At 70.2% G+C, this 55,607-nt stretch carries 55 protein-coding genes and 1 pseudogene (1 of these 56 running past the window's edge); 36 read left to right on the forward strand and 20 right to left on the reverse strand.

The genetic code is table 11. From position 1 onward, the window contains the following. The first annotated feature begins 952 nt into the window (after positions 1–952). From hemL to J4H86_RS17230, 4 genes are all read left to right on the forward strand, one after another. Positions 953–2,245: a glutamate-1-semialdehyde 2,1-aminomutase gene (gene hemL, locus J4H86_RS17215; protein WP_236538796.1), complete on the forward strand. Its 1,293-nt coding sequence runs from the start codon at positions 953–955 to the stop codon at positions 2,243–2,245. Positions 2,246–2,265: 20 nt separating this feature from the next. Next, on the forward strand, positions 2,266–2,883 hold the full coding sequence (locus J4H86_RS17220) for a histidine phosphatase family protein (RefSeq protein WP_236538797.1): 618 nt from the start codon (positions 2,266–2,268) through the stop codon (positions 2,881–2,883). Between the two features lie 163 nt (positions 2,884–3,046). Beyond that, complete coding sequence (locus J4H86_RS17225) at positions 3,047–3,145, forward strand: 30S ribosomal protein bS22 (RefSeq protein WP_236538798.1); 99 nt, start codon at positions 3,047–3,049, stop codon at positions 3,143–3,145. An 11-nt stretch (positions 3,146–3,156) separates the two neighbouring features. Continuing rightward, positions 3,157–4,119 (forward strand): NAD-dependent epimerase/dehydratase family protein, encoded by a 963-nt coding sequence (locus J4H86_RS17230; RefSeq protein ID WP_236538799.1) that lies wholly within the window; start codon positions 3,157–3,159, stop codon positions 4,117–4,119. 97 nt (positions 4,120–4,216) lie between these two features. Here J4H86_RS17230 and J4H86_RS17235 read toward each other — a convergent pair whose 3' ends face one another. Further along, positions 4,217–5,014, reverse strand: a complete 798-nt coding sequence (locus tag J4H86_RS17235) for an HAD family hydrolase (RefSeq protein WP_236538800.1) — start codon at positions 5,012–5,014, stop codon at positions 4,217–4,219. Positions 5,015–5,116: 102 nt separating this feature from the next. Here J4H86_RS17235 and J4H86_RS17240 point away from each other — a divergent pair, with 102 nt between their 5' ends. The 9 genes from J4H86_RS17240 (at position 5,117) to J4H86_RS17280 (ending at position 14,490) form a co-directional block, all read left to right on the forward strand. Further along, the gene (locus J4H86_RS17240) at positions 5,117–6,253 is read left to right on the forward strand and encodes a putative quinol monooxygenase (RefSeq protein ID WP_236538801.1); all 1,137 of its coding nucleotides are present in this window, start codon (positions 5,117–5,119) and stop codon (positions 6,251–6,253) included. Positions 6,254–6,393: 140 nt separating this feature from the next. Continuing rightward, entirely contained in the window at positions 6,394–7,068 is a 675-nt protein-coding gene (locus J4H86_RS17245) for an LmeA family phospholipid-binding protein (protein WP_236538802.1), read from the forward strand. A gap of 384 nt (positions 7,069–7,452) precedes the next feature. After that, positions 7,453–8,292 carry a sulfurtransferase gene (locus tag J4H86_RS17250; RefSeq protein ID WP_236538803.1) on the forward strand — a complete coding sequence of 280 codons (840 nt, stop codon included), beginning with the start codon at positions 7,453–7,455 and terminating at the stop codon, positions 8,290–8,292. Beyond that, the gene (locus J4H86_RS17255; RefSeq protein WP_236538804.1) at positions 8,289–8,600 is read left to right on the forward strand and encodes a DUF1416 domain-containing protein; all 312 of its coding nucleotides are present in this window, start codon (positions 8,289–8,291) and stop codon (positions 8,598–8,600) included. The genes J4H86_RS17250 and J4H86_RS17255 overlap by 4 nt, the downstream gene beginning before the upstream one ends. Positions 8,601–8,777: 177 nt before the next feature. After that, positions 8,778–10,688: a hypothetical protein gene (locus J4H86_RS17260; RefSeq protein WP_236538805.1), complete on the forward strand. Its 1,911-nt coding sequence runs from the start codon at positions 8,778–8,780 to the stop codon at positions 10,686–10,688. A gap of 431 nt (positions 10,689–11,119) precedes the next feature. Next, positions 11,120–12,376 (forward strand): MurT ligase domain-containing protein, encoded by a 1,257-nt coding sequence (locus J4H86_RS17265; RefSeq protein WP_236538807.1) that lies wholly within the window; start codon positions 11,120–11,122, stop codon positions 12,374–12,376. 12 nt (positions 12,377–12,388) lie between these two features. Next, positions 12,389–13,102, forward strand: a complete 714-nt coding sequence (locus J4H86_RS17270; protein ID WP_236538808.1) for a type 1 glutamine amidotransferase — start codon at positions 12,389–12,391, stop codon at positions 13,100–13,102. A 136-nt stretch (positions 13,103–13,238) separates the two neighbouring features. Next, positions 13,239–14,375 (forward strand): protein-L-isoaspartate O-methyltransferase family protein, encoded by a 1,137-nt coding sequence (locus tag J4H86_RS17275; protein WP_236538809.1) that lies wholly within the window; start codon positions 13,239–13,241, stop codon positions 14,373–14,375. Beyond that, positions 14,350–14,490 (forward strand): hypothetical protein, encoded by a 141-nt coding sequence (locus J4H86_RS17280; protein ID WP_236538810.1) that lies wholly within the window; start codon positions 14,350–14,352, stop codon positions 14,488–14,490. The genes J4H86_RS17275 and J4H86_RS17280 overlap by 26 nt, the downstream gene beginning before the upstream one ends. Positions 14,491–14,496: 6 nt before the next feature. On the opposite strand, the gene J4H86_RS17285 is transcribed toward J4H86_RS17280, so the two are convergent. Next, entirely contained in the window at positions 14,497–15,420 is a 924-nt protein-coding gene (locus J4H86_RS17285; RefSeq protein WP_236538811.1) for a LysR family transcriptional regulator, read from the reverse strand. Between the two features lie 48 nt (positions 15,421–15,468). On the opposite strand from J4H86_RS17285, the gene J4H86_RS17290 reads away from it, so the two are divergent. After that, complete coding sequence (locus J4H86_RS17290; RefSeq protein WP_236538812.1) at positions 15,469–16,683, forward strand: M24 family metallopeptidase; 1,215 nt, start codon at positions 15,469–15,471, stop codon at positions 16,681–16,683. 93 nt (positions 16,684–16,776) lie between these two features. Further along, positions 16,777–17,943, forward strand: a complete 1,167-nt coding sequence (locus J4H86_RS17295; protein ID WP_236538813.1) for a mandelate racemase/muconate lactonizing enzyme family protein — start codon at positions 16,777–16,779, stop codon at positions 17,941–17,943. A gap of 6 nt (positions 17,944–17,949) precedes the next feature. Here J4H86_RS17295 and J4H86_RS17300 read toward each other — a convergent pair whose 3' ends face one another. Continuing rightward, positions 17,950–18,393: a DoxX family protein gene (locus J4H86_RS17300; protein WP_236538814.1), complete on the reverse strand. Its 444-nt coding sequence runs from the start codon at positions 18,391–18,393 to the stop codon at positions 17,950–17,952. A gap of 99 nt (positions 18,394–18,492) precedes the next feature. On the opposite strand from J4H86_RS17300, the gene J4H86_RS17305 reads away from it, so the two are divergent. From J4H86_RS17305 to J4H86_RS17325, 5 genes are all read left to right on the forward strand, one after another. Continuing rightward, a complete protein-coding gene (locus J4H86_RS17305) occupies positions 18,493–19,005 on the forward strand; it encodes a MarR family winged helix-turn-helix transcriptional regulator (RefSeq protein WP_236538815.1) in 513 nt (170 codons plus the stop codon). Positions 19,006–19,132: 127 nt separating this feature from the next. Further along, complete coding sequence (locus J4H86_RS17310; RefSeq protein WP_236538816.1) at positions 19,133–19,993, forward strand: NAD(P)H-binding protein; 861 nt, start codon at positions 19,133–19,135, stop codon at positions 19,991–19,993. 155 nt (positions 19,994–20,148) lie between these two features. After that, positions 20,149–20,652: an anthrone oxygenase family protein gene (locus J4H86_RS17315; RefSeq protein ID WP_236538817.1), complete on the forward strand. Its 504-nt coding sequence runs from the start codon at positions 20,149–20,151 to the stop codon at positions 20,650–20,652. A gap of 53 nt (positions 20,653–20,705) precedes the next feature. Continuing rightward, on the forward strand, positions 20,706–21,974 hold the full coding sequence (locus J4H86_RS17320) for a sensor histidine kinase (RefSeq protein WP_236538819.1): 1,269 nt from the start codon (positions 20,706–20,708) through the stop codon (positions 21,972–21,974). Beyond that, positions 21,971–22,609, forward strand: coding sequence for a response regulator transcription factor (locus J4H86_RS17325; RefSeq protein ID WP_236538820.1), 639 nt, complete (start codon positions 21,971–21,973; stop codon positions 22,607–22,609). Before J4H86_RS17320 ends, J4H86_RS17325 begins: the two co-directional genes overlap by 4 nt. 816 nt (positions 22,610–23,425) lie before the next feature. Here J4H86_RS17325 and J4H86_RS17330 read toward each other — a convergent pair. Continuing rightward, positions 23,426–24,136, reverse strand: coding sequence for a YqeB family protein (locus J4H86_RS17330; protein ID WP_236538821.1), 711 nt, complete (start codon positions 24,134–24,136; stop codon positions 23,426–23,428). A 177-nt stretch (positions 24,137–24,313) separates the two neighbouring features. Between J4H86_RS17330 and J4H86_RS17335 the strand changes: the two genes are divergently transcribed. Both J4H86_RS17335 and J4H86_RS17340 read left to right on the forward strand, forming a co-directional pair. Then, positions 24,314–25,462: a sensor histidine kinase gene (locus tag J4H86_RS17335; protein WP_236538822.1), complete on the forward strand. Its 1,149-nt coding sequence runs from the start codon at positions 24,314–24,316 to the stop codon at positions 25,460–25,462. After that, the gene (locus tag J4H86_RS17340; protein ID WP_236538823.1) at positions 25,450–26,133 is read left to right on the forward strand and encodes a response regulator transcription factor; all 684 of its coding nucleotides are present in this window, start codon (positions 25,450–25,452) and stop codon (positions 26,131–26,133) included. Before J4H86_RS17335 ends, J4H86_RS17340 begins: the two co-directional genes overlap by 13 nt. A 123-nt stretch (positions 26,134–26,256) precedes the next feature. On the opposite strand, the gene J4H86_RS17345 is transcribed toward J4H86_RS17340, so the two are convergent. Further along, positions 26,257–26,661 carry a RidA family protein gene (locus J4H86_RS17345; RefSeq protein WP_236538825.1) on the reverse strand — a complete coding sequence of 135 codons (405 nt, stop codon included), beginning with the start codon at positions 26,659–26,661 and terminating at the stop codon, positions 26,257–26,259. Between the two features lie 152 nt (positions 26,662–26,813). Between J4H86_RS17345 and J4H86_RS17350 the strand changes: the two genes are divergently transcribed. Together J4H86_RS17350 and J4H86_RS17355 are read left to right on the forward strand one after the other, a co-directional pair. Then, positions 26,814–27,404, forward strand: coding sequence for a TIGR03086 family metal-binding protein (locus J4H86_RS17350; RefSeq protein WP_236538827.1), 591 nt, complete (start codon positions 26,814–26,816; stop codon positions 27,402–27,404). Positions 27,405–27,688: 284 nt separating this feature from the next. Further along, a complete protein-coding gene (locus J4H86_RS17355; protein WP_236538828.1) occupies positions 27,689–28,588 on the forward strand; it encodes a DUF3592 domain-containing protein in 900 nt (299 codons plus the stop codon). Positions 28,589–28,607: 19 nt separating this feature from the next. On the opposite strand, the gene J4H86_RS17360 is transcribed toward J4H86_RS17355, so the two are convergent. Next, a complete protein-coding gene (locus J4H86_RS17360; RefSeq protein WP_236538831.1) occupies positions 28,608–30,077 on the reverse strand; it encodes an aminotransferase-like domain-containing protein in 1,470 nt (489 codons plus the stop codon). Between the two features lie 10 nt (positions 30,078–30,087). Between J4H86_RS17360 and J4H86_RS17365 the strand changes: the two genes are divergently transcribed. Beyond that, entirely contained in the window at positions 30,088–31,356 is a 1,269-nt protein-coding gene (locus tag J4H86_RS17365) for a trans-sulfuration enzyme family protein (protein ID WP_236538833.1), read from the forward strand. Positions 31,357–31,395: 39 nt separating this feature from the next. On the opposite strand, the gene J4H86_RS17370 is transcribed toward J4H86_RS17365, so the two are convergent. Then, positions 31,396–32,433 carry an FAD-dependent monooxygenase gene (locus tag J4H86_RS17370; protein WP_236538834.1) on the reverse strand — a complete coding sequence of 346 codons (1,038 nt, stop codon included), beginning with the start codon at positions 32,431–32,433 and terminating at the stop codon, positions 31,396–31,398. Positions 32,434–32,511: 78 nt separating this feature from the next. On the opposite strand from J4H86_RS17370, the gene J4H86_RS17375 reads away from it, so the two are divergent. Then, positions 32,512–33,108, forward strand: a complete 597-nt coding sequence (locus J4H86_RS17375; RefSeq protein WP_236538835.1) for a TetR/AcrR family transcriptional regulator — start codon at positions 32,512–32,514, stop codon at positions 33,106–33,108. 1,184 nt (positions 33,109–34,292) lie between these two features. Here J4H86_RS17375 and J4H86_RS17380 read toward each other — a convergent pair. Further along, positions 34,293–34,715: a DUF3151 domain-containing protein gene (locus J4H86_RS17380; protein WP_236538836.1), complete on the reverse strand. Its 423-nt coding sequence runs from the start codon at positions 34,713–34,715 to the stop codon at positions 34,293–34,295. 68 nt (positions 34,716–34,783) lie between these two features. After that, positions 34,784–35,806, reverse strand: coding sequence for a class II fructose-bisphosphate aldolase (gene fbaA / locus J4H86_RS17385; protein ID WP_236538837.1), 1,023 nt, complete (start codon positions 35,804–35,806; stop codon positions 34,784–34,786). Positions 35,807–36,144: 338 nt separating this feature from the next. Between fbaA and J4H86_RS17390 the strand changes: the two genes are divergently transcribed. Further along, positions 36,145–36,483, forward strand: a complete 339-nt coding sequence (locus tag J4H86_RS17390; RefSeq protein ID WP_330932535.1) for a DUF4115 domain-containing protein — start codon at positions 36,145–36,147, stop codon at positions 36,481–36,483. Between the two features lie 136 nt (positions 36,484–36,619). Beyond that, positions 36,620–37,825, forward strand: a complete 1,206-nt coding sequence (locus J4H86_RS17395; RefSeq protein WP_236538839.1) for a winged helix-turn-helix domain-containing protein — start codon at positions 36,620–36,622, stop codon at positions 37,823–37,825. Positions 37,826–37,951: 126 nt separating this feature from the next. On the opposite strand, the gene J4H86_RS17400 is transcribed toward J4H86_RS17395, so the two are convergent. Together J4H86_RS17400 and J4H86_RS17405 are read right to left on the reverse strand one after the other, a co-directional pair. After that, positions 37,952–39,094 carry an acetyl-CoA C-acetyltransferase gene (locus J4H86_RS17400; RefSeq protein ID WP_236538840.1) on the reverse strand — a complete coding sequence of 381 codons (1,143 nt, stop codon included), beginning with the start codon at positions 39,092–39,094 and terminating at the stop codon, positions 37,952–37,954. Positions 39,095–39,192: 98 nt separating this feature from the next. Further along, positions 39,193–41,214, reverse strand: coding sequence for an MDR family MFS transporter (locus J4H86_RS17405; protein ID WP_236538841.1), 2,022 nt, complete (start codon positions 41,212–41,214; stop codon positions 39,193–39,195). 124 nt (positions 41,215–41,338) lie between these two features. On the opposite strand from J4H86_RS17405, the gene J4H86_RS17410 reads away from it, so the two are divergent. After that, the gene (locus J4H86_RS17410; RefSeq protein ID WP_236544072.1) at positions 41,339–42,481 is read left to right on the forward strand and encodes an acyl-CoA dehydrogenase family protein; all 1,143 of its coding nucleotides are present in this window, start codon (positions 41,339–41,341) and stop codon (positions 42,479–42,481) included. A gap of 66 nt (positions 42,482–42,547) precedes the next feature. Further along, positions 42,548–42,715, forward strand: coding sequence for a hypothetical protein (locus tag J4H86_RS17415; protein ID WP_236538842.1), 168 nt, complete (start codon positions 42,548–42,550; stop codon positions 42,713–42,715). Between the two features lie 99 nt (positions 42,716–42,814). Here the strand turns inward: J4H86_RS17415 and J4H86_RS17420 are convergent, their stop codons facing one another. Both J4H86_RS17420 and J4H86_RS17425 read right to left on the reverse strand, forming a co-directional pair. Continuing rightward, on the reverse strand, positions 42,815–45,049 hold the full coding sequence (locus J4H86_RS17420) for an ATP-binding SpoIIE family protein phosphatase (RefSeq protein WP_236538843.1): 2,235 nt from the start codon (positions 45,047–45,049) through the stop codon (positions 42,815–42,817). A 204-nt stretch (positions 45,050–45,253) separates the two neighbouring features. Continuing rightward, positions 45,254–45,961, reverse strand: a complete 708-nt coding sequence (locus tag J4H86_RS17425) for a metal-dependent transcriptional regulator (protein ID WP_269134478.1) — start codon at positions 45,959–45,961, stop codon at positions 45,254–45,256. Positions 45,962–46,118: 157 nt separating this feature from the next. Here J4H86_RS17425 and serC point away from each other — a divergent pair. Next, a pseudogene (gene serC / locus J4H86_RS17430) lies at positions 46,119–47,258 on the forward strand (phosphoserine transaminase); the annotation flags it as partial. After that, positions 47,255–47,383, forward strand: a complete 129-nt coding sequence (locus tag J4H86_RS27670; RefSeq protein WP_394356542.1) for a hypothetical protein — start codon at positions 47,255–47,257, stop codon at positions 47,381–47,383. The pseudogene serC and the gene J4H86_RS27670, both read left to right, overlap by 4 nt. 522 nt (positions 47,384–47,905) lie before the next feature. Here J4H86_RS27670 and J4H86_RS17435 read toward each other — a convergent pair. Then, positions 47,906–48,970 carry a hypothetical protein gene (locus J4H86_RS17435; RefSeq protein ID WP_236538844.1) on the reverse strand — a complete coding sequence of 355 codons (1,065 nt, stop codon included), beginning with the start codon at positions 48,968–48,970 and terminating at the stop codon, positions 47,906–47,908. 215 nt (positions 48,971–49,185) lie between these two features. On the opposite strand from J4H86_RS17435, the gene J4H86_RS17440 reads away from it, so the two are divergent. Then, positions 49,186–49,929 (forward strand): 3-keto-5-aminohexanoate cleavage protein, encoded by a 744-nt coding sequence (locus tag J4H86_RS17440; protein WP_236538845.1) that lies wholly within the window; start codon positions 49,186–49,188, stop codon positions 49,927–49,929. Positions 49,930–49,954: 25 nt separating this feature from the next. Here J4H86_RS17440 and J4H86_RS17445 read toward each other — a convergent pair whose 3' ends face one another. The 4 genes from J4H86_RS17445 to J4H86_RS17460 form a co-directional block, all read right to left on the reverse strand. Continuing rightward, on the reverse strand, positions 49,955–50,122 hold the full coding sequence (locus tag J4H86_RS17445) for a hypothetical protein (RefSeq protein WP_236544203.1): 168 nt from the start codon (positions 50,120–50,122) through the stop codon (positions 49,955–49,957). After that, complete coding sequence (gene thpR / locus J4H86_RS17450) at positions 50,097–50,645, reverse strand: RNA 2',3'-cyclic phosphodiesterase (protein WP_236538846.1); 549 nt, start codon at positions 50,643–50,645, stop codon at positions 50,097–50,099. Before thpR ends, J4H86_RS17445 begins: the two co-directional genes overlap by 26 nt. Before the next feature lie 4 nt (positions 50,646–50,649). Beyond that, entirely contained in the window at positions 50,650–51,912 is a 1,263-nt protein-coding gene (locus tag J4H86_RS17455; protein ID WP_236544074.1) for an MFS transporter, read from the reverse strand. A 242-nt stretch (positions 51,913–52,154) separates the two neighbouring features. Continuing rightward, on the reverse strand, positions 52,155–52,589 hold the full coding sequence (locus tag J4H86_RS17460; protein WP_236538847.1) for a MarR family winged helix-turn-helix transcriptional regulator: 435 nt from the start codon (positions 52,587–52,589) through the stop codon (positions 52,155–52,157). Positions 52,590–52,705: 116 nt separating this feature from the next. Between J4H86_RS17460 and J4H86_RS17465 the strand changes: the two genes are divergently transcribed. Both J4H86_RS17465 and J4H86_RS17470 read left to right on the forward strand, forming a co-directional pair. Further along, positions 52,706–52,987, forward strand: coding sequence for a DUF2530 domain-containing protein (locus J4H86_RS17465; protein ID WP_236538848.1), 282 nt, complete (start codon positions 52,706–52,708; stop codon positions 52,985–52,987). A gap of 47 nt (positions 52,988–53,034) precedes the next feature. Continuing rightward, positions 53,035–54,531: a DUF7059 domain-containing protein gene (locus tag J4H86_RS17470; protein WP_394356392.1), complete on the forward strand. Its 1,497-nt coding sequence runs from the start codon at positions 53,035–53,037 to the stop codon at positions 54,529–54,531. Between the two features lie 110 nt (positions 54,532–54,641). Here J4H86_RS17470 and J4H86_RS17475 read toward each other — a convergent pair whose 3' ends face one another. Next, on the reverse strand, positions 54,642–55,310 hold the full coding sequence (locus J4H86_RS17475; protein ID WP_236538849.1) for a DUF3027 domain-containing protein: 669 nt from the start codon (positions 55,308–55,310) through the stop codon (positions 54,642–54,644). Between J4H86_RS17475 and J4H86_RS17480 the strand changes: the two genes are divergently transcribed. Beyond that, positions 55,302–55,442, forward strand: a complete 141-nt coding sequence (locus J4H86_RS17480; RefSeq protein ID WP_236538851.1) for a hypothetical protein — start codon at positions 55,302–55,304, stop codon at positions 55,440–55,442. The genes J4H86_RS17475 and J4H86_RS17480 overlap by 9 nt on opposite strands. A gap of 58 nt (positions 55,443–55,500) precedes the next feature. Here J4H86_RS17480 and J4H86_RS17485 read toward each other — a convergent pair whose 3' ends face one another. Next, on the reverse strand, positions 55,501–55,607 hold the end of the coding sequence (locus J4H86_RS17485; RefSeq protein ID WP_236538853.1) for a cold-shock protein. Its footprint extends 277 nt past the window's final position; the window shows 107 of its 384 coding nt (coding positions 278–384); the start codon falls outside the window, past its right edge; it ends in the stop codon at positions 55,501–55,503.

A 55,607-nucleotide genomic window follows, 5' to 3' on the forward strand; every position in this document is an offset into this window, starting at 1 on the left:
GGGCCCGGCCGGAGGGCAACCGCGCACTGGACGGCTCGCTCGATCTCCTCTGTGGAGGGAGCTGGCGCGGTGCCGCGCGCGGTTTCACGCAGGTGCGGTCTCCGACCCGCGTGTGGCAGGGAGGCCCCACCGCGTGGCTCCGCGGCGGTGCGCCCCGCGCGCCCCGACAGCGGTTCCCGCCGTGACTCGGACGCCTCGTCGGGGTGACCGGATCGCCGTGGGGGCGTGGCTCTGAGGGATCCGCCGACGTGTGACGTTTCCACGTCCTGACACCTCGCGGGCCGTGGGCGACGGTGAAGCGCTTCCGCTCAGCCGTGCGACACGGTGCGAAGTTCGTCGCGTCCCTGGAGCCGGAGAAAAGCGGACGCCATCGGCTGGCCGTTCGCCGGGGATTGGACATGCGCGAAGGTATCCGTCGAGAGGCACCCACGCGTCGTGTCCGTCCCGTTCGCGTGTGGCCCAGGAGGCCACCGCCGCTGGCTCGCCTTCGGCGAGTCCAGCAGGCCTGACCGCCGCTCCGTGGCCCGACGGACGCCCCATCGGGTGACTCTTCTCTGTGTGGACTGTGGAGGTCCGCTGAGCTCCTGCGCAGCCGGAGAACGCGGATACCGCGCGGTCCGACAGTGTTTCCCGCGGTGAGTCGGACGCCCTTCGGGCGGCTCATTTCTCTGGGTGTCGGCGGATGCGGGGGGTGTCCACCTGGACCCGCGCGAACGTCCAGCGCGCCTTCGCCAGCGCGCGGCTCGGGGGCAGCGCTCCGCCACGGCGGGGAGGTCGTCGTCGCGGAGGGCGGGGACGTGCCGGCATCCCTCTGGCAACGCATATCCCCTGATCGGAGTGGGTGCGGGGCCTCCGGGCGGCCGGAGCATCGGTGTCGTCGAGGCCAGCGGGCGCGGGGGAACACGAGCGACCCCACACTCCCGCCTAGGCGTCGCGGTGTCACACTGGTTGGGTGAGCAGCCAAGAGACATCGAGTGAGCTATACGAACGTGCGGCGTCGGTGATTCCCGGTGGGGTGAACTCGCCGGTGCGGGCCTTTGGCGCCGTCGGAGGGGTGCCTCCGTTCATGCGGCGGGGGGAGGGGCCGTACCTGTTCGACGTGGACGGCAACTCCTACGTCGACCTCATCTGCTCGTGGGGGCCGCTGCTGTTGGGGCACAGCCACCCCGCGGTGCTCGGGGCGTTGCGGGAGGCGGCCGAGAGCGGGGCGTCGTTCGGGGCTCCCTCGCCGGGCGAGGTCGAGCTAGCCGAGGAGATCGTGTCCCGCACCTCGGTGGAGAAGGTCCGGCTGGTGAACTCCGGGACGGAGGCCACCATGTCGGCTGTCCGGTTGGCGCGGGCCGCCACCGGGCGGAGCAAGATCGTGAAGTTCGCCGGGAACTACCACGGACACGTCGACGCCCTGCTGGCCGCGGCCGGGTCCGGGGTCGCCACGTTCGCGCTGCCGGACTCTCCCGGCGTGACCGGGGCGAACGCGGCCGACACCATCGTGCTTCCCTACAACGACGTCCAGGCCGTGCGTGACACCTTCGCCGCCTCCGGCCCGGACATCGCCTGCGTGATCGCCGAGGCGTGCCCCGCGAACATGGGCGTCGTCCCACCGCGCGACGGCTTCAACGCCGAGCTGCGACGTGTCACCCAGGAGCACGGCGCGCTATTGATCCTGGACGAGGTCCTCACCGGTTTCCGGGTCAGCCCCCAGGGGTGGTTCGGCATCGACGGGGTCCAGGCCGACCTGACGACGTTCGGCAAGGTCATGGGCGGCGGCATGCCCGCGGCCGCGTTCGGTGGACGTGCCGACGTGATGGACCTCCTCACGCCCGGGGGCGCCGTCTACCAGGCCGGTACCCTGTCGGGGAACCCGCTGGCGACGGCGGCGGGGCTCGCCACGCTGCGCAACGCCACCGCCGACGTGTACGCGCACATCGACCGCGTCAGCCGGCAGGTGAGTTCCGCGGTGGGCGCGGCGCTGCGGGCGGAGGGTGTGCCGCACCGGGTGCAGCACGGCGGAAACCTGTTCACGGTGTTCTTCACCGACGCCGAGGTCGTCGACTTCGACGGCGCGCGGGCGCAGCACACCGGGCGCTTCGCGGCCTTCTTCCACGCCATGCTGGAGCAGGGCGTCTACCTGCCCCCCGCCGCGTTCGAAGCGTGGTTCTTCTCGGCGGCGCATGACGACCGGGCGATCGACACGGTCATCAGCGCCCTCCCGGCGGCCGCCAAGGCGGCGGCGCGGGTCGAATAGTCAGGACGGAGTCCCCCGGAATGCCCACAACCACCGTGGTTCACCTGTTGCGGCACGGCGAGGTTCACAACCCCGAGCGGGTCCTCTACGGTCGGCTGCCCGACTTCCACCTCAGCGAGCGGGGCCAGGACATGGCTCGGCTCGCGGCGAAGTGGTTCGAGGGGCGGGACGTCGCCCACGTGTTGTCTTCACCACTCGAGCGGACTCAGGAGACGGCGTCCCCGCTGGCGACGGCCTTCGACCTCGACATCGAGATCGACGAGCGCCTGATCGAGCCGGTCAACGTGTTCGAGGGGAGCAAGTTCACGCGACAGAGCCTGGTCGAGCCCCGAACGTGGGCGCGTGTCTACAACCCGTTCCGACCGTCGTGGGGTGAGCCCTACACCGAAGTGGTGCGGCGGATGGTGGAGGCGGTGAAGGACGCTCGCCGGGCGGCGTGGGGCCGCGAGGCCGTCTGCGTCAGCCACCAGGCCCCCATCTGGTTGCTGCGGCGGGCGGCGGAGCGCAAGCGCCTGTGGCACCGTCCAGACCGGCGCCAGTGCAACCTCGCTAGCGTGACTACGCTAACCTTCGTTGAGTACCACTTGGTCAGCGTGGGCTATACCGAGCCGGCCGCCAGTCTCTACCCATCCACGTGACTGGACTCCAGCTCCTGACCGGCTCGCCCACTTCGGCGTCACACTCGGGTGTGACGTGGACCGTCCCAGGGCCGGAGACTCTCGGGCACGTGGTATTTCGTCCGGCGCGCCGCGGCTGTGGTCCTGGCGCGTCCATCGTCAACCGGAGCGAAGAGGTGATCCCATGGGATCTGTCGTCAAGAAGCGTCGTAAGCGGATGGCGAAGAAGAAGCACCGCAAGCTCCTGAAGAGAACTCGCGTCCAGCGACGCAACAAGAAGTAACGATGGCGTCGATGCGGCGGACCGTCCTCGTCACCGGAGTGGCGGAGCCCTTGGGCGCGAAGGTCGCCGCCACCCTCGGGGAGGACTCCCGCTTCGAGCGGGTGCTCGGCGTCGACTCGGCGCCGCCCGCGGGCCCCACCGGCCGGATGGAGTTCGTCCGCGCCGACCTGTGCGACGGTGGACTGCCCGCGTTGATCGCGGAGTCCGGCGCCGACACGGTGCTCCACCTCAGCCTCGCCGGTCGGGGTAGTGGGGGTGCCTCGGCGGGCTCTCGGCGCCGCGCCCGGGGGGCGCACAGCCTCCTCGGCACCATGCAGGTGTTGGCCGCGTGCCAGAGTTCCGCGCACGTGCGACGCCTCGTCGTGCGGTCCAGTACCTCGGTCTACGGAGCGTCCCCGGCGCCGGACGCGGTCGAGGGCGAACGCTACGTCCAGGGGCTCGCCCGGCGCCGCCCGGAGATCTCGGTCGCGGTACTGCGACTGGCCAACGTGATCGGCCCCTCGGTGGAGTCCCCGGTGACGCGGTACATCGACGGTTCGTTCGTGCCGCGCGTCCGGGGGGATGACCCCGCGATGCCGTTCCTGCACGAGGACGACGGAGCCGAGGCGATCCGCCGTATGGCGGTGACCGACGACGACGGTTTCTTCGACGTCGCCGCGGCCGACGCGATCCCGTTGTCCCAGTGCGCGCGCCGTGCCGGCCGCCCGGACGTCCGGCTGCCCCGTCCCGGGCTGCGGGTCCTGTGCAGCCTCGCCCGCAACGGCCGGCTGGGCGAGTACGACCAGGTCCGGCAGCTCTGCTGTGGTCAGCCACTGGACATCAGCCGGTTGGAGCGGGCCGTGGGGTGGCGTCCGCGCTACACCTCGATGCAGGCCCTGGAGGCCTACCTCTCCGAGCGGCGTGACCACGGCTCCCGGAGGCGGCGTCGCCAGCGCCGTAGGGAACAGCCCGCGCCGCGCGGGCTCGCCGCCTGACAGGTCGTGACAGCGCCGAGAGGACCGCGAGCGGCCCCCTCTGTGGGCATCGCTCCGGACGCACGTCGGTGGGGTGGCCGCGGATGCGTCGGGGACGTCAGTGTCCCTGGCCGCCGCGGGCACGCCACGCCTGGGCGGCGGCGCCGGCCGCCACTCCCAACACCGCCGCCGGAACCACGGTGCGCAGCGCCGTGCGGGTGGTTCGGAACTCGTGCACCGGCCAGCCCAAGCGGGTGGCGTGGCGTCGCAGCGCCCGATCCGGGTTGACCGCGTTGGGGTAGCCGACCGACCTCAGCAGCGGCAGGTCGTTGGAGGAGTCGCTGTAGGCCGTGCACCGGCTGAGGTCGAAGTCCTCGGTGTCGGCCAACCGCACCACGGCGTGCGCCTTGGCTTGGCCGTGCAGGAGATCACCCACGAGTCGGCCGGTGTAGACCCCGTGGTCGCGCTCGGCGATGGTGCCCAGCGCGCCGGCCAGCCCCAGCCGCTCCCGGATGACGTCGGCGAGCTCGACGGGCGTGGCGGTCACCAACCAGACCGGGTCGCCGGCGTTCTGGTGGCGCCGGACCAGGGACAGGGTCTCCTCCCACACCCGGTCGGCCATCGTCTCGTCATAGATCTCGGCACAGATCGCCTGAAGATTCTCCGCTGTGTGACCCGCCACAAAGCCGAGTGCCGCCTCCCGCGCCGCCTGGATACTCTCCCGGCGCTCCGTCCCGCTGGCGCGGAACAGGAGCTGCCCCCAGGCGAACCGCATGAGGTCCCGCGTTGTGACCAGGTCACGGGCTGCCAGGCCACGTGCCAGGTGGTAGATCGCTGCCCCGCGCATCAGGGTGTTGTCGACGTCGAAGAACGCCGCGGAACGCCCGTCCGGGCGGTGCGGCGTGAAGCCTCCCATGCCGATGAGCCTACGGCCCGTTGGCGGAGTTTTTCGTCACGCGGCGCTTCATGCCCGGGTCTGGACGCGAATACTTCGCGAATGCAGCATGATTGATGCGGGATGGTCGAGGTAGGGCTGGCACTGATCTGCGCGCTCGTGGCCTGGAGTGCCACGGCTGCCTTGACTGTGCGCTGTTACCGGGTGCCGCGGACGCACGTGGTGGCCTGGCTCATCTCGGTCGTCGCCCTGATGGTGGCCCTGACTGGCGCTCTGCCCGCGGCCTTCCTCGATTTCTCCACGGCCACGTTCCGCGTCTTCCAGCTCGGTGTCGGACTCCTGGCACCGTTGTGGGCGGCCTGGGGCGTCGCTGAGTACACGCTGCGCTCGTTCCCGGGGCGGCTGGCCGTGCGGGAGGGCGTGGTCCTGTTCACCATCGTGCCGGTGGTGATCCTGTGCCTCGACCCGCTCAGCGGCACGTTCGACGGAAGCTATCCCCAGGCGGACGTCCACTACCAAATCCCGGCCATGGTGGCGCTGGGAGCCGCACACACCTTCTCGGTCGTGGTGCTCGTGGCCTGCGCGGTGGCGTCCGTGCTGCAACACCAGCGCCGCGACGACGACGCGTTGGGGCGTCTGCGCGTGATCGGCCTCATCGGCGGCGCGGTAGTGATTCAGATCATAGTGGCGCGAATGGGGCTCGGACCGTTCGGTCAACTGGCGTTGTTGGCCGCGTTGGGGTGCCTGTGGCAGGCGGCCAGCGTCGCGGCCACGATCCCCCGGGCGATCGACACCGACGACGGTCGGCATGGCGGTGCCGGCGACGAAGACGAAGACGACGAGGAGCAGGAAATGCTGCGGCGCAGGCGGGACAACACCGAAAGCTACGCCGGTGGCGAGAGCGCGCCTCGGGCCCCCCGCGCGCCCCGCACCAAGGCGAAGATCACGATCTACACCGTCTTCGAGGGCTACGCCGAGGCGTTCGACGCTCGTATGGCCCACGTCGTCGAGGCAGTGCGTCGCTACGAGCCGGAGACCCTCATGTTCGTGAGCCACCGGGTGCCGTCCGCGCCGGCGCAGCGCATCGTCTACGCGATGTACCGGGACGACCTCGCCGCCGAACAGCACGAGCAGCAGCCGCACATTCAGGAGTTTCTCAGGGACTCGTCGCGCCTCGTCTCCGCCACCAACGTGATCGAGCTGGAGACGGTGGACGGCAAGGCCGATCAGGCGCTGGTCGCGATGCTGATGGGGCAGTGACCGCAGCTCGTCGCGATTGCCCGGTTTTCTAACAGTTCGCTGGGAATGGACGGGGAAGGGCGGCGATCGTCGGGTCTTGCAGTACCCTTCCTGGTGCCAATCACCGCGTCTGGGTTCCAGGGGAGCATGCAGGAAGTACGATGCGCAAACTTCTCGTTCTACTGATCTTGCTCGCCATCGCCCTTGTGGGCACGGACAGGGCCTTGCTCTACGGCGCGGAGAGCGAGTTGGCGAAGCGGGTCAGCCAGCAGTACCCGATGGACGCCGAACCGGATGTCGACATCGGCGGCTTCCCCTTCCTCACCCAGGCCTTCGGCGGCACCTACTCCGAGATCAACCTCGTCACCGGCGCCTTCGCCTACGAGGAGATCCAGTTCGAGCGGATCGACGTCACGCTGTACGACGTCGAGGCCCCACTCGCCGACCTGATGACCAGCCCGACCGCCTCGGCGCGCAGCGCGGAGGGGACGGCGCTGCTGCCCTACAGCGAACTCCAGCGTCGGCTGCCCGAGGGGTTGTCGATCGAGCAGGAGGGCGGGGAGCCCCGGATCTCCGGAGACCTCGCGATCCAGGGATTCAGCGTGCCCGTGGAGAGCGGGATCGAGATCTCGGTCGCCGACTCCGTGCTCACGGTCACCCCGACCGACATCGAGATCGGCGAGGCCATGGTGGACCTCGGCGGCGTCGGCGACGAGCTGGCGTTCGACTTCCCCGTGGACGACCTCCCCTTCGATCTCGCGATCACCGACGTCGAGGCGCTGCCCAACGGCGTGCAGATCACGGTGGAGGGCACGGACATCCCGCTGGTGGCGTGAGTGGGCGTAACCCGCGGGTGACATCCACAGCCCAACCACGTACCATCGTGGGTGTGACTCCCCTGGCAGATGCGCTACTCACGAAGCGCCGCGCGGTCGACTACGGCCGTTGCGCCACGGCGCTGTGTCGCGGTTGCCGCTAGAGCGGACCGGCAGGCACGTCCGACGTCGTCGACTGTCCATCCGGGGACGCGAGATCGCTTCCCGGGCCAGGAATCCGACGCCATGAGCAGAGTCCGATCCCCCCGGAAGAGATCTCTCCTCACACGTTTCGGTCGTGGAGTCCTGATCCACGCTGAGCCCACGCACCGGTCCGGCTCTCGCACGAGTTCGTTCGCACCTGTTTCGTCGCTTGCGCTGTAGACACATTCCGAGGAGATTCCCATGAGCCGTTCCGACGCCCTGGTGGACGCCGAGTGGGTGGAGTCCCACCTGGACGACAGCAACGTCGTGTTGATCGAGGTCGACGAGGACACCACGGCCTACGACAAGGGCCACATCCGTAACGCGGTCAAGCTGGACTGGAAGACCGACCTGCAGGACCCCGTCCGGCGTGACTTCGTGGACCGGGCCGGCTTCGAGGCGCTGCTCTCGGAGCGGGGCGTGTCCAACGACGCCACGGTCGTCCTGTACGGCGGGAACAACAACTGGTTCGCCGCCTACGCCTACTGGTACTTCAAGCTCTACGGGCACCAGAACGTGAAGCTGCTCGACGGTGGCCGCAAGAAGTGGGAGCTGGACTCCCGCGAGCTCGTCACCGACGTTCCCACCCGTGAGCGCACCAACTACGTCGCCAAGGACCAGGACCTGGCGATCCGCGCGTTCCGCGACGAGGTCGTGGATGCCATCGGCACCAAGGACCTCGTCGACGTGCGCTCGCCCGACGAGTTCGTCGGTCGCCTGCTGGCCCCCGCGCACCTGCCGCAGGAGTCGGCGCAGCGTCCGGGGCACGTGCCCACGGCCCGCAACATCCCGTGGTCCAAGGCCGCGAACGAGGACGGCACCTTCAAGTCCAACGAGGAACTGAAGGCCCTGTACGAGGAGGCCGGTGTCGACCTCGACAAGGACATCATCGCCTACTGCCGTATCGGCGAGCGCTCCTCGCACACCTGGTTCGCCCTGCACGAGCTGCTGGGCCTGAACAACGTGAAGAACTACGACGGTTCGTGGACGGAGTACGGCTCCCTGGTCGGCGTGCCGGTGGAGCTCGGGGAGGCCAAGTGAGTGTCGCTGACGGTTGCGGAGCACCTGAGGGCGGCGTCGCGCTGCGCGACGGCGAGGCCGGCGACCAGGCGGTGATCCAGGGAGTGGTCCGTCGCGACGGCGAGCCGCTGCGCGGAGCCTACGCACGGCTGCTCAACCCGCAGGGCGACTTCGCGGGAGAGGTCGCCACCGGCGACGAGGGCACGTTCCGGTTCTTCGCCGCGGACGGCGACTGGACCATCCGCGTCCTCGCCTCCAAGGGTTTCACCGGAGAGTTCTCGGTGCACGCCCAGACCGGAAAGATCGTGGATCTTGAGGTGACCGCCTGATCGGCGTCGCTTCACGTCTTTGACCTGCGCAGGGCCCGGGGATTTGTCCCCGGGCCCTTCCTGTTTGCGGACCCGTGAGTGGCCGAAACCAGTGACATTTGGACGGCGGCCTGACACGATGCCGTCGTACCAGGAACCCTCCGCGGTCCCCCGCTCACGGTCGGGAGGTTCGAGGCAGTGGATGGCGCGAGTGATCGTTCGACTCGGAGCGACGCGGTGTACCTCGGGTGGAGGCACACCATCCTCGCGCCGGACCCCGGTGCGCCACCCAAACGGCCCACTCCCGGGGACATCCTCCAGGTCAGCGACGAGTGGCTGGCGGAGCAGCGGCGCGAGGGAACCACGACCAACCGGCCGTTATGGCTCGCCGCCCTGGGCCTGGTCCTCATGGTCGTCCTGTGGCCGGTGTTGGGGCAGCTCCGGATCCTCCCGGGTGTCCTGGTCGTGGTGTTGGTGGCCCTGAGCGTGCTGCTCGCGGTGCCGCTGGCCGTCGCACTGTGGCAGGGGCACTCGGTCACCCGCGCACGGATGGCCGCGGAACGCGAGCGCGTCGCCGCCCGGCAGGAGTCCGCGGAGCGGGAGTTACGGGACCGCCAGCGGGAGCACGCCGAGCGCTACCGGGAGTGGCAGCAGCGCAAGCAGGCGTTCGAGGCGCAACCGCGGTGGTACACCGTCACCGTGCCCCGGCGGCACTCCCGCGTGGACCTGATCGGAGGCACGGACGCCGGTTGGGCCGCGGTCCTCACCACTATGGCCGGTTCCCGGTTGCGCTCCGGCGCCGACGTCACCATCCTCGACCTCACCGGGCGGGCCGTCGCCAGTGGGCTGGTCGCGCTCTCCCGCGCCTGTGGGATTCCGACGGCGGTGCGGGTCGTACCCGCGGACGTGTCCCGGCTGGGGCTCGGGACCGATCTCCCGCCCCGCGCCTTCGCGGAGGTTCTCGCCCGCGTCGCCCGCATCCAGGACCCCAACCGGAGCCTGGACGCCGACCGAGGCCTCCTGGCACCGCTGGTCGAGCTGGTGGGCGTGGACGTACCGGCGATCCTCACCGCGCTGGCCACGGTCGGCGGGGACACCGATGCCGACACCTTGTGGTCGAACGCCGAGGACGCGGCCACACTGCGTGCCACGCTGCGCGAGCAACTCGGTGAGGACCGGCGGACACGGGACCGGGCCTGGGGCCTGCAGCAGCTCCTCACCCCGCTGGAGAGTCTGGGAACCCGCCTGGCCGGTGCGGATCCCACCCAGCTCACCGTTGTCGCCACCGACCGCGGATCCGGCCGTTCGGCGACGGCCCTGTTCGGCGGGTACGTCGCCTCGGTGATGGCGGAGCGGCTCCGCGCGGGTGAGGACCAGGAACCCGACCCCTGGTGGCACACCGTGATCGTCTGCGGGGCGGAACACCTCGGCGGTGCCGAGATCGACCACCTGACCGCCGCCGCCGACCGGTCGGGGGCCGGCGTGGTCTTCCTCCGTGGCCGCGTCGTCGAGGACGGGCACCACCCCGCCGACAACTCCATGGTCCTCGCCATGCGCATGCCCGACGCCCTTTCCGCCCGCATCGCCGCGGAACGGCTCCGTGGCAGCGGGGGAGACCCGGCGGCGCTCACCCCCCACCCCCTCACCGAGATCGTCGGCGAGGCCCTGCGTGACAGTGTCCCCAGCAGCTACCGCCCCGACTCCGTCACGGTCGACACCGGCGGGTATCCCCGGATGAACGCCGGCAAGCTGGTCGCCCCGCTGGAGTACGTGCGCCAGGTACGAACCGCGACCTCGTGGGGCAGGACCACGCGCCAGGCCGAGGAGATCGACTCCGCCGACCCGCTCGGCGACACCGGACGCGCCGTGGAAGTCGACGAGAAGGGCCTACGCACCCTCCCCTTCACCGCGCTGGTCGCCCGGGAGCCCGACGGTCTGGTCCTCGTCGACGCCAACCCCGGCATCATGGGCCTCCCAACGGCGACCCTGACCACGGTGCGCGACACGCCACCACCGCTCGTCCCCGCCCACCCCCCACAGGAAGGCGAAACCGAGGCGAACCTGGGCCCACCCCCAAGCCGCCTCGACTGGCGCAGCGGCACCGGGTGACGGGTCCTGCGGACGCCGACGCCGCCGCGCGGGGGTTCGTTGGGCGACCACGCCCCGAGCGCGGTCTTCCTTCCCGACAGAGGTGTCCGCAGGGTGGGGACCCTTGGGAGCCGGCCGGCCGACCCAGCGTGAACGTGCGGCGCACGCCTCGCACGGTCACCACCTGTGGACGTCCGAGGGCGCCGCGACGCGGCGCCCTCGGTGGGGCGTCACCCGTGTCTGGAGTGCGCGTTGGTGTGGTGGGTGGACCGATGTGTACCTCCCAGCGGTCCGGACTCGGTCGGAGTCCCCCGGCGGCGGTGCGTGAAGGTCTGGTCACATTTGGGTGCGCTCGGCCAGGCGATGGCCGGGGCTCTGGGCGGTCCAACATAGGCTGGGGGCATCCGAAGACCGTTTCGCGGTTCTGGCCGTCCTCACCTTGTGGAGAGACCTTGGGCGAACTCCCCTTGCGCGCACGGGTGGCTCGCGTGCTGGGCAAGAGCACAGCGGCGCTGTCGCGGGCGACCGGCCGCGGCGACGGGTCGGTCATCGGCGGCCGGGTCGCCCTGCGGGTGGACCCCAAACTACTTTCGGAGCTGTCCGAGGACCGGCGTCTCGCCCTGGTCAGCGCGACCAACGGGAAGACCACCACCACTCGCCTCATCGCCACGGCGCTGCGCCACATCGGGCCGGTCGCGACCAACGAGTACGGCGCGAACATGCCCACCGGGCACATCACCGCGCTGGCGAACAACCTGGACGCCACCAACGGTGTGCTCGAGGTGGACGAGAAGTACCTGCCGCAGGTCCTGCGGGACGCGCGACCGGCGGTGGTCGTGCTGATGAACCTCAGCCGGGACCAGATGGACCGCGCCACCGAGATCAACCTGCTGGCCAAGCGGTGGCGGGACACCCTGAGCCTGGTCGACACGCACGTCGTCGCCAACGCCGACGACCCGCTGGTGGCGTGGGCGGGGTTGGCGTCGCGGCGGGCGACCTGGGTCTCCGCCGGCCAGCGGTGGAAACAGGACTCCTGGTGCTGCCCCGAGTGCGGCGCCCACCTCAAGCGGGAGCCCGACCCGCACTGGCAGTGCCCCGAGTGCGGCCTGCGCCGCCCGGAGGCGACCTGGAGCGTCGACACGGCCTCGGACACGGTGACCGGACCGGACGGTGTGGTCCACCGGATCGGTCTCCAGTTGCCGGGCGACGCCAACCGGGCGAACGCGGCGATCACCCTCGCCGCCGTCGCGGAGTTCGGGGTGGACCCGGCGACGGCCCTGGCCCGACTGCGTGAGGTGCGTTCGGTCGCCGGCCGCTACACCTCGGTGGAGACCGACGGCGTCGAGGTTCGCCTGCTGCTGGCCAAGAACCCGGCCGGGTGGCTGGAGTCCTTCGCGGTCCTGGACGACCCGAACACGCCCGTGCTGCTGTCGGTGAACGCGCAGATCCCCGACGGCAAGGACACCTCCTGGCTGTGGGACGTCGACTACACCGTGCTGCGTGGCCGGCGGGTGTTCGTGTCGGGTGAACGCCGCACCGACCTGGCGCTGCGCCTGGAGACCGACAATGTTCCCTTCGAGCTCACCGACCGGGTGGACGACGCCGTACGGCGCATCAAGCAGGATCGTCCCGACACCCGCAAGGTGGACGTGATCGCCAACTACACGGCGTTCCAGCAGATCCGCGCCGCGTACGGCCGCGTCGAGTAGGAGGCGACCCAGATGGGCGACACCAGCAGCACGCTTCGGATCGTGTGGATCTACCCCGACCTGCTCAGTACCTACGGGGACCGCGGTAACGCGCTGATCCTGCAGCGGCGGGCGGAGCTCCGCGGCATCAGGACCGAGATCGTCGAGGTGAACTCGAGCGATCCGGTGCCCACGGAGGGCGACGTCTACGTGCTGGGCGGGGGAGAGGACCGGCCCCAGATCCTCGCGGCGGAGCGACTGCGGGCCGACGGTGGCCTCGCCCGGGCCGCGCGGCGCGGCAAGGCCATCCTGGCGATCTGTGCCGGCTACCAGATCATCGGGGAGAGCTACGGCGACGACGCCGCCAACCCACTTCCCGGAGTCGGCATCCTGGACATCCGTAGCGGCCGGGGCGACAAGCGTGCCGTGGGCGAGATCGTCGCCGACGTCGACCCGATGCTCGGGATCGGCCGCATCACCGGTTTCGAGAACCACCAGGGCCGCACCGAGGTCGGCGGGAACGCGTTCCCGCTCTCCCGCACCGTTCGTGGTATCGGTAACGGTTCCGGTACCGAGGGCGCCTACTCCGGTCGCATCATCGGCAGCTACCTCCACGGCCCCGCCCTGCCCCGCAACCCCGCCCTCGCCGACCTACTCCTCCAGTGGGCCGTGGGCTCCGACCTGGCCCCCCTCGAGCCCGGCTGGGGCGAGTACCTCCACAAGGAACGCCTCGCGGCGGTGCAGTAGGGACGAGCGGGCGTTTCTTGAGTACGCCCCACTTGTTGGCCCGCTCGAGAGCGGCGGTGTGTGCGGTAGCGAGGGGCAGGGAACTATGACCGCTTGGGCTGGCGTTTTCTCGTAACCGTTCCGCTACTGTGTCGCTATGACGGCAGAGGCGCCGTGGGCATGCGTGGGGACGGACTGGGCCGCCGCGTTGGCGGCCGCACCGCGCGAGTGGTTCGTGCCGGATGTGGCCTGGACGACCGGGGACGGCCTGCTCGACCGCCAGGCCGATCCGCAGGGATGGTGGGCCGCCATCGCGCGGGACGACGCGATCGTGACGCAGATCGACGATGGGCGCACCGAGCTCACCGACGACTCCCCGTGGACCACGCTGGACTGGACCAGCTCCTGCTCCGCCCCGAACATGGTCTTCGACTTCCTGCGGCTGTTGGATCCCTATCCCGGTGATCGAGTGCTGGAGGTCGGCACCGGAACCGGGTGGACGGCCGCCCTGCTGTCCGCGCGGTTGGGCGCGGAGTGGGTGACCTCCATCGACATCGACGCATCGGTCGCTGCGGCGGCCCGGGCGCGGCTGGAGTGCGCCGAGTTCACCCCCACTCTGCTGGTCGGGGACGGCGCCGAGGGCCATCCGGCAGGCGCCCCGTTCGACCGCGTGCACGTCACCTGTGGCGTGAGCGAGATCCCCCCGGCCTGGGTGGAGCAGACCCGCCCGGGTGGAGTCATCGTGCTCCCGTGGATGCCGTTTCACTCCGGGGGCTACAAGGTCCGCTTGGTGGTGGCCGATGATGAGCGGGCGGTGGGCCGGATCCACGGAACCGCCGCCTACATGCCGATGCGTGCCCAGCGGCTCCCACGGACGTCGGCGGGGAGTGAGGCCACGCGATCCAGGAGCCGGATCGATCCCCGTCGGATCGACGCCGGGGGCGACGGCTTCCGGATTGCCGTACTGGGCCTGCTTGGTGGGGTGACGAATCGCGGCGGCGGCACCAACCCCGTTGACGGTACCTTTCGCTACGTACTCATTGACGGCATATCCGACTCCCACGCGATCGCGATCCAGCCGCCCAGCGGCGGTCCGGCGGAGGTGAGGCAGCGTGGCCCTCGCCGGCTCTGGGACGAACTGGAGTCGGCCTACCTGCAGTGGGTCGGTTGGGGAGAACCAAGCGTGGATCGCCTCGGTGTCACCGTGAACCGCGCCGGCCAGCACGTCTGGTTGGACAGTCCCAATAACCCTCTGACGGAGGTCCCCCATGGGAGACGGCGGCAAGCACCGTAAGCCACCCGAGGACTGCGGTATGTGCGGTGGTAAGGGCTACACCACCTGCAACAAGGACAACGAGGAAGTCCGGATCACCTGCGTCGGGTGCAATGGGAGCGGACAGCAGCCCTGAGTCCCCCTACCGCCCTTGCGCCGCGACCGCGAGGCTGTTGGCTACGGCCTTGAGGGCTGGGCTGCGGGCGGTGCCGGCGCGGGTGGCGAGGGAGATCGTGCGGGTGATGGGGGTGTCCGCGAGGTGGCGGACGACGATGTCGGTGTCGCCGGGCTCGAGGGCGATCTCGGGGGCGAGGGCGATCCCCAAGCCGGCGCGGACGAGCGCGATGATGACGGTGTAGTCGTTGCTGGCGTAGTCGACGCGGGGTTGGAAGTCCGCGGCGGCGCAGGCGCGGTTCAGGGCGGCCCGGCCGGAGGTGTCGCTGTAGGCGCCGATCCAGGTTTCCTCGGCCAGGTCGGTGAGGGGGATCGCGTCGGGGCCGAGTTCCCTCCCCGGGGGCAGCAGGAGGACGAAGCGTTCCTCCCGCAGCGGGCGCAGGGTGATGCCCGGCGAGTCCAGCGGTGGCAGGAGCCCGTACTCGTAGACCAACGCCAGGTCGGTCTCGTGGTTGTGCAGCGCCTCGATGCTCTGGGTCGCCTCCCGTTCGTCCAGGATGACCCGAAGCCCGGGGTGCCGGCGTTGGCACTCGGCGATCGCCTCGGGCACCAGGCTGCGCGCGACGGTGGGAAACGCCGAGAGCCGGACCGGTCCCGTCACGGTGGCCGCGAGTTCCGCCAGCGCCGACTCCGCCTCCTCCATCCCGGCGAGCAGCCGTTCGGTGTGGTCGACGAGCAGGAGTCCGGCGTCGGTGATGCGCAGACGACGCCCCTCGCGGACGTACAGGGTGGTGCGCGCCTCCCGTTGCAACGCGGCGAGCTGCTGTGACACCGCGGAGGGCGTCATGGACGAGGCGTCGGCGACAGCGCTCACCGTGCCCCGTCGGGCGAGTTCCCGCAGTAGCCGCAGGCGTCGCAGCTCCATCATGTAGTCGAGCTTAAAGGTATCCACGTATTTTGTCGCTGGTCTGAATCGTGGCCGTCCGCGCATCCTGTGGGCATGACCATGACACAGCCTCCGGCGACGCCCTCCACACTCAGGCCGACGTCGCCGTTCGCGGGCCCCACGGAGCTCGCCGCGCCGCCGCCCAGCACGGAGCGACGCCTACGCGCGGTGCGCGAGGAGATGGGCCGCCGGGGTCTCGCCGCGCTCGTTCTCGTCTCCCCGGAGAGCCTCTACTACCTGCTGGGGTTGGACTACCAGGGCTACTTCGCGTTCACCGCGCTCGTCATCCCCACGGTGGGCGAGCCGGAGCTGGTCACGCGGGCGATGGAGGGACCCACGGTCCGGGCGCAGGTCCCGCACTGCCGCCACCGCCCGTTCCAGGACGGTGAGGATCCGGCGACCGTGGTCGCCGCCGCGGTGCGCGGCCATGTCGCGACGGGGGACGCCCTCGGGGTCGAGGACGCGGCGATGTTCTTTCCGCCCCGGATCCGCGCCGCGTTGGCCGCCGAGCTGCCGGAGCTGGTGTGGGTGGACGCGAGCGACCTCGCGGGTCCGCTTCGGGAGGTGAAGGACGCCGACGAGATCAGCGCCACCTCCGCCGCGGCACGGCTGTCCGACGCGGCGATGAGCGCCGGGATCGGTGCCGTCCGCGCGGGTGCCCGGGAGTACGAGGTCGCCGCCGCCGTCTACCAGGCGATGGTGGCCGCCGGTGGGCACACCCCGGGGTTCGCCCCGCTGATCCGGGCCACCGCCCGGCTGGACCAGGAGCACGTGACGTGGTCGGACCAGGAGCTGGTGTCGGGTGACGGTGTACTCCTGGAGCTCTCGGCCTGTGTGCGTCGCTACCACGCCCCGCTGACTCGCACGGTCTTCGTGGGGTCGGCGCCGCCCGAGGCCGTCATCGCCCACGCCGCCGCCCAGGCGGGGATGCGCGCGATCGTCGACCACCTTCGACCGGGAGCCGTCGCCGCCGACGTGTTCGCCGCGTGGGAGAGCGCGGTGGCCGCGGTGCACCCGCAGTCCGCCCCGGAGCGGCACCACTGCGGCTACCTGGTGGGGATCGGGTTCCCGCCGAGCTGGGTGGGCGGCGGTGAGGTGCTGGGCGTCCGCCGGGGCTCTCCCCGCGTCATCCGCCCCGGGATGACGTTCCACGCCATGAGCTGGGTGCGCGATCCGATCGGGTTCGTCCTGTCCGACACCGTGCTGGTGCGTGAGGACGGAGCGGAGCGGCTCACCCAGGTCCCGCAGGACCTGACGATCGTCCCCTGAACCGCCGGCGCGGGTTCCGGAGGGGTGTCGCGACAGGAAGTGTCAGCGGGGCTCGCGGTAGCCCTGACCAGAAGAGAACGACAGGGGAGTTGCATGCGTATCACCGCCGTTCGGGCGACCCCGATCGCCGTTCCGTTGCGGGTGCCCGAGGTGTGGGCCTTCGGCCGCCGCACCGGGCAGATCAGTGTGCTGGTGGAGGTGGACACCGACGAGGGAGTCACCGGGATCGGTGAGGCGGCGGCCTATCCGTCGGTGGACGTGGTCCTCGCCGCGCTCCGGGGGCTCGAACCACTCGTGGTGGGGGAGGACCCGATGGCGGTCGAGCGGCTCACCAAGCGGGTGGAGGTGGTGGGGACGTGGCACCACATGCGTAACCAGAGCCCGGCGCTCGCCGCGGTGGACATGGCGTGCTGGGACATCGTGGGCAAGGTGTGTAGTCAGCCGTTGTCCACCCTGTTCGGTGGGGTCTTCCACGACACGGTGGAGTTCTTCTACTACGTGACCGGCGCGGAGCCGGACCAGCTACGGCAGATGGCGGAGGAGGGCACCAAGGCGGGGTTTTCGACCTTCTACCTCAAGGTGGGCGCGCCCGACCCACGGGAGGACCTGGAACGGGTGGCGGCCGTCCGGGACGGCGCGGGGGCCGCGGGGCGCATCCGGGTGGACGCCAACGAGGCCTGGTCGCCGGCGGCCGCCATCCGGATCCTGCGCGAGATGGAGCCGTTCGGGCTGGAGTTCGCGGAGCAGCCGGTCTCCGGCCGCAACCTCACCGAGATGGCCTACGTCCGGTCGCGGGTGGACACCCCGTTGCTGGCGAACGAGGCGTCCTGGACCCGCTTCGATCAGATGGAGACGGTCCGGCACGCCGCCGCGGACGCGATCTCGGTGGACAACCAGATGGACGGCGGACTGATGAACCTCAAGCGCTCCGCCGGGATCTGCGAGGCGGCGGGGCTCGGAGTGGTCAAGCACAGCCTGGGCGAGCTGGGCGTCGCGCTCACGGCATCGCTGCACGTGCTGTCGACCACTCCGAACTTCATCTACGCCAACCAGGGGTACGCGTCGATCCTCGCCGACGACATTCTCGCCGAGCCCTATGAGCATCGGGACGGTCGGCTGGCCCCGCCGAGTGGCCCCGGTCTGGGGGTGAGCCTGGACCGGGAGAAGGTGGGGCGCTACGCGGAGGACTACGCCCGTGATCCGGCGGCGTTCGCGTTCACCAGCCGGGCCACGGGAGCGGCGCACCTGCCTCGGTTGTGAGAGCGGTCAGACGGCGGGCGTGGGAGTCGTTTCCGAGTTGGAGCCGCCGAGGAGCCGGTCGCGCAGGGCCAGGATTCGGGCCCGGCGTCCCCACGCCACCACGACCAGCAGCAGGGTGAGGACCAGCGGCACGATCGGGGTGCCTTCGGAGAGCATGAAGAGATCCGCGGAGACCGCGCCCGCCATGACCAGGGCCAGGCCGGTGGCCGCGAGTCCGCTCAGCAGCGGGATCAGCAGGCCGACGGCGCCCAGCAGTTGGAGCACCCCGGTGAGGTAGCGAAGCCACTGGCCGAAGCCGAGCTCGTCGAAGAGTGAGACCTGGGCCTCCGCGCCGAGCAGCTTGCCCGAGGAGGTCATGAGGAAGGCTAGCGCCAACAGGCCCTGGAGTGTCCATAGGATTACGTTCTGTAGGCGCGACGGGGTGCGCGGGGATGCGGCTTCGGTGCTCATGCGGGCTCCTTGGTTCGGTGATTGCTACGCAAGACAATATTCCGCGATGCAACTATTGTCTAGCTCGGTTTTTGGGGAACCGATAGGTAGCCTTTGCGCATGAGCGGATGTCACCGGGTGGAGGGCTGCGACGATCCCCGCATCGCGGCCTTCGGGCTCGTCATGGACGTACGGTTTCTCCTCTCCTGTCGACTCGCGCCGGTGATGGCGCGGCACGGGATCGCCGAGCGTGACTTCGACGCCGTGCTGCAGCTCGCCCGTAGCCCCGATGGCCAGCTTCGGATGTCGGACCTCGCCGCCAAGACGGGCATGTCCACCAGCGGTATGACCCGTGTCGTCGACCGGCTCGAACGCCAGGAACTGGTCACCCGTCACCCACACCCCACCGACCGCCGCGCCTCCATCGTCGGCCTCACCGAGGACGGCGTCGCGCGACTGCGGGAACTCATGCCCGACCTGCACGCCGCCATCGACCAGTGGTTCACCGCGCGACTCTCCGACACCCAACGCGAGCAGGTACTCGGGGGGCTCGGTCTGGTCCGCGAGGCGCTCCTCGACTCCTCGGAGACCGAGCCCCCCGCGGGCGCTTTCGGTTCGCCCGGGCACTGCTGAGGGGCGGTCATCCCCCGGTGGGACGCACGTCCCCCCAGGGGCTGAATCCGTTTCCCGATCCACGGCCGATGTGGCTGGCCTCCCGTTCCTCGTACGTTCGCGGTACCGAACGACGAGGAGGAAGTCCATGTTCACCATCGCCGGAGTTACGGGCCACGTGGGATCCGCCGTGGCCGACACCCTGCTCACCGCGGGCGAACCCGTCACCGTCCTGGTCCGCCGCGCGGAGGCCGGAGAGTCGTGGCGGAGCAAGGGAGCCCGGGTGGAGGTGCTCGGCCTCGGCGACCGAGCCCGGCTCGCCAACGTACTGCGTGCCAGCGAGGGGTTCTTCACCCTGCTGCCCACCACGATGGACTCGACGGATCCCGAAGGGGACCACCGAGGGCTCGCCGACCACATCGCGGGTGCCGTCGGGGACAGCGGGGTGCCACACACCGTCATGCTGTCGTCCATCGGGGCTCAGCACGCGGGCGGGACCGGCCCGATCGCCTACCTCCACCACCTCGAGGGTGCACTGCGCGCCACCGGCACCACGTTGACGGCGCTGCGCCCGACCCACTTCCAGGAGAAGATCGAAACCGTTCTCGCCCCCGCGATACACGAGGGCGTGTATCCCGTCTTCGGCGCCACGGACCACGCCGTACCCATGATCGCCACCCGGGACATCGGCGCGGTGGCCGCGGAGCACCTGCGGGGCCGCGGGACCGACAGCGCGGTGGAGCTCCTCCTCGGCCCCTCCTACACCGAGCGAGAGGTGGCCGCGCGACTCGGCGAACTCCTGGGCAAGGAGCTCAACGTCGTCGCCCTGCCGCGCGAGAGCTGGGAGTCGACGTTGGAGGAGAGCGGGGTCTCCGCCGAGTTCGCCCCGGTGCTCGCCCAGCTCTACGACGCCGAACGCGACGGCCTACTGGCGCCCACCGGCCCGGCCCGCGTGCTGCCGACCGAGCTGGACGCGACGCTGAAGGAGGTCCTCGCGGACACCGCCTAGGCAACGCCAACCTCCGTTGATCTTGTAGTTGTCGCCAGCGTGGGCCCCTTGGTTGACGACGACGGCAAGATCGATGGGGTGTGTCCGCGCGCAGTACTGTGAACAGTGGAGTCGCGCCGCCGAGACGCGACCTGGCAGAGCGGGAGATGGTCCGCATGGTGACCATTGCGACAGTGATCGGCGTGATCTCGGCCCTCCTGATCGGCGTCAACGCGGGGATCTTCGTCGCGTTCTCGGTGTCGGTGCTCCCGGGGCTGAACCGGATACCGCCGGAGCACGCCATACCGGCGGCGCGCGGCGTCAACCGCGCCATCCTCAACCCGGTGTTCTTCGTGTTCTTCCTCGGCGCCTTGGTGGGGCCGATCGTGGCGGCGGTGTTCGCCTATATCGCCGGCGTGCCGGTGGCCGGGTGGTTGTCGGTACTGGCCGCCGTGATCTACCTGGTGGGGACGTTCGGGGTGACCATGGCGATCAACGTGCCGTTGAACAACCAACTGGAGAACGACGGTGATCCCGACCCCGAACGGGATCCGTCGGGACGGTCCGCCCAACGGTGGGCGACGTTCGCCATCCCTTGGATGAATTGGAACGCGGTGCGCTCCGTGGCCTGCGTGATCGGCCTGCTCGCGCAGGTCGGCGCGCTCGTCGCCCTCGCCTGAACCACGCGCACCGCCGAAACGACCATGGGACGGAACACGTGAAGGGTGGGCATATGGACGGCCCGGGTCAGGACGATCGCGGCGCGCCTCCGGGACCGGAGTGCGCGTGGGAGGAGGAACTCCGCCCGGCCGGCGTCGACGGCTCCCTGTCCCGCGCCTACCGCGTCAGCCTCGGCCTCTTCGCCGTCGCGATCCTCGTGGCGGCGGGGGTCGTCTCGGTCTGGACCGAGGACGCCGAACCCGGGGGGATCCTCCTCCTCGTCGTCGCCATGGCCCCGTGGTGGACGATGGTGTTCGCGCGAACCGACCACGGTCCGACCTGGGGGTTCGCCGCGGCCACCGTGGCTCCGGTGGCGGCCCTGGGCTTCGGTTGGTGGCCGGCCCTGCCCGTCGAGCTCGGCGGGAGCGCGTTGCTGACCGCCTCGGTCAGCATGCTGCTCATCGTCCTGCTGTACTCCGCCTTCGCCCCCTGGCGACGGGCCGTGGGAGCGATCGCCTCCTGCTACCTGGCGTGGCTGGTGCCGGCGGGGACCGGCTGGCTGGTCGGTGGGCAGGCCGTGGACCTGACCTCAGTTTTCCTCTGGCACCTCGGGTTCCTGTTCTGCTGGGCCGCGGGGCACGCGGCGCGGTTCAGCTTCGCCACCAGCCGGGAACTCGCCGCGGCGCGGGTGGAGCTCACCCGGCGTGAGGCCACCGAACAACGACGACAAGCGGCCCAGGAGGTGCACGACGTCGTGGCACACACCCTCGCGGTGACGATGCTCCACATCACCGCCGCACGGATGGCCGCCCGCCGAGGCGACGTGGCCGCCGCCGAGGACGCGCTCCAGGAGGCGGAGGCGCACGGCCGAGCCAGCCTGACCGACATCCGTCGCGTGGTGCGTCTGCTGCGCGGCGGCGAGAACACCGCCCCACAGCCGTCCCTCCAGGACGTGCCGGACCTGGTCGCCGGCTACCGCGCCGCCGGTGTTCCCGTCGACCTGAGCACCACGGTGACGAGTGTGCCCGCCAACGCCGGCGCGGAGCTCGCGACGTACCGGGTGCTGCAGGAGGCCCTCGCGAACGCGGCCCGGCACGGCACCGGCGGAGCGACGGCCTCACTGGAGGCGGTGCCCGGAGGGATCGCCCTCGCGGTGCGTAACCCGACACGGACCGGTGCGGCCGACGCGACTCCGGGCACCGGGGTGCTGGGGATGCGGGAACGCGCCACGGCCGCCGGGGGAACGATGAGCGCCGGCGTGGATGACGGAGGCGAGTGGGTGGTGCGCGCGTTCCTCCCCGTGGAGTCGGACGCGGCGGCGACGCGGGAGGTCACCACGTGATCCAGGTCCTGTTGGTGGACGACCAACCCCTCGCCCGCGCCGGCCTGCGACGCATCCTTGAGCCCGAGGACGACCTGACCATCGTGGGCGAGTGCGCCGACGGTGACGAAGTCGTGGACGCGGTCTCCGCCCACCGGCCGGACGTCGTGGTGATGGACGTCCGGATGCGCCGTGTGGACGGTGCCACCGCGACCCGCCACCTACGTACGGGAACCCTGCCGCCCCCGGTGCTGATCCTGACCACCTTCGACGACGACGAGACCGTCGCTGCGGCCCTGGGTGCCGGCGCGGCGGGCTTCGTGCTGAAGGACGCCCCCGGAGAGGACATAGTCCGGGCGACCCGCACCGTGGCCACCGGCGGGTCGTGGCTCGACCCACAGATCGCGGGGCAGGTGTTGGCGACCTACCGGCGGGTGTGGGGCCGGGGCGGCAAGGCAACGGCCACCGACCTCACCGACCGAGAGCGCGACGTCCTCCACCACGTCGGGCGAGGCTCCACCAACGCGGAGGTCGCCGCGGCCCTCCACGTCAGCGAGGCGACGGTCAAGACCCACCTCGGCAACATCCTCACCAAACTCGACCTCCGCGACCGCCCGGCCGCCATCGTCTTCGCCCACGACCACGGCTTGGTGTGACGACGGGAGAACGGGGGCCGTCAGCCGAGTTCGTTGGACTGTACGTCGTGGAGGAACGCCCGCCACTCTGGCCACTGTGTACGGCCGATACGGTACGCGCCGCGCGGGTGTGGGCGCGAGCTCCGGGTGGGCGTCCAGAGGTGCGACGATGCCGTGGTGACGCTCAGTGAGCTGGTCACCAATGTGGTCGTCCATTCCTTGAGCGGTGCTCCTGGGGTACATCCCGCGCTGTGCTGGATGTGGACGACACTCGGATGCGGAGCACCGTCATCGACCTCGGGGGATCACCTATCCCGGCCCCCATCATCCTCACCGGCAATCCTCGAAGACGACATGGAGGTGCGCGGGCGCGGACTGGCCGTCGTTCACCAGCTCGCTGGCGGCTGGTGGGTGTCCACGGGCAATCACGAGTGCTCCGTCACCGACGAATTCGCGTTGAACGGAGCCCAGCCCACGGGCTTCCGCTCCGCACCACCACTCACGCCTGAGGCACGCGAACGCTACCTCCGACCCAACCCCCATCGGTGAGCTGGCCCGTGCGCGCCTGCCGCACCTCGCCCTGTGTTCCCCGCTCCTCCACCGCGACAGGGACCGGGCGGGTGTCCACCCCCGACCTACCCGACCTCCGACTCCTGGAACGACGGATCTGCGTCCACCTCACCCGTCCCAACGGTTCACGTGGGTGGAGTGGACCCCGCTCTGGCGGGTGGGGGTGCACAACCATCGGGTGGATGTGTGGAAAACCTGATGGAGTGGAGAAACTTCGATGGGGGAGCGGCGCGGGACAAGGACCCCCATGGCGGGAAGGGCCCGGGCTCAACGGACGACGCGGAAGTGCTGCTTGCCATCACGGTCGCGGAGCATCACGTCGAGCGCCACCAGTTCGGAACGCAGCTCCTCGGCGTCGTCGGCCTTGTCGTTCTCCAGGGCCTTCGCTCGCGCCTTCAGCAGTGCGTTCGCCGAGGTCGACAGTTCGGGGAGACCATCGACCCAACGACGGTACTCCTCGGCGTGGGGGTCCTCCTCCATCCACGGGAATCCGTGTTCCTCCAGCGCGGCGCGCAGACGCTCGCGGTCGGGGAGGTCGCCGCCCTGGCGAAGCACCTCCCGCGCGTCCGGTCCCACCACCACGAGGTCCTTTCCGTCCACGAACACCGCGTCGACGTTGGCGCGCTCCACAGTGCGTGGACGGTTGTCGCGTACCGTGCGAAGCTCGTCGTCCCGCACGGTGACGGTGACGTACTCGCTCTCGCTCATCAGCGCGAGCACCACCCCGCCCACGATGCCGAGCACCGCGCCGCCGATCGCCGCCGGAAGCTCCGGCAGGTTCGCCGCGAGCTCCACCGGACCGGGCAGCGGCAGCCAGTCGAATCCCACCAACCACTCGGCGAGGCGGGGCAGCAGCCAGCCCAGCACCGCCCCCGCCAGCGGGAAGCCGAGCCAGATCAGGGCCCACTCTCCTCGGGGCCGCGTCAACGTGGTCTCTGGCGCTCCGTGTGGTGTCACGGTTCCCTCCCCGTACGTCATGTCCCTGACGCTACGGAGGGCGCGTCCGCCCGCGCATCGGCCGCCGGTACCCGCCGCAACGACTTTCGTCGCTCCGTTGGGCGGGCGACTCACCCCAAAGTCGCCGATTCGCCGAAGGAGGTCTCCACATCGCCCGCGAGACGCCGCCCGCGGCGCTGACCACGGTAGTTTCCCACCATGAGCACCATCGAGTCCTGGGCCCGACGCCGAGACGTCCGCGCCCGGCTCACCGACACCGGCGCGTTCGTGCTCGCTCTGGGATACATGTCCGTGTGGCTGGTCATCCTGGTGGACGACGCGACCGTGAACGTGGGCGTCCTCCAACGCAACCTCGTGCTCGCTCTCCTGGCCTGTCTGGCGCTGTGGTGGCGTCGCCGTTGGCCCGTCGGAGTCGCGGCCGTGCTGGTCCCGTTGGCGGCCGTCGCCGACCTCGGACAGGGCGCGTTGATCATCGCCCTGTTCACCGTCGCCGCGCACCGATCCACCCGGGCGACGTTGACTCTCGCCGGTGCCTTCCTCCTCCTTCGGGCCGGCCTCGTGCTGGGCTTCTCCGACGTCACCACCGATGTCGCCTGGGTGTTGGTCTTCTCCGCGACCACCACGATCGCCGCCGTGGGCTGGGGTTTCTTCGCGCGACGCAGGACCGAGCTGATGGCGTCCCTGCGAGATCGGGCCGAGCGGGCCGAGACCGAGGCGCGGCTCCGGGCCGAACAGGCACAGCGCAGCGCCCGGGAGCAGGTCGCCCGTGAGATCCACGACGTTCTGGGGCACCGGCTCTCCCTGCTCAGTGTGCACGCGGGCGCGCTCGAGTACCGGCCGGACGCCTCGCGGGACGACGTCTCCCACGCGGCCCGCGTGATCCGGGACAGCGCCCACGCCGCACTCCAGGACTTGCGCACCGTCGTCGGCGTCCTCCGCGCCCCGGTCGGTGAACTGCCCGCCCCGACCGAAGAGGACCTCGCCCGGCTCGTCACCGAGACCCGCGCGGCCGGAACCCCCGTTGAGTTCGTGCGCGCCGTGGAGGGAACCCCACCGGACGACGCCGTGCGAGCCGCCTACCGGGTGGTGCAGGAGGGGCTCACCAACGTACGCAAGCACGCACCCGGAGCGGGCGCGGACGTGCGGCTCTCCGGCTCCGCCAGGACCGGACTGACCGTGGACGTCACCAACACCCCGCCCGAACGCCCCTCCGAGCCCCCCGACACGACCGGACAGGGGCTGCTCGGTCTCACCGAACGCGTCACCCTGCTGGACGGACACCTCGAACACGGACCTGACCAGGAGGGTGGCTTCCGACTCCACGCCTGGCTACCGTGGCCCGCGTGACCGATACCGACCAGGTGAGCGTGCTCATCGTCGACGACGACCCCCTGCTGCGAACCGGCCTACGCATGATGCTCGACGGCGCGGAGGGAATCCGCGTGGTGGGCGAGGCCGCCGACGGCACCGAAGTCGAGAACGAGGTCCGCCGCACCGCCCCCGACGTCGTGCTGATGGACATCCGCATGCCCGGCATGGACGGGCTCGCCGCCACGCGACGGCTCCGATCCCGCCAGTCCGCGCCCGAGGTGATCGTGCTGACCACCTTCGACGCCGACTCCCACGTCCTGGGGGCGCTGCGGGCCGGAGCCGCCGGGTTCGTCCTGAAGGACACCTCACCGCCGGAGATCGTCGCCGCCATCCACCGCGTCGCCCACGGCGATCCGGTCCTCTCCCCCTCCGTGACCCGACGCCTGATGAACCGCGTCGCCGAGTCAGACCAGGACCGGCGCCGCCGCCAGGCCCAGGACCGGCTGGCGGTCCTGAACGAACGGGAACGGGCGGTGGCCGACGCGGTCGGATCCGGAAAGTCCAACGCCGAGATCGCCGCGGACCTCTACCTCGGGGTTCCCACGGTGAAGACCCACGTGTCCAACATCCTCACCAAACTCGACCTCAACAATCGCGTCCAGGTCGCCCTCCTCGTCCACGACGCCCGCGCGGGGGAACCGGAGTAGCAGGGACGTCGACCCGCCGACCCGCCCGCCGGACGAGCTCCCCTGACACCCGGGTTCGACCTCTGACGCCGGCACCGAAGCTCCGGGATCGGTGGATGCCAGGTCCCCCCCGGGGGGCGGCGGTCAGTGCGTGACCGCGACCGCTTCGACCTCCACCAACTGGTCGTCGTAGCCGAGGCACGCGACGCCCAGCAAGGTGCTCGGCGCGTCGTGGTCACCCATGTGCGCCCGCACCACGTTCCAGGCGGCCACCAGATCGTCCTGGCGGGAGGACGCCACGTAGACGGTCGTCTTCACGACGTTCTGCAGGTTCGCCCCGGCGCCCTCGAGCGCCGTCGCCAGGTTGCGCATCACCCGCTCCGCCTGGCCGGCGTAGTCGCCGACCGCGACGGTGTTGCCCGCGTCGTCCAGTGGACAGGCCCCCGCCGTCCACACGGCCCGAGCGGGCATGGACGCCACCGCCGCGTAGGCGTAGTCCACCGCGTCGGTGAGGTCGTCGTTGCGGACCAGTGTTACCCCGTTGGTCATGGATCTCCTCGATGAAGGTTCAGTGTTCAGCCCTGATATGTCTCATTCAACGGGCCTCCGAGCAGGGGAGTTCCGGGCGACGGGTGCTCGGAGTGTGACGTTCACGCGTGCCACGAGATCTTGCGTCGCCCTCACCCGCTATCGTCGTACGTATGATCGATATCGAGCCGGCCGCACGGCGAATGCGGAACCTGGCCGCTGGCGTTCCCGACGACGAGCTGGCCGCACCGACACCGTGTGCGGAGATGCGGGTGGGCGACCTGCTGGACCACGTCCTGACGCTCGCGTGGGCCTTTCGGCTCGCCGCCGAGAAGGAGACGACAGCGGCGGACGGCCCGCCCCCGGTTCCGAAGGCGGAGAACCTGCCGTCGGACTGGCGGACGCGGCTTGACCACCGGCTCGGCGCTCTGGTCGAGGCCTGGTCGGATCCCACCGCGTGGGAGGGAGAAACCGCGGTCGGCGGCGTGGCGGCGCCTGGCGAGGAGGTCGGGATGATCGCCCTCGACGAGCTGGTCCTGCACGGGTGGGACCTCGCCCGCGCCACCGGGCAGGAGTACGTGTGCCCCCAGGACGACGCCGAGGCGTGCTACGCCTTCGTCTCCGCAGTCCCACCCGACGATCCCGCCGCACGCGAAGGCCTGTTCGGCCCCGTGGTCCCGGTCCCCCAGGACGCCCCGTTGTTCGACCGAGTGCTGGGCCTCAGCGGTCGCGACCCGAAGTGGACACCGCCCGCGTCCGGCTGAAGTTCCTCGACCGGTTCCCGTCCCGCCCAGCCGGGACGTCTGGGGCGAGGAACCAGTCGGTGCCCGACCGGCGCCCTCCACTGTGGACCGAGCCCGCGCGTACTGCGTTCTCCGGTCGCGATGGATTTCGCTCGTGTGCTGGTCCTCCCGCCGAGGACGCCGCCGCATGTGGGGGCCCGATCGGGCTTGTCCAACACCTGCGGCCGGCCGATGTTCACCCGTTCTGTTCGCGCTCGCGGGTTTTTCGTACGCTGGGCCGGAGCCGAGAGACGGGGAGACACGCCATGCCGTGGCAGTTCTACGCGGTGCACCTGCTGCTCGGGACGGTGTTCGTCGGCTTTGGTGGGTACCGGTTGTGGCGGGAGCGCGAGCTTCGTGTCGGGGGTGTCTCGACCTATGCGGTGATCGTCGCGCACGACGTCCACTACGGTGCGGGAGATCCCGGGGGCATCCACGTCGAGAACCGGTCCGCGGATCCCGGCCGGCCCACGCGGTTCCCCTGGTCGGTCGGGACCGGGGACCGGAGCCTGACGCAGGCGCCGATCGTCGAGTTCACCACGGCGGAGGGGCGGACGGTCCGTGCGCGGTCCCGGGTCAGTACGACCGCCACGAGCTTCACCCCGGGGCGCGTCGTCACCGTGCACTATGACCTGGCCTCCCCCCAGGAGGTCGCGATCGACGGGCACGGACGTGGCCTCCTACGGCTGTTCGTCGCGATCGGGGTGTTGCTGTTCGTCATCGCCACCGTATTCGCCGTCGTCCCCGACGACGAGCTGGGGCCGTGGATCGCCGCCGGGGTGCCGCTGATCCTGGGCAGCGCCTTTCTCGGGATCGGTGGCCACGGGGTGGCGCGGGTGGTGAACACACGCCGGCGCGGGACGGCCGCCACCGGAACGATCGTCGGCGAGTCGACGTCGTCCACCCGGGAGGGCATCACGCTGTACCACCCGGTGGTGCGGTTCCAGCTCCCCACCGGGCACACCGTCGACGTGCCGTCCGAGCGTGGCCGCGTCCTCGGCCGTCCACAGCGTGGGGAGAACGTCACCGTGCGGTACCTGCCGGAGGACCCCTACCGGATGGCTCTCGCCGGAGACCGCCCGCGCCCCCTGTTCGTGCTCTTCTCGTTCGTCGGGGCACTCATTCTGGCGGGGGGACTGATCGTGACGGCGATCGTCGTCCTGTGACCCCAGCCCGGCTCGGGCCTCACATGACCATCTGGTCGAGAGTGCTCGCGCGCAGCGGTCGGCGCGCGGCGTAGTCAACCCAGGCCGCGCGCATCCGTCGGACCGCGGTGCTCAGCGTGTCCCGGTCGCCGGAGAAGGGGATCCGCACCCAGGGGGAGGTGCCGCCCCCTGGGGTGAGGGCGTCGCCGGGGAGGAGCACCACCCCGTGCCGGGCCGCGATCTGCGTGTAGGCACCGGCCTCTCCCTCGGGGAGGCGGACCCACATACTCTGTCCCCCCTGCGGACGAACCCACTGCCAGGTGGGAAGGTGTTCGGCGAATTCGTTGACCAGGTGTTCGAACCGATGGCGCAGCGCGGTCGCCCGGCGGTGGGCGAGGTCGTCCAGGACGGGGAACAGGCTTGCCGCCGCCAGTTGGGAGCAGAACTCCCCGCTCATTCCCGCCAGTGTGCGGAGGCGGAGGAGTTGGGAGATCACCTCCGCGTCGGCCCGCACCCAGCCGATCCGAAGCCCGCCCCACACCGACTTGCTCAGGGATCCCACCGTCACCACCTGTTCCCCGCCGGGGTAGGAGGCGAGCGGGGGCGGAGCGGGGTCGTCGAAGGGAAGGTCGACCATGGTCTCGTCCTCGACCAGCATCACGTCGTACTGGCGCGCCGCCGCCGCGATTCGTCGCCGCCGCGCGGGCGGGATGACCGTCCCCGTCGGGTTGTGGAACGTGGGGATCAGGTAGGCGAGCACCGGGCGGGAGCCGGCGAACCGGTCCAACAGACGCGTGACGTCCACACCTTCCCCGCCCACGGGCACCGTGCGTACGACCGCCGAGGCCGCACCGAAGAGGGCGAGCGCGCCCGGATAGGTGGGGTTCTCGCACAGCACCGTGTCCCCGGCGCTGACATACCCGCGGACCAGGAGGTCGAGCGCCTGCTGCGCGCCGTTGGTGACCAGGATCTGGTCGGGGGTGGTGGGGAGTCCGCGGTGGGTGTAGCGCTCCGCCACGGCCTGGCGCAGCGCCGGATGGCCGGCGGGGTGGACCCCGATGTCGCCGTGCACGGTGGTCAACTGGTCCGCGGCTTGGGCGTAGGCGTCCTGGAGCTCGCGTGGTGGAGCGTCCGGGGCGACACAAGCGAGCAGCACCGCGTCGGTCGTGTTCTCCTGGAACATGCTGAGGAACTGGGGGGTGTTGGGAGCGTTGCCCACGGTGTGGGCGACCGGCTGGCTCCGAGGCGCCACACGCGTTCCGCTGCCCTGTCGACGCAGAACGTAACCATCCTCACGCAGTCGGTCGAAACAGGCCACGACCGTGCCTCGCCCCACTGCCAGCAGCGTCGCCAGCCGACGTTCCGGAGGCAGCGGGGTGTCCGAGGGGAGGGTGCCCTCGTCGATCAAGGCACGAAGACGCGTGGCGAGCAGCAGATACAGCGGTCCACGCCCATTCGCCCACCGGCCGAGCAGGGCGGACAGAGCCTCGGGGGAGATTGGTTCAGGCACAGAACCAATAATGCAGTATTGGACCTACACCTGGAATCAGAACTGGGAGAAACTGCGGCACATGGCACAGAACGACGCGTTCGACCCGACCACCCCCGAGCTTTCCCCCAGCTCCCGCGCGATCCACACCGAGGCACCGGCGGACCTTGGCGGCGCGCCGCTCGGGATTCCGTTGTACCAGAGCCAGGTGTATCGCTTCGCCAAGGCCGACCAGCTCGCCGACGCGTTGGCGGGCCCGGGAGCTCCCTTCGTCTACGGCCGGCACGGAAACCCCACCGTGGCGGCCTTCGAGCAGGCCATGGCCGACCTGGAGGGTGGCGCCGCCGCGTGGGCCGCCGGTTCCGGTATGGGCGCGATCACCTCGACCGTCCTGGGGCTGTTGGGCGCGGGGGACCACGTGGTGGCGCAGAACGCCATCTACGGCGGCACCAGGACCGTGCTCAGTGACCTCGCGGCCCGGTGGGGCCTGGAGGTCAGTTACGTCGACCCCACGCCCGACGCCGTGCGCGCCGCGCTGCGTCCCAACACCAGGCTGGTGCACCTGGAGACCATCGCCAACCCGACCGGCGCCGTGCACGACCTCAAGGGCATAGCCGCGGTGGCCCGGGAGGCGGGTGCCTACACGGTCGTGGACAACACGTTCGCCACACCGTTGCTCTGCCGCCCGATCGAACACGGGGCGGACATCGTGGTCCACTCCGCCACCAAGTACATCGGGGGACACGCCGACGTACTGGGCGGCGTCGCGGTGTTCGCCGACCGTGGCGTGCTCGACACGGTGTGGCCCCGCGTCGCCGAGTACGGCTCAGCGCTGGACCCGTTCGCGGCGTGGCTCCTCGCCCGGGGGCTGCAGACCCTCGGTGTGCGGATGCGGCAGCACAGCGCCAACACCCTGGAGCTCGCCACGCGCCTGGATCGGCATCCTGGGGTACGCCGCGTGCACTACCCCGGCCTCCCGGACCACCCCAGCCACGCCCGTGCCACGGAGCTGCTCGACGGAGGCTACGGCGGGGTCCTCGCCTTCGAACTGGACGGAGGCCGCGAGGCCGGCCGGACGTTCATCGAGGCGGTGCGTCTGGTCTCGCTCTCCGCGTCCCTCGGTGACGTCAAGTCACTCGCCATGCACCCCGCGACCGTCTCCCACCGCCACCTCACCAGTGAGGAACTCGCCGCCGCCGGCATTGACGAGGGGCTCATCCGGTTCAGCGTCGGGATCGAGGACGTCGAGGACATCTGGCGGGACGTGGACCAGGCCCTCGCCCACGCGACCGGGGCCTGAGGACGGCCACCGTCCACCGGCCGGGTCACAGGGGGTCGCTCACCCGGGGAGGACGCGCAACAGCGCGTCGCGCGCGGCGGCGTGCCGCGTTCCGGCGAGACGCGTCATCCACCGCGACGAGGTGACCACGCGTTGCGCCGGCCCGCGCCGTCGGGCGTCGTACCGCGCCAGCGCACGGGGGACGTGATCCTCTCGCGCGAGGGCCCGCGTGAGCGCGACGGAGTCCAGGAGCGCCTGGCAGGCTCCCTGGCCCAACGACGGGGTCATGGCGTGTGCGGCGTCCCCCACCAGTGCCACGTTTCCCACCACGAACGACGACAGGTGCGGCGCGAGCTCGTGGATCGGGTGGCACAACACCTCGTCGGCGTCCGCCTCGGCCAGGATCCGTGGGATCGGTGCGTGCCACCCGCGGAACCGCGCGCGGAGATCGGCGAACGACTCCGTGCTGGTGGGCGCCGTCGCGACGGCGGCGTACCAGTTGGTGGTGCCGGGCCCCTGCGGCGTGATCCCGAAGATCTGTCCAGGTCCCCAGGTCTCACCGTATTCGGGCGGCCGTACGTCGGTCACGCCACGCCACGCGACGACCCCCGCGTAGCGCACGCGAGCGACGTCGTCGAAGAACGCCCCACGGACCGTGCTGCGAATGCCGTCGGCACCGACGACGAGGTCGTAGTCCCGCCTGAGCTGGGACGGATCAGTGATGGTGACCCCGGTCGACACCCGTGCCGTGGGGATCGCGGACCGGAGGAGCTCCATCAGCGCACCGCGGGACAACATCCGCACCGGCTCGCCGTGCCGGCGTTCGATCCGCTCCAGCGGCAGGCGGGAGACGCGGCGCCCGTCGGGGCGGCGGACCGTGGCGGATCGGTACGGCACCGTGCGCGCGTGGAGGTCATCCCCGAGGCCGAGCGCGCGGAGGGCGTCCTGTGCAGACGGGTGGATCCCCAGGGCGGTCCCGGTCGTGACGACGTCGGGCCAGCGCTCGAGGACCGTCACGTCCCATCCGCCCCTCACCAGACCGACACTGGTCGCGAGGCCGCCGATCCCGGCGCCGATGACGACGGCCGTGCGTGTCACTCTCCTCACCTCCACAATGGACTACCCCATCAGTGGTACCACTAATGTGGTGGTTTGGCGAGTGGATAATGGAGCGCGATGGTGGAGAACCGAGAACGCCGCGACCGACTGCGAGACACCGCGATCGAAGTGCTGGCGGCGGATGGTGCCCGCGGGCTGACCCATCGTGCGGTGGACCGAGTGGCGGGACTTCCGCAAGGAACGACCAAGAACTACTTCGGGACCCGCGACGCGCTACTGGAGACGACCGCCGAGCGGTGTGTGGAGCGGTACTGGATGGAGCTGCGCACGGCGCAGGACGAGGTCGTGCGCGATCGGGCCACGTTGCTCGACCTGCTCACGCGGCTGGTCGACAGAGCGGTGACCCACAACCGGTCACGCCTCGTCGCGTATCTGGAGCTCCACGCCGAGGGATCGCGCCGCCCGGCGATCCAGGAGGTCCTCGCGCGCCTGACCGAAGCGGATCTCGACGCGCACCTCGACGCCCAACGGCAGGCCGGTCTCCCCGCGACGCGGCGCAGCGCGGCGATGGTCGTCCTCGGGGTCAACACCGCGCTCACCTACCTGGTGACGCAACCGCGCTCGACGCTGGAGGCGTACGGGCTGGACGACCCCGGCACCTACCTCCGTGACCTGCTGACGGCGGTGTACCCGTCGTCGGAGGCGTCGGAGTGACGCACTCCCGCCCTCTCGCGGGGACTCGGCGGGGCTTGTCGTACGGTCAGTCGGCCCCAAGGCGAGCCGGGGTCCGGTAGGGACGTCGATGCGCGACCGTACGGGGATGTGGTGTCAAGTGCGGTCGTTGAATCAGGGGCGGTGCCCTCCGGCGAGGGTTCCGCCGGTGGTCGGCCCACCGGACATCCCTTGAATCGGCTATAGCGGCGGCGAGGAAGCCTTCCCGCCCGAGGCCAGCCGGTCGTTCACCGTCTGCCGCCATGGTGGTGTCACGGCGAGGGGAGGTGGATACAGGCGGCATGACCTTCGTCCTGATCACACTGGCGTACGCCAGCGTCGCGGTCCCCACCCTGTTCGCGGAGCTCGTGTATCTCCTGGTCTTTCGGCGGAGGGCGGGATCACCGCCACCACCAGGACCTCTCGGTCCGGGTCCGTACGACGCGCGGCACCAGTGGCGCACCGTGCAGCCTCCGGCCGGGGGAGTGAGGCGGAGCGGCGAGCCGTGTTCCGCTACTGGGTGTCGTCACTGGGTCGCCTGACACGGATGTCGTATCCAGGGAGTGGACGCATTGGTGAGCTGCCCCGCCAGAGTCGACTAGGTCGTGTTCTTTTGCGGGCTTTCGGATGAGGGAGCGGCCGTCGCCCCGGCGATCGTGAGCCCCCGGCACCCCCAACAGTGCCCCCAAGAGGCACAGCGGTGCAAGATTCACGACCTGGTGGCGAACGCGGCGATACCGCTCGACCAGGTTCAGCCAGGACGCGGGAGTTGGGATCACGCGCGGGTGGACCGTGCGGGGCATGGAGGTCGAAGAGTGGGCCCATGTCCGACCCGGCTGTTGGTGCGGCGCGAAGGCATCCCAGGTGCTCCACACGGCGTTCTGTTCAGGCCGGCGCGTGCGGCCACGGATCGTGCCGACTCGTCGGCGTTCGTGGCCGGTTTGTCCTGCGGCCTCGCGGCACTCATCACCCCGAGCTGGACGTCGGTGATCGCGTGCGTCCGGGACAGGGGGGCGCGAGGTTTCGCGGATACCACCCGGGGGGTAGGGCCGGGATTCCCCGCACGGACCCCGCGAGAACGCCGATTCCCACGCGCGGGAGCCCTCAGCTTCCACGAGGCACCAGCGAATACCAGCCGGCGCCCTCGGTCCGGCTGGTGCGAGAACGTGGCGGGATGCGCCGGGCCGCTAGGCGTCCTTGAGCGCGGCGGCGGCTTCGGCGCTGCTGTCCTGGAGGAACGTGGTGCACCGTTCGGCCTCGTCGGTCTCCCCGATCTCGCCGGCCGCGCGCGCGAGCACGTGCAGGCAGCGCAGGAAGCCGCGGTTGGGCTCGTGCTCCCACGGGATGGGGCCGTGCCCCTTCCAGCCGGACCGACGCAGTTGGTCCAGCCCACGGTGGTAACCGGTGCGCGCGTAGGCGTAGGCCGTGACCACCTGGCCGTCGGCGATGGCCCGCTGGGCGAGCTCCGCCCAGGCCGCGGAGAACGTGGGATACTTGGCCGCGACCTCGGTGGGGTCGCTGGCCGCGGCGAGCGCGGCGGCGGGTTCGGGGGTCTCCGGCAGGTAGGTGGGAGGCGGCCCACCGAGCAGGTTCTCGTGCATCGGACTCATGCCCCCAGCATGCCAGGCCACAACCGGACCCGGGCCGGGGTCGCCCCTGGGGCGACCCCGGGGGCGCGTCACTTCACGCGGGTGCCGGCGGAACGCAGGTTCTGGCAGGCCTCCACCACGCGCTCGGCCATGCCGGCCTCGGCGGCCTTGCCGTAGGCGCGCGGGTCGTAGGCCTTCTTGCTGCCGATTTCGCCGTCGATCTTCAGCACACCGTCGTAGTTCTTCATCACGTGGTCGACGATCGGCCGCGTGAAGGCGTACTGGGTGTCGGTGTCGACGTTCATCTTCACGACGCCGTAGTCGATCGCGGCGCGGATCTCCTCCTCGGTGGAGCCGGATCCGCCGTGGAACACGAAGTCGAAGGGCTTGGTCTTGCCGTACTTGGCGCCGACGGCCTCCTGGGCCTCCTTGAGGACCTCGGGGCGCAGCTTCACGAAGCCCGGCTTGTAGGAGCCGTGCACGTTGCCGAAGGTGAGAGCGGTCATGTAGTAGCCGTTCTCGCCGAGGCCCAGCGCGTCGGCGGTCGCCAGCGCGTCCTCGGGGGTGGTGTACAGCTTCTCGTTGATCTCGCCGACGATGCCGTCCTCCTCACCACCGACGACGCCGACCTCGATCTCCAGGATGATCTTGGCATCCTTGCACTGGGCGAGGAGCTCCTTGGCGATCTCCAGGTTCTCGCCCAGCGGGACCGCGGACCCGTCCCACATGTGCGACTGGAACAGCGGCTCCTCACCGCGTGCGACCCGCTCCTTGGAGATCGCGACGAGCGGCCGGACGAACCCGTCCAGCTTCTCCTTCGGGCAGTGGTCGGTGTGCAGGGCGACGTTGACGGAGTACTTCTCCGCCACCACGCGCGCGTACTCGGCGAACGCGACCGACCCGGTGACCATGTCCTTGACCGTCGCGCCGGAGAGGAACTCGGCCCCGCCGGTCGACACCTGGACGATGCCGTCACTCTCCGCCTCAGCGAACCCCCGCAGCGCCGCGTGCAGCGTCTGGCTGGAGGTCACGTTGATCGCCGGATAGGCGAAGCCCTGGGACTTCGCGCGGCTGAGCATTTCCGCATAAACCTCGTGGGTCGCGATAGGCATGGTGATACTCCCTGGTGAACCGGGGCGCGGATGGCCAGATTGGACACCTCTCACCGTAGTGGGTCCAGGACGAACACGGCCGCCGTGGCACCCCACTAAGAGGTCTAGACCATTATGCCAGGGTCGACCCCAGTGCGGGATTTCCCGCACTCTCCGTTACGGATTGGACGGAAAACTACGGTGATGGTGGGAAGAACGGGACTTTTTTGACATCAGAGGCATCGATTGTTGGCCTGATCCACGCTAGATTCTGCTGCGTGGGGCGACATCGGAACGATCCTCGTGGCACAGGCCAGGTGCTGGCAATCGCTGGCGCGGTATTGCTATTGGTCACGCTCGTGGCCTTGGGCGGCTTTTTCCTGTGGCAGTCCATACCTTCCAGCAACAGCGCGGTCCTGGACGACGCGGCAGAGATGTCGAGCTCTGATCCCGACCCGGGCGACACGACGCTTTACCTGCGGGTCGTCGGCGACTCCAGCGACGTGCTGGTACGCGAGTCGGGTGGGCAGGTACTGACCGACACCACGCTCGGTCACGGTCAGTACGTGAGCTACGACCACCCAAGCATGGAGGTGCACATCAGCGATCCAGGAGCGGTGGAGGTGTACACCAACGGCGAGCTACAGGACCTGAGCGACGAACCCGACGACGCGACGCTCTCGGTGCGCGCGGACTGACCGGCGCGGCGACCAACCGCGCGATCCGTGTGACGTCGGCACACGGACCAGAGGCGACGGCGCACTCCGCCGCGCCTCCCATCGTCGTTCCCTGACCGCATCGGTACCTGTCGCACATCGGAGATAGCGTGTGGGCATGTCGCGATCTGCCCCCTCCTCCGCCGGACGTCGTACGGACCTGTCCGCAGCACAGGCGCGGCGCGTCGCGCTCGCCGCCCAAGGGTTCCTGGACCCCCGACCGAGTGGCGCCGCCACCCTGCGCCACGTCCGCCGGGTCGTGGACCGGGTCGGTGTGATCCAGATCGACAGCGTGAACGTGGTGACCCGCAGCCAGTACCTTCCGCTTTACTCGCGCCTGGGCCCCTACGACCCGGCGTTGCTGGACCGGGCGACCGGCAGCCGTGACCGACACCTGGTAGAGTACTGGGCGCACGAGGCGAGCCTCATCCCCCCGGACACGCACCGACTGCTCCGCTGGCGGATGGCCCGCGCCGACGAGGAGGCCTGGGGTGGGATCCGGCGTATCAGTCGGGAGCGGCCCGAGTTCGTGAAGACGGTCCAGGCCGAGGTGGAACGCATCGGCCCCGCGACGGCGCGCATGGTCGCCGCCGCTCTGGAGGAGGACCACGCCCGGGACAAGGAGCACTGGGGCTGGAACTGGAGCGACACCAAGGTGGCGCTGGAGTACCTGTTCTGGTCCGGAGCGATCACCACCGACGGCCGAACCGCACAGTTCGAACGCCGCTACGCGACCTTGGAGCAGGTCCTCCCGTCGGAGGTCCACGGGGCCCCCGACCCGGACCCCGACGACGCCCGCCGTGATCTCATGCGAATCGCCGCGCGCGCCCACGGGATCGGTACCGAGCTCTGCCTCCGGGACTACTTCCGCCTGGGAGTCCGCGAGGCCCGCCCCGCGCTCCAGGACCTCGTCGACGCGGGGGAACTCCTTCCGGTCCGCGTGGAGGGCTGGGACAGTCCGGCCTACCTGCACCCCGAGGCCAGAATCCCTCGCAACGCCTCCGCACGCGCGCTCCTCAGCCCGTTCGACTCCCTCGTCTGGCAACGCGAACGCACCGAGTCCCTCTTCGGCATGCGCTACCGCCTGGAGATCTACACTCCTGCCCCCAAACGGGTCCACGGCTACTACGTTCTCCCGTTCCTGTTCGGCGATCAGCTCGTCGCCCGCGTCGACCTCAAGGCCGACCGCAAGAACGGCGCCCTACTCGTCCGCCGGACCACCCTCGAACCCGACGCCCCGGCGGAGACCAGCACGGAGCTGACCGCGGAACTCCGCCAGATGGCCGACTGGCTCGGCCTCGACCAGGTCCGCCACGACGCGTAGGGGCCGGGATTCGCGGGTGTGTGCGAATCGCCCCGCCAGAGCAGGTGAATGCGCACATCCACCTGGTGGATGTGCGCAATTCCTGATGAGGGTGGAGAAACCCTGATGGCGGGAGGGGAGGGTGGGTTACACGCGCTCCACGATGGTGGTGTTGGCCTGGCCGCCGCCCTCGCACATGGATTGGAGACCGTAGCGGCCGCCGGAGCGGTGGAGTTCGTGGACGAGTTTCGTCATGAGGATCGCGCCGGTCGCGCCCAGGGGGTGGCCGAGGGCGATGGCTCCGCCGTTGGGGTTGGTGGCGTCCAGGTTGGCGCCCGTCTCCTGGGCCCAGGCGAGCGGGACACAGGCGAAGGCCTCGTTGATCTCGAAGGAGTCGATCTCGTCGATGCCCAGTTGTGCCTTGCGTAGGGCCGTGCGGGTGGCCGGGATGGGGCCGGTCAGCATGAGGACGGGGTCGTCTCCGGTGACCGTGAGCTGCACGATGCGCGCCAGCGGGGTGAGGCCGTGTTCCTCGACGGCACGTTCGGAGGCGATCAGCAGCGCCGCGGCGCCCACGGAGACCTGACTGGCGACGGCCGCGGTGAGGGACCACCCCTCGCGCAGTGGGGCGAGCCCGGCCATCTTCTCCAGGGTGGTGTCGGGGCGGACCCCCTCGTCGGTGTCGACGCCGTTGATCGGGGCGATCTGGTCGGCGAACCGGCCCTCGGCGATCGCGGCCGCGGCGCGGTGGTGGCTACGTAGGGAGTACTCCTCCATCTGCTCCCGGCTGAGCCCCCACTTCTCCGCGATGAGCTGTGCCCCGCGGAACTGCGAGATCTCCTGCTCGCCGTAGCGGTCGGTCCAGCCGGTGCCGTAGATGGGCAGTCCGTTGTCCAGGGAGAACTGGACGTTGGCGCCCATGGGAACCATCGCCATGTTCTCGACCCCGCTGGCGACGACCAGGTCCTGGGTGCCCGACATGACGCCCTGGGCCGCGAAGTGCAACGCCTGCTGCGAGGAGCCACACTGGCGGTCGATGGTGACGCCGGGTGTGGTCTCGGGAAGGCCGGCGGAGAGCCACGCCGTGCGGGCGACGTCCAGGGCCTGCGGTCCCGCCTGGCTGACGCACCCCATGATGACGTCCTCGACCGCGACGGGGTCCACGTCGGTCCGTTCCATCAGGGCACGAAGGACGTGCGCCCCGAGATCCGCGGGATGGGCGTCCGCCAGCTTCCCCTTCCGCGTTCCCACGGGCGTGCGGACCGCTCCAACGATGTACGCCTCAGCCATGACTGCCTCCCGGCCGACCTGTCCGTGTGCTCAGAATCCCACTGCCGTCTAACCGAACCATATTCGGTTTGTGGTCTGAAGCAAGGGCCCAGGGTCGTCTAGGAGCGGTCGGTGAAGAACGTGGAGTCCGTGGGGCCGCCGAGATTCTCCTGCGCGATCTCCTGCAGCAGGGCCACGAGCTCGGGATGGTCCTGGGGCGAGTAGTCGGCCAGCGCGCGCTCCAGAGCCGAGCGTTGGGCGGAGAGGAGGCGCCGCGCCGTGTCGCGGCCTCGGACGTTCAACGCCCACGCGGGTGAGTCCCCCGTGAGCATCGACGCCGAGGAGAGTTCGTCGCGTACCGCCGGCAGGCGCTCGGCCGAGTCCGGTGCCCGCGCCACGAGTTGGTCCAGGGTGAGCGGGCCGGACACCGCGAGCTGCGTCAACGCCCAACACGCCGCCGGCGACAGCGTGACCCCCGCCGCCTCCGCCAGGCGTTCGTACATGCGCCGGGTCCCCTCCTTGCCCGCGTGGTGGTAGGCGAGCCGTTCCACGCGGTCCAGGGCCGCCCGCTCCGTCCACACCGGCGCCACGGACTCGTCCAGGTCCGGGGTGGAGATGGTCGTGCGCAGGTGCACCTGCCGCAGGAGCAGCGCCAGCACGAACCCCGCCGCGGCCACGGGCACGGCCGAGAGGAACACTGAGTCCACCGCGTCGGCGTAGGCCACGATGAAGTCGCCGTGGGCCTGCGCGGGGAGGTGTTCCACCTGGGACGGGTCGTGTTGCAGCGATTCGGCGGACACTCCCGCCGGCAGCGGAGCGGTCCCGAGACGTTCCTGGATGTTCTTGGCGAGCTGGGAGGCGAAAACCCCGCCGAACACCGATGTCCCGAAGGCGCCGCCGATCGAGCGGGAGAACGTGACCGCCGACGTGGCCGTTCCGAGGTCGGAGTAGGACGCGGCGTTCTGCACGGCGGTCACCACCACCTGCATCACCAGGCCCAGCCCGATACCGAGCAGCAGGAACGTCGACCCCATCACCAAGTAGCTGGTGCCCACGTTGAGCTGGGTCATCAGCAACATCGCCACGGTCACGATCGCCGTCCCCGCGATGGGGTATGGCTTGTAGCGCCCCGTCCAGGTCACCAGGAGCCCGCTGAGGATGGACATGGACAGCATCCCCACCACCATGGGCGTGAGCGCGAGCCCGGACGCGGTGGGGGAGTAGCCGTGCACGATCTGGAGGAACAGGGGGAGGAAGGCGAGCGAGCCCATCATCGCGAAACCGAGGCAGAACGTGATGCCCATCCCGGTGCGGATCACCGAGCCGCGGAACAGTCGTAGGGGGAGGACGGGCTCCTCGGCGCGGCGGGCACTGACCCACCACAGGAACCCGAAGACGACCGCGCCCGCGATGAGCCCGATGATGACCGGCGAGGTCCAGGCGTAGGTCGCGCCACCCCACGACGCCGTCAACGTGACACAGACCGCGGCTCCGGACAGCAGCAACGTCCCCAGGTAGTCGATCTTGTGCTGCACGCGGCGCGAGGAGGAGGGCAGAACGGCGACCACCATCGCGAGGGCGATCGCCCCGATGGGCAGGTTGATGTAGAAGACCCACCGCCATGAGAGGTGGTCGACGAAGAGCCCGCCCAGCAGCGGTCCAGCGACGCTGGCGACACCGAACGCGGCGCCGATGAACCCCTGGTAGCGCCCGCGCTCCCGGGGCGACACGACGTCGCCGACGATGGCCTGGGCCAGGACCATGAGCCCCCCGCCGCCCACACCCTGGAGCGCGCGGAACAGGATCAGGCTCAGCATGTCCTGCGACTGGCCGGACAGGACCGATCCGACCAGGAAGATCACGATCGAGGCGATGAAGATGCCCTTGCGCCCGTAGAGGTCGCCGAACTTCCCCCACAGCGGTGTGCTCACGGTGACGGCCAGCAGGTACGCCGTGATCACCCAGGAGATGTGGTTGAGTCCGCCGAGGTCGGACACGATGATCGGCAACGCCGTCGCCACGATCGTCTGGTCCAGCGCGGCGAGCAGCACCGAGAGCACCAGCGCGGTCATGATGAGGGCTACCCGGGGGGACTCGCTCCCGCCGGTGGCGGCGTCTCCTGCACTGCGCTCAGCTTCCATCAGGACGACAGTACTTTACGTAGTTAGACAATTACTCTAAGACGCGCTGTTTGTGTCGGTTTAGCCGAATCTCATTCGGTTAAAGTGTCGGCGTAGGCATGACACACACCACATGGGAGTGCCGATGCGCGGCGACATCTACGAGGCGGAACACGACCTGTTCCGTGAGTCGGTGGTCAAGTTCCTCCAGCGGGAGGCCATCCCCTTCCACGAGGCCTGGGAGCACGAGGGGATCGTGCCCCGTGAGGTGTGGAGCAAGGCGGGGGAGATCGGTCTCCTCGGCCTGGGCGTCCCCGAGGAGTACGGCGGCAGCGGCTCCCGCGACTTCCGGTTCAACGCGATCGTCGCCGAGGAGCTCGCCCGCGCCGGGACCAGCGGCCTCGGATTCTCGCTGCAGAACGACATCATGGCGCCCTACCTGACCGACCTCACCACCGAGGAGCAACGCCAGCGCTGGCTTCCAGCGTTCTCCACGGGGGAGTTGATCGCCGCCGTGGCGATGACGGAGCCGGGCGCCGGCAGTGACCTGCAGGGGATCCAGACCACGGCCACCCGGGATGGCGACCACTACGTCGTCAACGGCCAGAAGACGTTCATCAGCAACGGCATCAACGCCGACCTCGTCATCACCGCCGTCCGCGTCGGCAACGAGACGGGCGCCCGCGGGATGGCGCTGTTGGGCATCGAACGCGGCATGCCCGGCTTCGAACGCGGACGCAACCTTGACAAGGTGGGGCTCAAGGCCCAGGACACCGCGGAGCTCTACTTCGACGACGTGCGGGTGCCTCGAGCGAACCTCATCGGCGAGGAGGGGCAGGGGTTCATCCACCTCATGGAGAACCTCCCGCAGGAACGCCTCTCCATCGCGGTATCCGCGGTCGCCGGCGCCGAGGCCATCCTGGAACAGACCATCGACTACTGCCGGACCCGTCAGGCCTTCGGCCGCTCGATCGGGAGCTTCCAGAACACCCGTTTCGTCCTCGCCGAACTCACCACCGAGGTCGAGATCGCCCGCACCTACGTCGACCGGGCGATCACCCAGCACAACGCCGGTGCGCTCACCGCCACCGACGCCGCCAAGGCCAAGTGGTGGACCACCGAACTCGCCAACAAGGTGATGGATCGGTGTCTGCAACTCCACGGCGGGTACGGCTACATGATGGAATACCCCGTAGCGAAAGCGTGGGCGGACGCCCGCATCCAGTCCATCTACGGGGGGACGACCGAGATCATGAAGGAGATCATCGGACGTTCGCTCGACCTGTGACCTCCTCCCCTCGGAGCGCACAGAACACCCCCCTCCCCCCGGAGGGCACAGTCCCTGGAGGACGCGATGACCGGCAACTACGACGGTTTGATCGTTCTCGGCCTGATCGTGCTGCTGCTGGTCTTCGGCCTGTCACGACTGCGCCGTCGGATCCATATCCCGTGGGCGACCGGGAGCATCGTCGTCGTGTTCATCCTCGTCGTGCTGATGTTCTGGGCCGTGTCATGGGCCTGACCCGACCCCCCAACCTCCGTTGATCTTGTAGTCGTCGTGACGACGGGGGTTCGTCGCGACGCTCACGGCAAGATCGACGGTGCGGGAACGCGAGGGGGCTCAGGCCTCCTCGCGCATCGGGATCTCGAACCACACGAACTTGCCCTCGGGAGTCGGCCGCGATCCCCAACGGCTGGCCAACTGGTCCACCAGGTACAGTCCCCGGCCGCCCTCGTCGTCGGCCGTCGCCGTCCGGATCCGGGGTAGGCGCAAGTCGTAGTCGAAGACCTCGACCCACACCGAGGCCGCACCATGGCGGAGCCGCAGCAGGAACTCTCGCTTGAGGTCCTCACCCGCCGGGGCGGCACCGCCCTCCAGCAGGTCGGACCAGTCCTCGCTGAACTCGTCCCCGCTGTCGGCACCGAAGTCGATGCCGTCGACCTCGGAGAAGTCCCGGCGGATCGACGCCGGCGCGGCGTGGAGCACCACGTTGGTGACCACCTCCGACACCAGCAGACTCGCCAGGTCGGCCTGGCCCTTCTCCATGCCCCAGGCGTCGAACGTGTCCGTGGCCATGTGCCGCGCATCGCCGACCGTCTCCGCCTCCGCCACGAACCAGCTCTCCCGCAGACCGAGCTCGGAGGGGTGGGAGCGGACGACGAGCAGCGCGGTGTCGTCGTCGCTCTCGCCCGGGATCGCGTTCACCGCGGCCTGGGCGATCCGCTCGACGTCGGCGTCGGCAACGTCGCGCAGCCGGTCACGGAGCAGATTGAGCGACAGTGTCGGGTCCGGCGAGCCACCGTGCCCCTTACGGTCCAACAGGCCGTCGGTGTACAGCAGAAGCGTCGATCGAGCGGGAAGAGTGAGCTGCGCCTGGTGGTAGGCGGCCGAGTCGTAGGGGATCCCCTTGGGCTTCACCCCACCGAGCAACGCGTCGGAGACCTCTAGAGCGAGATCGTCCACCTCACCGTCGACGATCAGCAGCGGAGCGGCGTGCCCGGCGTTCGCGTAGAACAGCTCCCGCAGCCACGCGTCGTACACCAGGTAGAGACAGCTCACCCGAGGCGGCGTCCGCTCACCCTCCGGGCCCGGGCGCCCGAGCTGGCGCACCCACTCGTCCAGCTCGCGCATGATGTCCGCCGGCTCACGGTCGGCCTGCGCGAACGCGCGGATCGCCGCACGGACCTGCCCCATCACCGCCGCGGCGTGTGGGCCACGCCCCTCGACGTCGCCCACGACGATGCCCACCCGGCCCGCGGAGAGCGGGATGACGTCGTAGAAGTCCCCGCCGACCTGGGTTTGGATGCCGTGCCCGTGCACCTCGAGGGGGCGGGCCGGTATGTAGCGGTGCGCGATCGACAGGCCGTCGAAGTTCGGGAACTCATGCGGCAGCAGGTCCTTCTGGAAGGCCAGTGCCGTACTGCGCTCCTCCTCGAACAGGCGCGCGTTGTCGATGGCGAGCGCGACCCGAGAGGCGATCACGCCGACCATGTCGCGATCGAAGCCGTGGTAGCGGGTACGGGTGCGCGGTGACAGCGAGGACAGTCCCAGCATGAGGACTCCCAGCAGCTCCCCCCGGGCGCGCAGCGGGGCCGCGATACCCGACGTGACCCCGACCTGTTCGGACACCTTGGCGGCGATGGAGCCCGGCTCGTCGCCGGTCTGGTCGAAGTCGCGGACCAGGATCGTTTCCTGGTTACGCATGGCGGTCGCGGCGAAGTGGTTGGGGGGGTAGTAGACCTCTTCCCCCACATCCGACCACGAGCGCGGCGGCGGCGACCACGACTCCGCGTGCACCGACACCCGGCGGATGAGCCGGTCGCCCTCGAAGAGGTCGATGAAACAGTGATCGGCGAACTGCGGCACCAGGATCCCCGCGACCTCTTTCAGGGTCGCCTCGAACTCCAGCGAGTTCGCCAGCCGGCTACCGATCCGGTCCAACAGGCCGTAGGACTCCTCGGTGCGGCCACTCTCCAACGCGGGGCGCACGAGCACCAGGATCCCGTCCACCCGGTCGGGAGCCGACGGGTCGCGCAGCGGGACACCCTGAACCTGGACGTACATCCAGGTCGCGTCGCCCCGAACCACCGCGAGGGTGCCTTCCCAGGGATTCCCACCCGCCACCTGGCGGATGAGGTCGCGCGCGAGCTCGTGATCCGCCGCGTGTACCCCGACGTCGGCGAGGGTGCCGACCACGTCGCGGTCCGGTGACAGATCGAAGAGATCCTCCGCGGCGCGGTTCATCGAGCGCAGCCGCCCCGCCTGGTCGAGGACCAGGGTTGCGATCTGTGCTCGGGAAAGCACCGTGTCGGTGGACAGCGCACCACCGCCGGAGTGATCTTCCCACCCCTTCATGCAGTCGCCACCTCGCAGTCCCGAGCCGCAGTGGGCCCCGTACCTCGGCGGGCTGGGCAAGTTACACGAGCCCCGCCATAGTGCGAGAGTAGCAACACGGCCGACATGCCCGCAGGCCAACCCTTCAGTCCGCGCCCGCCGACAGCGGCGGGCGCCGGTTCGTCAGCGGGATGGGGATCCCTTCGTCGCTGGCCAGGGCCGCGATCAGGGCTTGGCAACGAAAATGTGCGTCGCGGTGTCCCGATCGAGGTCAGTGCTGTCGTCCTCGGAACCGACGCGTCCCACCCGGACGTCGCCACCCTTGGTCTCCACCACGACGGTCTGTCCGGGGCGCACTCCGGACGCGGAGAGGGTGAGCATGAGGTCGACGTCGCTCTGGAGCTGCTCGCTGATACGGCGCACCGTGACGGTCACGGGGGTCCGGTTGGCCACGTCGGTCATGGGGACGATGTGGTCGCCCGAGAAGGGTTCGGTCTTGTAGTCGTCCAGGCCCAGTTCGTTCAGGCCGGGGATGGGGTTGCCGTGTGGGCACGCCGAGGGGGCGTTCAACAGGCGGACGAGTCGTTCCTCGACGGCCTCGGAGATGACGTGCTCCCAGCGACAGGCCTCGACGTGGACGTCCTCCCAGGGGAGACCGATCACGTCCACCAGCAGTCGCTCCGCCAGGCGGTGCTTGCGCATGACGTGCGTCGCCAACCGCCGTCCCTCGTCGGTCATCGCGAGGTGACGGTCGCCCTCCACACGCAGTAGTCCGTCGCGTTCCATCCGCGCCACGGTCTGGCTTACCGTGGGGCCACTCTGCTTGAGCCGCTCCGCGATACGTGCGCGCAGCGGGACGATGCCTTCTTCCTCCAGCTCGAAGATCGTCCGGAGGTACATCTCCGTGGTGTCGATCAATCCGTGTGCGGTCAAGGCTCCCCTCCCTCCGGGCTGAAGCCGGGACGTGAGGTAATAACGGCGGTGCGCAGGCGTGGATTCCCGCGTCGTGCTGGAGCGCTGCGCGGTCCGGGGTTACGTCGGTCCGCGGGAGCGACCGAATCGGTGGCGGGTGACGTCCACCGGCGGGTCAATGATATCGCCTGCCGCCGACACCAGGCGCGCTGGCTGTGTCGCAATTCACATCATTCTGTGTGGGGTGGTGCGCGAAGAACCTGGTGAGAGAGAAGATTCGGCCCATCGCCGCCCGCTCGAAGTGTGGCGGAGTACGCTTGGCCGAGTGACCGAGATCGAGATTCCCGCGAACATCCTGCCCAAGGACGGACGCTTTGGTAGCGGACCGTCCAAAGTCCGTCCGGAACAACTTCGGGCCCTCGCAGAGTCCGGCACCGGAATCCTGGGGACCTCCCATCGTCAGAAGCCGGTGAAGTCGCTGGTGGGTCGGGTGCGATCAGAGATCGCCCAACTGTTCTCACTGCCCAGTGGCTACGAAGTGGTCCTCGGAAACGGCGGTGCGACGGCGTTCTGGGACATCGCCGCCCACGGACTGATCCGCCAGAAGTCGCAGCACCTGTCCTTCGGTGAGTTCTCGTCGAAGTTCGCCAAGGCCGCGAAGACCGCGCCGTGGCTCGACGAACCCACCATCATCACCAGTGAACCCGGAACCCACCCGGAACCCGTGGCCGAGGCCGGTGTCGACGCCTACGCGCTGACGCACAACGAGACCTCCACCGGTGTCGCCGCGTCGATCCACCGGGTCTCCGGCGAGGACCCCGACGCGTTGGTGCTGGTGGACGCCACCAGTGGCGCCGGCGGTCTGCGTGTGCAGATCTCGGAGACCGACGTCTACTACTTCGCGCCGCAAAAGTGCTTCGCCTCCGACGGTGGCCTGTGGATCGCCGTCATGTCGCCGCGAGCCCTGGAGCGTGCCACCGAGATCGCGCAGAGCGACCGGTACATCCCCGAGTTCTTCTCGCTGTCCACGGCGATCGACAACTCGCGCAAGGACCAGACCTACAACACTCCCGCTCTGACCACGCTCATGCTGTTGGAGTCGCAACTGAGCTGGATGAACGAGCAGGGCGGTCTGGACTGGGCGGTGCAGCGCACCGGAGAGTCGGCGGAGATCCTGTACTCGTGGGCGGAGAAGACCGCTTACACCTCACCGTTCGTTCAGGAACCGCGGTTCCGCTCCTCGGTGGTGGGAACGATCGACTTCTCCGACGAGGTCGACGCGAGCGCGGTCGCCGCGACCCTGCCAACGGCGTCGTGGACACCGAGCCGTACCGCAAGCTCGGCCGCAACCAGATCCGGATCGGCATGTACCCTGCCGTCGAACCCGCCGACGTGCGGGCCCTCACCGAGTCCATCGACTACGTCGTGGAGCGCCTGGCCTGATCCGCCCGCCGCACTGACCTCGACACCCCGGGGCCCGTCCCACGCCCCAGTGCGACGGGCCCCGAGGTTTCCCGGTGGTCGGACGCCGGCGAATCGGCCACGTCCGCGCGCGGGCGCCCAGTCCGTGGCGCCGTCGCTCTCGTGCGCACGTGGTCGAGGGGCCGGGCGCGATGCTCGTCGAGCTCGGGGCCGGGGGGGGCGCGGCTCCTCGCGACCCGCGGTCGCGCGGGCCCTCACCCACACGCGTCGGCGGAGAGCCGAGCCGCGGGTGGCTACAGGTGGTCGCTCCCGCGAAGCCCGGCCACACAGTGAGCGGGCTCCTCTGTTCGCGGGCGGCATGGCCCTGCGCGGGGGGCCGGGGTCTGGAACGTCGATCGCCGACCGACCGACGGAACGTGGCCGGCGGGCACGTTCCGCGTCACGGGTCGGTCCGCGCCATCCGTTCACCACCGGACGGCGGGACGTCCGAGTTCGGGTGGTGGGCCATGTCGAATGCCCGGTGGGCCGTCGCCGTGCCCCCGGTCAGGCGCGGCGGAGGAGGAAGACGATGGCGCCCAGGGCGAAGAGGGCTGTTCCGCCCGCGACGAGGATCGGCCAGCGCATGGCGGATCCGCCGGGCGGGGGCTGGGCCTCCGTCGCGCCGCTCGCGTCGTCCGCCTCGGTGTCACTCTCGTCGGGCTCCACGGACTCCCCACCGGGGCCGCCGTGGCGTTCGGACAGCGGAACCCGCCAGACCGGGCTGTGCTCGCCCTCAGAGCTGATCATCACCGCGGTTCCGTCGCGCGTGTGGGTGATGCCCTCTCCCTGGTCCTGCTGTGGGAGGGGCAGCGTTCCCATCGCGGTGCCGGGGACTCCGTCGGAGGAGTCGTAGACGGTGGCGTTCCAGTAGGTCCGGATGATGTAGCTCTGCCCGTCGGGGGCCATGCTGGCGCCCGTGGCGTAGACGGGCGCCTGACCCACGTGGGTGAGGGTGTTGGTCCCCTCCGGGGAGAGCTCCTCGGGCGCCGCGTAGAGCCCTCCGGAGACCTCCTTGCTGGCGACATAGAGCCGGTTGTCCCGTGGGTCGACGAACATGCCCTCGGCGTCACGCCCCCCGTCCTCGTAGGAGAGCGTGTAGGTCGTCGCCTGGACCTCCTGGTCGCTCAGGTCCGACGGTTCGGGAAACTCGTAGATCCGGACGTTCGGCCACGCGCCGGCGAAGTTGTCCCCGATGTCGCCCACCAGGATGGCCGGTTCCCCGTCCTCGCCCTCCCGGATCGCGACCGACTCCCAGTCCCGCGCCTCAACCCCCGCGCCGGTCACTCGCAGGACCGCGAGAGTCTCGCCCTCGGAGTCCACCGCGTAGACGTCGGGCGTCATGGCCGGGCCGCTGTCGTTGTGCGTGTAGTAGACGTCCTCGTGCCGCTGCGAGGCCACCAGCCCGCTGGATTCGCGGATGTCCGGATCCTGGAACGTGAAGGCCTCCTCGGCGGCGGACGGCATGGCGTCCCCGAACGCGGGCGTGGGCGCCATCGCGACGGCTCCCACCCCCAGCAGGAGTGCGAGCGAGGCGATCGTGGTTCTCAGGCGTTGGAGCATCAGCGCCATCTTCCCATTCCCGTGTCGGGGACAGGGACGGGTGCGCGGCGCGGTGGAACCCCGTGTGATCGGTACGGATACGGACTCAGGAGAGCGGGACCCCGGACAGTGCACCGCATCGGCACAACGCGGCCAGAGTGCCACCCGCGCCCCACGGGCATGCTCTAGTCGAACCGACCGAGCGGAGCGCCCAGTGGGCCACGAGCCAGGCGGAGGAACGCGGGATGAGGACAGTCGCTTGCCTGAACGGGAACCGCCGGCCCGGAGCGCATCCGGCTCTCCCGATCTCACCGGACCAGATCGTCGCCGACGCCCGTGCGGCCGTGGACGCCGGGGCGACCTGCGTCCACGTCCACCCGCGGGACGGACACGCGGAGCAGGCGCTGGAGCCGCAGGTCCTCACCCCCGTGCTGCGCGAACTCCGTGCCGCGATCCCCGGGGCGATGATCAGTGTGACCACGTCGTTGGCGGCGCAGCCCGACGCGTGGCGGCGCTTCGACCTCGTCGGCCGCTGGGCGGCGCTGCCCGACAGCGCGACCGTCAACCTCTCGGAGCCCGGAGGGATCGAGGTGGCGCGGCTGCTCCATGACCGCCGGGTGCCGATCGAGGCCGTGGTGACGTCGGTCATGGGGGCGCGGCTGCTGGCGGTCACCGGCATCGAGGTGGAGCGGATCGCGGTGGCGCCCACCGAGGCCGACGTCGGGAAGGCGCGCTCAACGGTCGCCCAGATCGACGCGGTGCTGGACCGGCGGCTCCCGGAGCCGCCCCGCACACTGCACGGCCGGGACCAGACGGCGTGGCCCCTCCTGGACGACGCGATCGCCGCGGGGCACGACATTCGGATCGGCTTGGAGGACACCCTGTTCGGACCGGACGGAAACGAGGCGCACGACAACGCCGAGCTGGTCCGCGCCGCGGTGGAACGGACGGCCGCCCGTCGAGTCCCCGCGGACTCCAACTCCGGGTGACGGCTTCTCGACGCCGCTGGCCCCGTCAGCCGAACAGTGCGCCGAGCACGACGATGAGCATGATCCCGCCCAGGAGAGCGGGCAACAGCCATCGCTGTTTCCGGTAGTTGGTGAGCATCGCGTCCCTGTTCTTGGCCTGGGGCCCCAAGGCCCGGTCGCCGTCCCCCTCAGGGTAGGTCCCATCTGGCGACACCGTGGTAACGGGGGGTTGTCCGGGGGGTGCTGTGGTACAGCACGACCTGCGACGCGTGCCACGGCTCACCCACGAACCCCGCCAGTTCGTCGCGTGCGTCGTCGAGGTTGGTGGGTCGTGGGCAGCGGGCGAGGGTGAGGTGCGGGACGTACCGGCGTGGCTGGAGGGGGAGCCCGGCGTCCACCAGGTGCTCGGTGAGGCGTGCCTGGACGTCGTGCAGCGGAGCGAGATCGCCGCCGATGCCGAGCCACAGCACCCGCGCGTGGGTGCGCCCCTGGGGGAACGTGCCCGCGCCGGCCAGGCGCAGGCGCGCGGGTGTGGCGTCCGGGAGCGACCGCTCGACGGCGCGCTCCACGGCGGGGAGACGCGCCTCGGCCACCTGGCCCAGGAAGGCGAGGGTGAGGTGGTGCGTATCGGCCGCTGACCAGCGCAACGCCGGGAGACGGCGCCGTACCGGCGCGACGACGCGCTCCGCCTCCTCGAGGGCGGACTCCGGCGGGTCGATGGCGAGGAAGAGACGCACACCCTCATTCTTCCTCAGCGAGACTCTTCCGGGTGAGCGTCAGCCGGGGCCGGCCGTGCCAGCGGAACGCCGCTCGGACCTTGAGTTTTCGCATGAGCAGGACAGCCGTGAGCACGGTGACCACCATGCCGACCGTCCCGCCGACCGCGAGACTCACCCGGGGATCGAAGGTGTCGGCGAGCCATCCCACGATCGGGGCGCCCAACGGAGCCATGCCCAGGAAGAACAACAGGTAGAGACTCATCACTCGGCCCCGCATCGTGGGGTCGACGGTGAGCTGGAGGGTGGCGTTCATTGTGGTGGTGTAGGTCAGGAAGGCGATGCCCATCGGAACCAGGGCGACCAGGAAGGAGGTGTAGCCCGGGGTCAGCGCGGTCACGACCTGGAGCAGCGAGAACGCGAACGCGGCGAGCACCAGCAGGCGCAGCCGAGGACGCTCCCGACGTGCCGCGATGAGGGCACCCGCCAAGGATCCGACCGCGATCGCGGTCCCGGCGAGGCCGAACGCGCTCGCTCCCGCCTCGAACACGTTGTTCGTCATCAACGCGATCTGGTTCTGGATGTTCGTCCCGAACAGGGACAGGAACGCGGTCATCGCCAACAGCAGTATGATGTCCGGCCGGCCGGCGATGTAGCGTAGCCCGGCGCGGATCTGGCCCTTGCCCTTCTCCGCGTGTTCGGTGGGGTGAAGTTCGTGCGTCCGCATCATGAACAGGCCGCCGAGGACCGCGCCGAACGACAGTGCGTTGACCAGGAAGACGGGGCCGCTGCCGATCACGCCGATCAACAGTCCGGCGACCGCGGGGCCGGTGACCCGGCCCAACTGGAAACTCGCCCCGTTCAGGGCGATCGCGTTGGGAAGGTCGCGCTTGCCGACCATCTCGATGACGAAGGTCTGGCGCGCGGGATTGTCGACCACGGTGACGACACCGAGGGCGAGCGCGAACAGGTACACGTGCCACACCTGGGCGGCGCCGGTGGTGGCGAGGATCCCCAGGCCCAGCGCGAGAACGCCCATGCTGGCCTGCGTCACGATCAACAGCCGGCGCTTGTCTAATCGGTCCACCAGCGCGCCGCCCCACAGCCCGAGGACGAGCATCGGCAGGAACTGCGCGGCGGTGGTGATCCCCAGTGCGATGCCGCTTCCGCCGCTGAGTTGCAGGACCAGCCAGTCCTGGGCGATGCGCTGCATCCACGTGCCGGTGTTGGACACCACCTGCCCCATGGCGAAGAGGCGGTAGTTGCGCACCGCCAGGGAGCGGAACATCGCGGGCCCCCGGCGTCGGGGTTCGTCCTCGACAGCGGAGGCCGGGCTCGCGGTGTCCTCGGGAGGTGCGGCGTCGCCGGCGGCGGGGTTGGTCCGGCCGCTCGGAGCCTCGCTTTCGGGGGCGGCCTCGGGAGGTTCGGTCCGAGGAAGCGCGTCCCGGGGGGCGGTGGCATCCGTCGGGGAGGACGGATCGGGGTCAGTCACCTCGGGGGCGGCCGGCACGGTGACGCCGGCCATCGTCGTCACGACTGGCTGAGCCGGTCCAGGATCTGGGCGGCGCGGCGTAGCGTCTCCTTCTCCTCGGGGGTCAGCTCCTGGAGCCTGCGCGCCAGCCACGCCTCGCGTCGGCGCCGATCGTGCCGCACGAGCTCCGTGCCCGCGTCCGTGAGCTCCACCAACTGCTGGCGACCGTCGTTCGGATGCGGCGTTCTGCGGATCAGGTCCTTCGACTCCAACGCCGCGATGATCCGGGTCATGGAGGGAGGCTGGACCTTTTCCAGCGTCGCGAGCTGGCCCGGCGTCAGGGGGCCGTGCCGGTCGAGGGTGAACAGGGTGGCGCCCTGTCCCAGGGACAGCGATGTGTCCGTCCGCTGCTGTCTGAGTCGACGCGCGAGTCGGCTCACCGCGATTCGGAGTACCGCGGCGAGGCCGGCGTCGGATTTGGTCTGCTGGTACATCGGACTCGTTAGCATAGCTCATTACTCTTGCTAACGATTTTGGCTGGCGGAGTATTTCCCCCGAACGGCATACGCGAGATTCCAGCAGGCCACGCCGAATCGGCTAGCCTGAAACCGTGGCGCGACCCCGTAAACCAGACCCTGAGGTGTTGGAGGGCGACTACCGCATCCCCGCGGTGGTCGGCTCCTTGGGCTGGGCTGTCGCGCTCGTGCTGCTCGTCGTGTTCCGCGACTCGATCGCGCCGGAGGACCGGTGGTGGATCTGGGTGTGCGCTGTGGGGCTGCTCCTGGGGCTCGTCGCCTTCCTCTACATCCCGCACCTGCACCGCAGACGTGCCGCCGCGGCCGAGCGACAGGCGGAAGAGCGGGACCCGGACACTGCCGAATCCGGCCAGTGACCCGCCCGGGCGCGCGCCCGGTCCACCCACGCCCCCATAATGGCTGCGTGTCACACCAATTCCCGGCCGTCCCACGCGGCACCGCCGAACGCGTGCGTGACGCGCTCATCGAGTCCGACTACACCGTGTCCGGGGTGCGGGACCGTCTGGGCGACACCGCCGCCCGCGCGCTCGCCCGTGAGGAGCTCGTCCCCGCCCTGCGCGCCACCGGCGGCGAGGAACGCCTGGGCCTGCTGCTGCGGCTCTGGTGGCTGAACGAGCCGGTCCCCGTCCGGCGGCTGCGCTCCATACTGCCGGTGGAGGCACTGGTCAGTGCGGGACTCCTCATGGAGGCGGAGTCCGACAACGGTGAGTCCGTCCGGTCACTGGTGCGGATCACCCCCCAGCAGTTGACGGAACGGCCCGGCTACGTCGTCTCCGACCCCGCGGTGCGGCCCGGAGACGGTGTTCTTCGCCCCGACCACGTGGTGGGTGCGGGGAACGCGTCGGCCACGCTGGAGTCGCTCGTCGTGACCAGCCCCGTGGAGCGTGCCCTCGACCTCGGCACCGGCTGCGGCATCCAGTCGCTCCACCTCGCCGGACGTGCGGGTGAGGTGTACGCGACCGACGTGAACCGGCGAGCGCTGTGGCTCGCGGAATGGAGCTTCGCGCTGTGCGCGGTGAAGAACGTGGAGACCCGGGAGGGATCGCTCTACGAACCGGTGCGCGACGAACGCTTCGACCTGATCGTCTCGAACCCGCCCTTCGTCATCACCCCTGACACCGCGCGGTACACCTACCGTGAGTCCGACCTGCCCGGCGACGCCGTCTGCGGCGAGATCGTGCGTCAGGCCCCCACGCATCTCAAGGACGGCGGCTGGTGCCAGCTTCTCGGCAACTGGCTCCACATCGACGGTGAGGACTGGCGCGACCGGGTCGGCGGCTGGGTCGCCGGGACGGGGTGCTCCGGATGGGTCGTGCAGCGGGGGGTCCAGGACCCGGCGGAGTACGTCGAGCTGTGGCTCCGTGATTCCTGCGAGTTGGGAACCCCGGAGTACACTCGCCGTTACGACGCCTGGCTGGACTACTTCGAACGTGAGGGTGTGCAGGGCATCGGCTTCGGTTGGATCTCCCTACGCAAGGACTCCGCCGCGGACGCCACCGTTCGTGTCGAGGAGCTGTCGCACGAGATCGAGACCCCCATCGGCCCCTACCTGCCGGCGGTCGTCGACGGGGCCATGACCGCGCACCGGCTCACCGACGAGGCCCTGCTCGCGGCACGTCTCGCCCTCGCCCCGGGGGTCATGGAGGAGCGGGTCACCGTGCCGGGATCGCCCGACCCCGAACGCATCCTGCTGCGACAGAACTCACAACTCCGCCGCGCCGCCCAGGTGGGCACCGTCGAGGCGGCACTCGCGAGTGTCTCCGACGGAACCATGCCCGTCGGTCCCCTCCTGGACGCCATCGCGGAACTCTCCGACAACGATCCCGCCGACGTCCGCCGCCGCACCCCCGCCACCCTCCGGGGGCTCATCGCCGAAGGCTTCTTCCGCGTCACCCGGTGAGGCCGAGGCCGCCCACGCCCCACCATCCCCCCATCGGGGTTTCCGCGCATCCATCAGGTGGGGGTGCACCCCACCCCGCCAGAGTGGGGTCCAGTCCACCCGGGTGACGGTCAGGAATCGCCGCTGGTGGAGGAGACGAGTTCCAGGCCCCCGGTGTCGTCGAAGGTCACGGCGTCGTAGCCGAGTTCGTCGACGATGGGGGAGGCCGGCTCATCCGGTGGGGTGGGAGCGGCGGCTTCGGAGTGGGCGCCGCAGCCGTGGTCGAGGGTGACGACCTTGCCGTCGTCCGGTGCGTACTCGTTGGTGCAGGCGCCGAAGAGCTGGCGGAACTCGCCGGAGAGTGGCCAGAAGAACGCGCACGACGAGCATCTGGCGGGTGCGGCGTTGGCGAGCGGGCTGTGTGGACCCGCCTCGCTCTCGTACCACCGGTCGGCGGTCACCTCGCGCCCGTGCTCCGACAGCACACGCTTACGGCCAAGACCGATCTCCCACACGAGCTGGTCGTCCAGCTCGGTGGTCTGGTCGTCGGCGACGTCGGTGTAGGCCGGCATCAGGCGTTCGTCGTCGGCTCCGGCGGGAAGCAGGTCGCCGACGCCGACGTCCCCGGGACGCAGTCGCTCTTTCCAGGGCAACCAGTCTGGGGCCAAGCGGGCGCCGGGGCCGGGGAGCAGGGCGACCTCGTTGACCGTCACCTGTTTGGCGCGCGCCGCCCGAACCACGGTGACGGCGAACCGCCACCCTGGGTACGCGGGGTCCAGGCAGGTGAACAAATGGGTCACCAAACGGTCACCCTCAACTTCGGCACCGACGTGCTCACCGACCCACTCGGGTCGGCCGATGTCCAGTGCCGCAGCACGGGCGAGATCGACCGCCTCAACACAGGCGGGATCGGCTGCTGGTCTGCGACGTGAAGGACTCACATACCTATTCTCAGCGATACCGAGGACTGCGTTGAACACGTGAAACGCGTCACGCCTCCACGTCTTCGGCGACGGCCCGCAGAACAGCGGCGATCTTCTGTGCCTCACGGCGGTCCGGATGCTTACCCCGACGGTAGGTGCCGGAGATCCCGTCGA

Origin of the sequence: Spiractinospora alimapuensis, assembly GCF_018437505.1 — a bacterium.
In the GTDB taxonomy this organism is placed as follows: Bacteria; Actinomycetota; Actinomycetes; order Streptosporangiales; family Streptosporangiaceae; genus Spiractinospora; species Spiractinospora alimapuensis.

Coding starts and splice junctions, on each gene's coding strand:
- J4H86_RS17220 (WP_236538797.1), top strand. CDS start 2,266: ATGCCCACAACCACCGTGGTTCACCTGTTGCGGCACGGCGAGGTTCAC.
- J4H86_RS17225 (WP_236538798.1), top strand. CDS start 3,047: ATGGGATCTGTCGTCAAGAAGCGTCGTAAGCGGATGGCGAAGAAGAAG.
- J4H86_RS17230 (WP_236538799.1), top strand. CDS start 3,157: ATGCGGCGGACCGTCCTCGTCACCGGAGTGGCGGAGCCCTTGGGCGCG.
- J4H86_RS17235 (WP_236538800.1), bottom strand. CDS start 5,014: ATGGGAGGCTTCACGCCGCACCGCCCGGACGGGCGTTCCGCGGCGTTC.
- J4H86_RS17240 (WP_236538801.1), top strand. CDS start 5,117: ATGGTCGAGGTAGGGCTGGCACTGATCTGCGCGCTCGTGGCCTGGAGT.
- J4H86_RS17245 (WP_236538802.1), top strand. CDS start 6,394: ATGCGCAAACTTCTCGTTCTACTGATCTTGCTCGCCATCGCCCTTGTG.
- J4H86_RS17250 (WP_236538803.1), top strand. CDS start 7,453: ATGAGCCGTTCCGACGCCCTGGTGGACGCCGAGTGGGTGGAGTCCCAC.
- J4H86_RS17270 (WP_236538808.1), top strand. CDS start 12,389: ATGGGCGACACCAGCAGCACGCTTCGGATCGTGTGGATCTACCCCGAC.
- J4H86_RS17275 (WP_236538809.1), top strand. CDS start 13,239: ATGACGGCAGAGGCGCCGTGGGCATGCGTGGGGACGGACTGGGCCGCC.
- J4H86_RS17280 (WP_236538810.1), top strand. CDS start 14,350: ATGGGAGACGGCGGCAAGCACCGTAAGCCACCCGAGGACTGCGGTATG.
- J4H86_RS17290 (WP_236538812.1), top strand. CDS start 15,469: ATGACCATGACACAGCCTCCGGCGACGCCCTCCACACTCAGGCCGACG.
- J4H86_RS17295 (WP_236538813.1), top strand. CDS start 16,777: ATGCGTATCACCGCCGTTCGGGCGACCCCGATCGCCGTTCCGTTGCGG.
- J4H86_RS17300 (WP_236538814.1), bottom strand. CDS start 18,393: ATGAGCACCGAAGCCGCATCCCCGCGCACCCCGTCGCGCCTACAGAAC.
- J4H86_RS17305 (WP_236538815.1), top strand. CDS start 18,493: ATGAGCGGATGTCACCGGGTGGAGGGCTGCGACGATCCCCGCATCGCG.
- J4H86_RS17310 (WP_236538816.1), top strand. CDS start 19,133: ATGTTCACCATCGCCGGAGTTACGGGCCACGTGGGATCCGCCGTGGCC.
- J4H86_RS17315 (WP_236538817.1), top strand. CDS start 20,149: ATGGTGACCATTGCGACAGTGATCGGCGTGATCTCGGCCCTCCTGATC.
- J4H86_RS17320 (WP_236538819.1), top strand. CDS start 20,706: ATGGACGGCCCGGGTCAGGACGATCGCGGCGCGCCTCCGGGACCGGAG.
- J4H86_RS17330 (WP_236538821.1), bottom strand. CDS start 24,136: ATGACGTACGGGGAGGGAACCGTGACACCACACGGAGCGCCAGAGACC.
- J4H86_RS17335 (WP_236538822.1), top strand. CDS start 24,314: ATGAGCACCATCGAGTCCTGGGCCCGACGCCGAGACGTCCGCGCCCGG.
- J4H86_RS17345 (WP_236538825.1), bottom strand. CDS start 26,661: ATGACCAACGGGGTAACACTGGTCCGCAACGACGACCTCACCGACGCG.
- J4H86_RS17350 (WP_236538827.1), top strand. CDS start 26,814: ATGATCGATATCGAGCCGGCCGCACGGCGAATGCGGAACCTGGCCGCT.
- J4H86_RS17355 (WP_236538828.1), top strand. CDS start 27,689: ATGCCGTGGCAGTTCTACGCGGTGCACCTGCTGCTCGGGACGGTGTTC.
- J4H86_RS17365 (WP_236538833.1), top strand. CDS start 30,088: ATGCAGTATTGGACCTACACCTGGAATCAGAACTGGGAGAAACTGCGG.
- J4H86_RS17375 (WP_236538835.1), top strand. CDS start 32,512: ATGGTGGAGAACCGAGAACGCCGCGACCGACTGCGAGACACCGCGATC.
- J4H86_RS17380 (WP_236538836.1), bottom strand. CDS start 34,715: ATGAGTCCGATGCACGAGAACCTGCTCGGTGGGCCGCCTCCCACCTAC.
- fbaA (WP_236538837.1), bottom strand. CDS start 35,806: ATGCCTATCGCGACCCACGAGGTTTATGCGGAAATGCTCAGCCGCGCG.
- J4H86_RS17395 (WP_236538839.1), top strand. CDS start 36,620: ATGTCGCGATCTGCCCCCTCCTCCGCCGGACGTCGTACGGACCTGTCC.
- J4H86_RS17400 (WP_236538840.1), bottom strand. CDS start 39,094: ATGGCTGAGGCGTACATCGTTGGAGCGGTCCGCACGCCCGTGGGAACG.
- J4H86_RS17405 (WP_236538841.1), bottom strand. CDS start 41,214: ATGGAAGCTGAGCGCAGTGCAGGAGACGCCGCCACCGGCGGGAGCGAG.
- J4H86_RS17410 (WP_236544072.1), top strand. CDS start 41,339: ATGCGCGGCGACATCTACGAGGCGGAACACGACCTGTTCCGTGAGTCG.
- J4H86_RS17415 (WP_236538842.1), top strand. CDS start 42,548: ATGACCGGCAACTACGACGGTTTGATCGTTCTCGGCCTGATCGTGCTG.
- J4H86_RS17420 (WP_236538843.1), bottom strand. CDS start 45,049: ATGAAGGGGTGGGAAGATCACTCCGGCGGTGGTGCGCTGTCCACCGAC.
- J4H86_RS17435 (WP_236538844.1), bottom strand. CDS start 48,970: ATGGCGCTGATGCTCCAACGCCTGAGAACCACGATCGCCTCGCTCGCA.
- J4H86_RS17440 (WP_236538845.1), top strand. CDS start 49,186: ATGAGGACAGTCGCTTGCCTGAACGGGAACCGCCGGCCCGGAGCGCAT.
- J4H86_RS17455 (WP_236544074.1), bottom strand. CDS start 51,912: ATGTTCCGCTCCCTGGCGGTGCGCAACTACCGCCTCTTCGCCATGGGG.
- J4H86_RS17460 (WP_236538847.1), bottom strand. CDS start 52,589: ATGTACCAGCAGACCAAATCCGACGCCGGCCTCGCCGCGGTACTCCGA.
- J4H86_RS17480 (WP_236538851.1), top strand. CDS start 55,302: ATGGGTCACCAAACGGTCACCCTCAACTTCGGCACCGACGTGCTCACC.